Raw genomic sequence first — 57,671 nt, 5'->3', positions numbered from 1 at the left:
GCCTTCAGGTGGACCGGGTGGGAAAGGACACCGACCGCATTTTCAAAGCGGGGGCGCGGGTGATCGCCGCCGGGTCGCCCGGCGAGGGTTTTTTGCGGACGCAGGGCGGCGAGGAGTTCGTCTGCCCCCCCTCGTTCGCCGAATGCGACATCATCATCGTTGAAGGATACAAAAACGCCCCGTGGGATAAATTTTGGGTTCATCCCCGCATCGGGAGGGAGGATCCCGTAACCGCGGACAGGGTTCTCTACGACATCGGCGGGCATGGATCGCTGCGGCACGATGAAACCGGCAAGATCGCCGACCAAGTGGGTTATTGGCTGATACGGGCGTTGCTGCTGAAGCCGCTCTATGCCGGCATTTTGATAGGGGGGAAAAGCAGCCGGATGGGCCGCCCCAAGGCGTTGCTCCCCGCCGGCAACGCCACGCTGGCGGAGCATGTGTACGGCGTGGTGAAACATCACGCCAACCGCACGTACCTTCTCGGCTCCGGCCCGCTGCCCCCCGCGTTGGCCGAAGCGGAGCGGATCGCCGACCCGCCGGGGTTTGAAGGGCCACTGGCGGGCCTCGTGGCGGCGCACCGGTTCGCGCCCGGCGTCGATTGGCTCGTCTTCGCCGTGGACTTGCCGAATATCGACGACGGCTATGTGGGCCAACTTGTCCGGCGCAAACCGGCGTTCCGGTTCATGGGGCCGCGTTCGGAAAAGGGGGTGGAGCCGCTGGCCTCCTGCTACTCGTCGCAACTGCTGGCCCGCATCGCGCGCGAACATGGCGGCGAGATGTCGATAACCCGCCTCTTCGAAAAATTCGGCGTCAAAGGCGATCCCCGCCTGTTCGACGCCGCCCGCCTCAAGAACCTGAACACGCCGGAGGGAGCGGCTTAATCATTCCCTTCTTTTCCCCCGCGGCGTTTGCATGAATCCCCGCGAGGGCTTACAATCTAAAAAAGTCCAAGGGGTGCGCGGCGCGCAAAAGAAGCGGAAGGGCGGGAATAATGCATATCTCATCGGCGTGGTTTTGGGCGGCCCTCGGAATAATCCTCATTATTATCGAGGTGATGACTTTTACCTTTATCCTTGTTTTCCTGGGGATAGGCGCCATTGTTACGGCCATTACAACAGGATTGGGGCTCACCACGGATATTGGCGTTCAGTTGGCGGTGTTTTCCGCGACATCGGTTATTTCGGCGGTCTTGCTGCGAAAGACCGCCAAAGGACTTTATTTCCGCGATGAGTATAAGTCCGAACAGATTGGCGCAAAGGTAACCGTCATAAACGAAATACCGGCAAGAGGTGAAGGGAGCGTTTTATATCGCGGTTCCAGGTGGATAGCCTTCAGCGATGCGGAGGCGGCCATCCCCGCGGGCGGTACCGTGGAAATAATGGCGGTGGACGGAATACGGCTTAAGGTACGGCCCGCATCGCGGTAATTTTACAAAGGAGGGGTGTTTTATGGTACAGGTTTTCGCTCTTATTGCCATTCTGGCCGTTGTGGCCATTGCCTTTGGCGTAAGTGTGGTCCCGCAGCAAAGCGCGTATGTGGTGGAGCGTCTTGGCAAGGCGGACCGGGTTTTGCAAGCGGGGCCGAATTTCATTATCCCCTTTATAGACAGGATTGCTTATAAGCACTCCCTCAAGGAGCAGGCCATAGACATACCGGAGCAGATATGCATAACAAAGGACAACGTGCAGGTGGGCGTCGACGGCGTCATATTCATCCAGGTCATGGACGCGAAGATGGCATCGTACGGGATAGGGAATTATTATTTTGCGATAACCCAGCTTGCCCAGACCTCCATGCGCAGCGAGATGGGCAAGATAGACCTTGATAAGACCTTTGAGGAAAGGACGACCGTTAACGCGGCCGTTGTCTCGGCCATTGATGAGGCGGCCCGGCAATGGGGCGTCAAGATACTCAGATATGAGATTAAAAACATCAATCCGCCGAAGTCGGTTCTGAGCGCCATGGAAAAGCAGATGCAGGCGGAACGGGAAAAGCGCGCGACGATATTGCAGTCGGAAGGTGAAAAACAGTCCGCGATAAACGTGGCCGAAGGCCAGAAACAGAAAGTTGTCCTTGAATCGGAGGCGGTGCGCCAGAAACAGATAAACGAGGCTGTGGGGCAGGCGGAGGCCATAAAGGCCATAGCGCTGGCCACGGCGGAAGGAATAAAGGCCGTGGCGGGGGCAATACAGGCACAGGGGGGAATAGAGGCGGTTCAATTGCGTGTGGCCGAAAATCTGGTGGAACAATTCGGCAAGCTGGCCAAGGCCGGCAACACCATGATTCTTCCCGCGAACTTTGCCGATATCGGCTCGCTGGTTACGGCGGCGATGAGCGTGGTTAAGCAGCAGAAGTGATATCTTCGATTCCGTGACCGGGCGGCGAAGCGGCGAAGAATCCCTTTCCGGAAAGAGACCCTTCGGTCGCCAACGCTCCCTCAGGGTGGCTGAAGCCGTGGAAGTCCTCGAAAGGGGACACGCGGTGAAATGTAACCGGGAAAAACAGTATAATGTTTTCATGGGAACGGAGCGGCTATTCCATAGGGGAACGATGGGGCTGCCGGATGGCATCGGGGGGCGGGGCATAAAATGACGGGTATCGGAAATGGCATTGGCGGAGCCTTTTCCGCGCCGCCGATTGATTCTTCGTCACTGGAACTGGAGCGGGAGTGCATTCGCCATTTCCATCAAAACCTGATCGGCGTTTTTGCCGCGGTGCCGGTGGGATCCGCGCTCCTTCTGTATATCCTGAAAGACGAAATAGGATCCACCCACCTCCTTGCCTGGTTCGCGCTGATTCTGTTCTGGATGGGGCTCCGCTTTTGGTTTTACCTGGCGTTCCGGCGCCATGCGCGGGAAGCATTTGATACGGTTTTTTGGGGCGGAATGCAGTCTTTCCTCACCATTGTCGCGGGGCTGATATGGGGCGCGGTGCCGCTGGTGTCCTACCCGCCGAATTCGCTTTCGGCACAAATGTTTGTCGTCTTAATGGTGGGGGGGATGGCGGCTGGCGGCACCTTTGCCTATGCCGCGATGCCCCGGACGGCCCAGTTCTTTTTAGTTGTCGCGCTTTTTCCCATTATCGGCGTAAACCTTGCCATGGGAACCGTCGAGCATCTCCCCGTCGGCATCATGCTGGCGATCTATTACCTTGTGCTGGCTGTCATCACGCGGAACAACACCCGCACCATACAAAGCGCCATCGCGCTGGCATTGGAAAACAGGGCGCTGGCGGAGGAGATGAGGAAGGCGCGGGACGGGGCGGAGTCCGCCGTGCAAAAGCTGCGCGTCGAAATCGCCGAGCGGGTGAAGGCGGAAAAGGAACTGATCTCCATTATGGAAGCGCAGCCGGACATGCTCTATGTATACAACTTGAACGGCGCGCTCATCAAATGGAACTCGACCCTTCAAAAATTTTGCGGCCTTGCGCCGGAGCGGTTGATGGAACGGCCGGCGACCGAGTTTGTTTACGAAGAGGACAGGTCTTTGGTAATTGAAGGTATCAAGGAGGTGTTCGAAAAAGGATCCGCCTCCATCGAGGTGCGTATCATACGGCATGACGGCGCATTGGTTTGGCACCTGTGCAATGGCGCGGTGTGGAAAAACGAGGCCGGGGAGCCTATCGGTTTCATAGGGGTCGCCAAGGACATTTCGGAGCGCACAAAGGCGGAAGAAGCCTTGCGCGAGAGCGAACAGCGGCTCCGCCAGCTTTCCGAGGCGGCTTTTGAAGGGATCGTCATCAATATCGAAGGGAAGATTGTCGATTGCAACAGCGCCTTCGCCCGGATGTTCGGCTACGAACCGGAGGACCTCATCGGCACGGTACCGGTTGACCTCTCCCCGCCGGAATCGCGGGCCGTCATCATGGATCATATCAGGCGGGGGAGCGAGGAAGTTTACGATGTGATCGGGCGCAAAAAGGACGGCACGCTGTTTCCCATAGAGTTGCAGGGCCGCTCCATTCCGTACCGCGGCGTGAACGCGCGGGTTACCGCCGTCCGCGACATCACCGAACGCAAAGAGGCGGAGGAGAAACTGAAAGCGGCGAAAGATGCGGCGGAAGAAGCCACGCTGCTGAAAGACAAATTTGTTTCACTGGTGAGCCACGACCTGAAAAACCCGCTCACCACCATGCAGGGATACCTTAAGATACTGCACCGTGAACATGGCGATATGGGCAAAAATGAAGCCAGGTCGATGATTACCGGCGCCCTCGATGCCAGCAACGAGATGCTCAATGTTATCGATGTCCTGCTGGACATAAGCAGGATCAAAACGGGGCAACTGCGGCCCAGTGCCGGTTTGACCGATCTGCATTCCATCGCCGTCAAGGCGGGGTTGGCGTATGCGAATTATGCCGCCGGGAAGCGGGTTGAGATTAAAAATGAGGTTCCCCCTAAAGCCGCCGTTTACGCGGACGAGCATCTTTTGCTGCAAGTCTTCAAGAATCTCCTTTCAAATGCCATAAAATTCTGCCGCGAAGGGGGCAGGGTGCGGATTTACCTGCCGGAACCGGGAACGGTGGCCGTGGAGGATACCGGTACGGGCATCCCCCCATCCCTGCTGCCGAATATTTTCAAGTACGAGATAAAAACGTCAATCTGCGGCACGGCGGGGGAGAGCGGCACCGGCCTTGGCCTGCCGCTCAGCTGCGACATCATGAAAGCGCACGGGGGAGACTTGCGCGTGGAATCGGAAGTGGGGAAGGGGAGCACCTTCTATATCGTCTTGCCGCCCCCTCCCAAAGGCGCCATCCAGGCGTAATTCGCCCCCCCCCCCCACTCTTCCCATCCGTAAAAAACCGGGCGGCCATTTATGTTACTAAGCGTTACGTTTTTTGAAGGTAAACGTATCAATGTTATTGAGTTAATGCAATTGAATATCAAACGGATAACGCTGGAATACGAAGATAAAATTGGATATTATATTCGGTCAAAATAACCTAAAATGGTTATATGTGGGTAATTGCCAAAAAACGGGGATTGAGGCGGAAACATAAGGGCATGCGCAAATGAGGGTTCTGGTGTCCGCCCATTATGCCGAGGTCGCGGCGCGATTTTCGGAATGTATGGGCAATCTCCCCGCCGCAAATCCGCCGCACGAAGTGGTTGGCACCGCTCCGGCCGAGGGTCTTGTCGCCGCCGTTCTTGCCGGCCATCCCAAGGGGAAGGGCTACGATCTTGTTATCGCCGAAGACCAAATCGATGCCCTGCAAGCCGACATTTGCTGGTCGCGCGTGCTGCTGGAGCGGGAACTGGAACCGGCCATCCCATTCGTCCTGTTCGCCGACAGGTTCGACGAGAAGCTGAAAATGGAGGGCGTTCTTCCCGAAAGCGTCGTCCTGCTGGAACTCCCCTTCACGTTCGAGCACCTGACAAAATCGATGGAGCTTAAGTTTGCCGCGGCTATCGCGCGGGAAGAGGCGGGCCGCGCCGCCGCGATAGAGTGGCTTATGCGCGCCGGCGCGGCCAGCGATATTTCCACCGCGATTGACGACCTGTATATGAGTTCGGCGCGGCGGCTGGAGAAATATCTCAGGTATGCCCCGTGGTCCCCGCTGCCCCATCTTGCCCTGGGCAAGGTATATGCCGGATGCAACAGGCACGAACGCGCCATCCCGCACCTTAAGGCCGCCATTGCGCTGGATTTCAGCCGGCAGGAGGCGCACCGCCTGCTGGCGCTCTGTTACCGGCGCACCGGGCAGGCGTTCGACGAGTTGGCGGAGTTGAAGGAGATGCTGAAGGCCGACTCCGTCTCGTCCGATCTGCTGCTGCGCATAGGGGAAGCGGCGCTGCGCGAAGGGGATTATGAATCGGCCGCGGCGTATTTCAAGGAGGCCATCGAGAATTTCATTCCGCCGGGAAAGCCGCGCAGAAAAGCCAAGATGCACGTCGGCCTCGGCAAAGCGCATTATATGGAGGGGGAGGATACCGGCGTTCAGGCAAAGTTTGGAATGGCGAAGACCGAATTCCACACCGCGATGGACACCGACCCCACGCTTATAGCGGCGTACAACAATCTGGTCTTGGCGTACCGCAAGCTGGGGCTGTTCGCCGAGGCGAAGCGGACGATGGAACAGGCTTTGCACATCACGCCGACGGAGGCCGAAGACTGGGCCGGGATTTTCGAGATATACCTCGCCAACGGCGATATGGGAAAGGCGCGGTACGCCCTCCAGCGCGCGGTAAAGATCGATCCGGAAAACCAGCGCATCCTCTGCATGGCGGGCGAAGCATACATCAGGCAGGGGATGTTCCGGGAAGCGATAACCCAGTTTGAGGACGCCCTTGAGACAAACCCTTCGGATGTCCGCCTCTACAACTATCTGGGGATATGCCACCGGCGCCTTATGGAACTCGACGCGGCGGTCAATTACTATCTCACCGCCCTCAAGATAGACCCGGACGACCAGAACATCCATTTCAACCTCGGCAAGGCCCATCTCCAGAACAACCAAAGGGAAAAGGCCGCCGCCTGTTTCAAGAAGGCGCTTGCCATCGACCCCTCCTTCAAGGAGGCCAAAAAAGCCGCCGAGCAGGCCGAGCGCAAGGACGCCTTTGGCGACCAGCGGAACACGGTGAGGTAAGGGGGCATTAGTTTGGAAAAGACGATTAATACCAATCGGGCATCGAATATAGAGTCATCCCCTCCTTTGCAAGGAGGGGATACAGGGGAGGTTTTTTTTACCCCTCCCGCACCTCCCCTTGCAAAGGGGAGGAAATTTTCATCCCGAAGCCGCAAGCATGTCATTCTAAGCACGTTCGCTCCGCTCAGTGTAAACTCCGCGAAGAATCCCTTGGTTGTCATTCTGAGCGCAGCGAAGAATCCCTTTCCGGAAAGAGATCCTTCGCCTGCGGCTCAGGATGACACGCAGCCGGCGGCGCCGGCAGGCCGCACATTCTTGTGTGACGTTGGCGCGGCGGCGCCGGTAGGTACACAATTTATTGTGTACATTGGCGCGGAGCGCCAAGAGAGAGGTCGGCCCTTCGGGCCGATGTACAGACTAAAGTCCGTACCCACCAAGAAAGGGTCGGCCCTTCGGGCCGATGTACAGACTAAAGTCCGTACCCACCAGGAAATGCCGCCACTACGCTGGGGGCAGCATGGATAACGAGAGCCTGAAAAAAGAGGACGGGGCCGTAAACGCCCTTCCACGCCCGCTGATATTGGTGGCGACTGTTGTCGGCGCCCTGTACCTGACGGAAGTGATCATCATGAGTTTCTTCCACGAGTTCGCCGAAACCGCATACTACACGATGGATGCCTTGATCCTCACCACCGTTCTCCTGCCGTTGCTCTACTTTTTTATTTACCGCCCTTTTTCACGGAGCGTAACAGACCTCAAAGCGCTCTCCGGCGCCCTTGAACGGCGGGTGCGGGAAAGAACCGTCCAACTGGAATTTTCGGAAGCGTTGCACCGCGCGGTCATAGCTTCGTCGGCGGATGCCATCATCCGGATAAACAGTGACGGCGCCATCCTCTCCGCCAATCCCGCCGCGCACTATATGTTCGGCTACGGCAAAACCGAGCTTGAGAATAAACATATCTCCCTCCTGCTGCCGGACGGATATGAAAGGGTGTTGGTGGATGGCTTTGCGGCGTCGCTGGACGGGTGGGACGGCCACAGCGCCGCGCCGGTGGCCGAAGCGGTGGCGGTCACGAAATCCGGCAAAAAGCTGATGGTTGAATGCGCCTCTTCCGAGTGCTTGGTGAATTCCGAAATATCGTTCGTCATCGACATGCGCGACGTGTCGGAGCGCAGAAAGGCGGAAAAGGAGCTGATCTCCATCATGGAAGCGCAGCCGGACATACTGTATGTCATCAACACGAAAGGCGCGCTCATCAAATGGAACTCGGCCCTTCAGGAGTTATGCGGCCTCACCCGCGAACAGATGATGGAACGTCCGGCCGCCGATTTCGTTTGCGAAGAGGACAGGCAGGTGGTGTTTGACGGCATCAAAGAGGTGCTCGAAAAAGGGTTGGCCTCCATCGAGGTGCGTTTCATACGGCATGACGGCGCGCTGGTTCCGCACCTGTGCAACGGCGCGGCGTGGAAAAGTCCGGACGGCGAGTTGCTCGGCTTCATAGGGGTGGGCAAGGACATTACGGAACGTAAAAAAGCGGAAGAAACCCTGCGCGAGGGCGAAGAACGCTTCCGCCAGCTTTCTGAGGCGGGTTTTGAAGGGATCGTCATCAACGTCGAAGGGAAGGTGGTGGACTGCAACAGCGCCTTTGCCCGGATGTTCGGCTACGCGCCGGAGGAAATCATCGGCACAATTCCAGTCGATCTCTCCCCGCCGGAATCGCAAGCCGTCATCATGGATCATATCAGGCGGGGGAGCGAAGAAGTTTACGACGTGATGGGGCGCAAAAAGGACGGCACGCTGTTCCCCATAGAGATGCAGGGCCGCGTCATCCTCTACCGCGGCCAAAAAGCCCGTATTACCGCGGTGCGCGACATTAGCGAGCGGGTGAAGTCGGAACAGGCCATACGGGAATCCGAAGAACGCTTTCGCCAGCTTTCCGAGGCGAGCTTTGAAGGAGTCACGATAACGGTTGGTGGAAAGATAGTGGATTGCAACACCTCTTTCGCCCGGAAGTTCGGTTACGCGCGGGATGAGATCATCGGCAAGACTCCCCTCGATCTGGTTCCGCCGGAGTCGTACGCCATCGTGGCGGATCATATCGGGCGGGGGAGCGAAGAGTGTTACGAGGCGGTGGGACTCAAAAAGGACGGCACGCTGTTCCCCATAGAGATACAGGGGCGGGGCGCCGTTTATCACGGCCAAAAAGCGCGGGTGACCTCCATCCGCGACATCACCGAACGGATAAAGGCGGAACAGGCCATACGGGAATCCGAAGAGCGGCTGCGGGTAACGTTTGATAATGCCGCATTCGGCTTGGCGTTTCTCAACCTTGACGGCAAGTTTACGCGGGTAAATGACGCCTTATGCCTGATGTTCGGCTATGCCGAAAAGGAAGTTATCGGGAAATCGTTCCAGGACTTCACCCACACCCTTGATATGGAAATGGGGGAAAAGTTCCTGCGGAAAGTGGCGCGGGGCGAGGCGGTAAAGCGGGAAGTCGAAAAACGGTTTATGCACAGGGACGGCCATGTCATTTGGTGTTCGGTGGCGGTTGCCCTTATAAAAGACGCAAATGGCAGGCCGATGCATCTGTACGTACAGGTTATCGACATCACCGCGCGGAAAGAGGCCGAGAAAACCTACGCCGAGCTGTTTAACGTCATCAGCGACGGACTGGTGTTGCACGAGTTCGATCCCGTCACAAAAAAGATGGGAACCTTCGTCGATGTCAACGACGCGATGTGCAAAAGGCTCGGCTATTTCCGCGCGGAGATGCTGACGATTGGGCCGGATGACATCGACACCGGGGAGACCGTCACCAAGCCGGAAGAGTACGGGTGGCTGGAACGGGAAAATCTTGAGCATGGAAGCGTGCGGTTTGAGCGGGTGCATCGCGCCAAGGACGGGCGGCTGATACCCGTTGAGATCATTTCACGCCAGTTTCCGCTCGGCGAAAAGACGATGGCGCTTTCCGTCGTCCGCGACATCACCGAACGCAAACGGGCCGAAGATAACCTGCGTGCCAGCGAACGAAAGTTCCGTGCCGTGGCCCAATCGGCCGCCGATGCCATCATATCCATCAACGGCGCGGGCGAGATCATCCACTGGAACAAGGGAGCCGAAAAGATGTTCGGCCACGCCGAAAGCGAGGCGCTGGGCAAGCCGGTGGGATTGCTGATACCGAAGCGCTACGATGAGGCGCACCGGCGGGGCTTGGCGCGGGCGACGGCCGGCGGGCCCTACCGGTTAATCGGGAAAACCGCCACTTTGGAAGGGCTGCGGAAAGACGGCGCCGAATTTCCGCTGGAACTCTCACTCGCCGCTTGGGAAGAGGGAGGAAAAACATACTTTACCGGCATCATCCGCGACATCACCGAACGGAAAGCGGCGGAGGAGAAGTTGAAAGCGGCCAAAGAGGCGGCGGAAGAGGCGACCAAGCTGAAGGACAAGTTCGTGTCGCTGGTGTCCCACGACCTTAAAACGCCGCTGGCGTCGATGATCGGGTTTTTACATTTGGTGCGCGATGATTACGCCGAACCGCTGAACGAAGGCGCAAAACTGATATTGGACAGGGCGGCGGAATCCGGCGAAGCGATGGTCCGCCTCATCGACGATCTGCTGACGATAAGCAGGTTTAAAACCGGCCAACTGAAACTGAACAGGCAATTCTTCGATGCGCAATATTTGGGTGTGATAATGGCCGGCAATTATGCCCATCTTGCGCGGCAAAAGGGGATTGAAATTGAGAGCACGATACCGGCAAACAGCCGCGTTTACGGCGACAAGACCCTGCTGGCCGAGGCGGTCCAGAATCTCGTCACCAACGCCATAAAGTTCTGCAAAAACGGCGACCGCATTTCCATATCCCTCGCGGAAGAAAACGCATCAACCATTTGTGTCCGGGATACCGGGCCGGGCATCCCGCCCAATCTGCTGGCCGATCTTTTCAAGTTCGAGAAAAAGACCTCCACACCGGGAACCGCCGGTGAAACCGGCACCGGCTTTGGGCTTCCGCTTGTTAAAAACATCATGGAACTTCACGGAGGGGGGGTGGGGGTGATAAGCGAACCCGGCAAGGGGTGCCTGTTCTGCCTTACACTGCCGTACGTCCGCCCCAAGATTCTTCTGGTGGATGACGACGGGCATGCGCGTCTCCTCCAAACGCTGCAACTGCGGGAGATGAAGGCCGATATCATCGAGGCGGAAAATGGCGAGGATGCGCTGAATAAGATGGCCGGCGTCCGGCCCGATTTGGTTATCACCGATATCCAGATGCCGGTTATGGACGGCCTTGAACTGCTGAAACGGATCAAAGGCGCGCCCGAGACCAAGGATATACCGGTCATCGTGATGATCGGCGAATACGGCATGGAAATACGGGATTCCATTTTCAAATTCGGCGGCGATGATTTCGTAACCAAGAAAATCGACAAAGCCGAATTTTTGCCGCGCGTGAGAAGATTCATCGGATAAATTTATCCGAACCCTTCCTGATTTTCCCTGGCGGGTACATGCTCTCAGCATGTACGTTGGCGCGACAGCGCCAACCCTGTCGGCCCTTCGGGCCGATGTACCCAATAAATTGGGTACCCACCGGGGAGGAAGGGGGGAAGAACTTGAGATACCTTGCGCTCTCGCGTAGTATTTTCGTTATGGAACCTGATTTCTGGCATCAGCGCTGGCAAGAGAACCAGATCGGTTTTCACCAGGAGACCATCAACGCCCATCTTCAGGCGTTCTGGCCCGGACTTGGCGTGCCGCCCGGCGCGGCGGTTTTCGTCCCGCTGTGCGGCAAAAGCTTCGATATGCTTTGGCTCCGCGCGCAAGGGCATCACGTCATCGGCGTGGAGCTCAGCGGGCTGGCGGTGAACGGTTTTTTCAGCGAGAACCGGCTTCAACCAACGGTGGCGCACGAGCCGGGGTTCAAAAAATATTCGGCCGATGGCGTCACCATCTATTGCGGCGATTTCTTCGCGCTTACCGCCGCGCATTTGGCGGCGGCGGGGGCGATGTACGACCGCGCCTCGCTTATCGCGCTTCCGCCTGCCATGCGGGAGCGGTATACCGATGCCATCATGGAAAAGCTCCCCACCGCCGCGCGGGTGGCGCTGGTGACCGTGGAATACGATCAAGGCCGGATGTCCGGCCCCCCCTTCGCGGTCGCCGAGGATGAGGTGGCGCGGCTCTACTCCCCCCGTTTCAAGATCGCCAAACTCTGCGAAGTGGAAATGACGGGCGAAGAACTGGAGCCGTTCAGAAAACGCGGCCTGACCGCAATGCGCGAAAAGGTGTACTGTCTGGAAGGGAAGGGGGAGTAGGGACGCTTTACGCTCCTCTCCGCTCTTGTCATGCCGGTCTTGAACCGGCACCCAGAAATACTTTCAAAGCTCTCTTTGTCTTACGCCCCGCCAAATGCTACAAAGCAAGACCCCGATACGGCGCATTTCCCGCCGTGCGGGATTTAGGCCTGCGCGAAAAGGTGTACTGCCTCGAAGGGGAGGGCGGCTAGGCCGCTTTGCGTCCTTGGTGTATTTCCGCTTAAAGTTATAAGCTTGACATGTAATACCATTCCGCTAATCGAAATTTCCAAGATAAAGGTAGATCATGATGTCGAGCATCAGCCGTCTTTCCGGCTTGGGGTTTCGTTTTCTGCAAACTTCCCATTGAAGCCGCAGGTTTTATTGTATTTCGCCGCTCATTTCAAAAAGACGGAACAGTCCTTGCGGACTGTCCGCTTTTTTCATATAGTTTAGTCATGGATGCGCTGGTTGAAAGAGTCACGCGGAAAATCGCCGAGGCGATACATCCCGATAAAATAATCCTGTTCGGCTCCCGCGCCAGAGGCACCGCCACCGAGGAAAGCGACATCGACCTTGTGGTTATCTACTCCGGTCAGAAAACAAAACGGGAAGTGGAATTGGAAATTGAAGATTTGTTCTTTCCACGCGACTTTTCCATGGATGTTATCGTGATGACTCCCGATCACCTTGAAAGATATAAAAAGATCGCAAATACCCTTGCCCGCGAAGTTGCGGAAACGGGAGTCGTTTGCTATGGATGATGATAAGCGGATTACCATCAAACGTTGGTTTATCAAATCCGAGCACGATATTAAAATGGCGTATGCCGCATTGTTAATGGCCGACCCCCTTACAGATATGGCATGTTTTCACGCCCAGCAGTGCGCGGAAAAATCCCTCAAGGCTTTTCTGGTTTTCCACGACCGGCAAGTCGAGAAAACGCATGACTTGGGAAAGCTGGTTGACGCTTGCGGCAAATTGGATGGTTCTTTTCTTGTGATGCTGCCCGATTTAAGGGGAATGAGTGCATATGCCATTACGGAAAGATATCCGGACGATTGGCGGGAAATCCTGATCGACGAAGCGCAAGAGGCGGTGAAAAAAGCGGAAGAGTGTATGGCTTTCGTCAAAAGCAAAATACCGTTCTGAGCGTTTTCTCCAGCCCCTCTCCCCCTTTTCCCGAAGGAGGTGCGGAATGATTTTTCAATCCGCTCCGGGAATCCCCTTCAAGGGGACAATCGGCCTAACGGGCCGACCCTTCTTGGCGCTGCGGGCATTATAAGGATACAGGTTTTGAAGCTTTCGATGTGCGGGATGTGGGCCTGCGCGGAAAAAGCGACGCCGAAGTGTTCAATTACGCCCAGCGGGAAGGCGTTGAGAAGGCCCCATAAGTCCTAGGGCATTATAACTTTTCATGGATACGATGTTGCTGTCATCCCGGGCTTGACCCGGGACCCAGATATATTATCCAAGCTCTCTTGATTTTCCCGGGAAGCGCCAAGCAGAATCGGCCCTTTGGGCCGATGAGGGAAGTTTTGATAATATTTCTGGGTGCCGGATCGGTGTCCGGCATGACAAAAATGCCGTTTCCATGAAAAGTTAAAATACTCTAGCCGTTCGATTTGACGGCTAAGGGAAGCACAGCCCGTTGCACCCATCACCATTCGTTATTGACTGATTGCGTGATATAAATACGGACGTATCTTACGAATGGGAAAAACAGATGTCCCGGTACGCAACCGGGTATAACGCTGAAAGCACTGTTCAGGGGGATGAATGGCGAGGGGAAAGAAAGAGGAAGGGAAGCAAAAGCCCAAGAAGGGGGTGGAAGCTTCCGGGAAAGTGACCGGGGCGCGGCAAACGGCGCTGGGCGGGATGGAAAGCGGCGGGCGGAAACGGCCCATTGTTCAATATACCCATGATGATAAAGAGCGGCTGAACAATCCCCCGGTTGGGCTGGTGGATAGCGGCACCGATAGCGACGCAGCATCCCCAAAGAAGCAATACGCTTACGATCCGCATATAGACCCCGCCTTGCAGTGGGCCGGGAAGGCGGAGCGCACCTCCTTTGAAATCCCCACCGTTTCATTGCATGTGCATGAACGGATAGACCCGAAGAAAATTATCGAGGCGATAAAGAAAAAGAACGGCGGGCCGCAAACCTCGTTTTTTGATATGCCCGCTTTCAATCCGCCGTTGCGCGAAGCGGTGGAGTTTTACAAGCACAAGCATGGCTGGAGCAACCGCCTGATAGCGGGGGATAGCCTGCTGGTGATGAACTCCCTTTTGGAAAAGGAAGGGCTGGGTGGCCATGTGCAGATGGTCTATATAGACCCGCCCTATGGCATTAAATATGGAAGCAATTTCCAGCCCTTCGTGAACAAGCGGCAAGTGAAGGACGGAAGCGACGAAGACCTCACCGCCGAACCGGAAACCATAAAGGCTTTCCGCGATACCTGGGAGTTGGGAATCCATTCCTACCTGGCCTACCTCCGCGACCGCTTTTTACTCGCCCGCGATTTGCTCGCTGAAACGGGAAGCATTTTTGTGCAAATTTCAGATGAAAACGTCCACCTTGTACGCAATTTAATGGATGAGGTGTTTGGAGTTGAGAATTTTGTTTCACTCATTAGCGTAACCAAGACCAGCAGTGCAACAACTGAATTGCTTGCTGGTGTTGCCGATTACCTATTGTGGTACGGTAAAAACAAAGAATCGATCAAGTATCGTGATCTATTTGAAGTAAAAGAACTCTCACAAGCCACCTCTTATAGTCGCGTTGAACTTTCTGATGGAACTCGCAGACCTCTCACTCCTGAAGAGATTGAAGACATTAATAAATTGCCACAAGACGCCAAGCCTTTCACCTTAGGCGATCTCACTAGCCAACGACCGCCCGGCAGTTTTCCAGTTTTGTTTCGCGGTAAAACATATGTACCTCGAACAAATTTTTGGAAAACAGGTGAGATGGGTTTTAAAAAGTTGATCGATGCGGGGAGAATAGAACCTGTAGGGAATGTGCTTCGCTACGTCCGCTACTTTGGTGATTTTGCAGCAACGGCAAGAAACAATATGTGGACTGACTTTGGAGGAGCGACGGACAAAGTTTATGTAGTCCAAACAAATGCAAAAGTAATTCAAAGATGCCTTCTCATGACCACGGACCCCGGTGATTTGGTGCTTGATATCACCTGCGGTTCTGGTACGACAGCGACGGTCGCGGAACAATGGGGGCGGCGGTGGATAACCTGTGATACCTCCCGCGTCGCCACTGCCCTTGCCAAGCAACGGTTGATGACCGCAACCTTCGACTATTACGAATTGGCGCATCCGCACGAAGGGGTGGGGAGCGGGTTCAACTATAAAACCGTTCCGCACGTTACCCTTAAATCAATCGCCAACAATCCCGAAATAAAAGAGGGGATGGGCAAGGAGCAGATCGAGCGGGCAATCGCAAAATATGCAGAGCAGGAAACGCTCTACGACCAGCCGATAAAAGAAAGCGGCAAGGTGCGCGTTACCGGCCCGTTCACCGTGGAGGCTGTTCCCGCCCCATCGGTTAAATCGATAGACGAAATTGACGGCAAGGAACAGCCGCAAGTGGTAGATGCAACCATCGCCCGGAGCGGCGCCACCCTGCGCCAAAGTGAATGGCGTGGCGAACTGCTCCGCACCGGCATACGCGGCAAACACGGCAACAAAATAGAATTTGAGCGGGTGGAAACATTGCCCGGAACGCGCTGGCTACATGCCGATGCCACCGCTAAAGCGTTTAGGGCTGGGACTTCCCGTGCTGGCGAGCATCTGGGTATCCCGGAGCGGGTGGTCATATCCTTTGGCCCTGAACACGCGCCGCTGGAACAGCGTCAAGTGGAGCACGCCATTCAAGAAGCGCACAAGCTGGTGCCAAAACCAAAAATAATCGTATTTGCCGCTTTCCAATTCGATCCCGAAGCGGCCAAAGACATTGACGAAACCGAGTGGCCGGGTGTTACCCTGCTGAAAGCGCAGATGAACGCCGATCTTTTGACCGACGACCTGAAAAAGAAACGGAGCAGCAACGAAAGTTTCTGGCTTATCGGCCAGCCGGACATCCGGTTGGAAAAAATAAAGAGCGGAGAAGACAAAGGGAAATACCGCATTACTGTTCACGGTTTCGACTACTACAACACCAAGACAGGCAACATAGAATCGGGAGGCCACGACCGGATAGCTATGTGGATGCTCGATCCCGACTACGATGGGCGGTGCATTTTCCCGCGCCAAGTTTTCTTCCCTATGGCGGATGAAAAAGAAGGATGGAGCAAGCTGGCTAAAAACTTGAAAGCGGAGATAGACCCGGAATTGGCCGCCGCCTATACCGGAACCGTCTCCCTGCCATTCGGCGCGGGGGAACACAAAAAGGCGGCGGTGAAAATCATAGACGACCGTGGCATCGAAAGCCTTAAACTGCTCGATGTGGAGTAAATTTAGGAGGAACAATGGGAAAACCGCATATCGAATTGCCTAAAGAGACGATTTCCGCTTTTTGCAAAAAATGGCATATACGCAAGCTTTCCCTTTTCGGCTCCGTTTTGCGGGATGACTTTGGCCCCGAAAGCGACATTGACATGCTGGTGGTCTTTGAGGAAGACCATCTGCCGGATTTGATCACCCTCTCAGGGATGGAATTGGAGCTTGGCGACACGCTGGGACACAAGGTTGACCTGCGGACGCCGGAAGACCTAAGTCCCTATTTCCGCGAAGAAGTAGTGAGTGCCGCCGTGGAGCAGTATGCCGCGTAAGGAGGACTTCATCCGTATCCGCCACATGCGGGATGCGGCGAATGATGCGCTGACGATACTTAATGGGAAGACAAGGGAGGATTTTGACAAGGAGATCACGCTCCGCCTTTCGGTCTTCCATTGCATTGAAATAGTCGGGGAGGCCGCTTCGCGGGTTTCTAGGGAAACCCAGGAAAAATATCCGTCCGTTCCGTGGCGGAAGATAGTGAACATGAGGAACCGGATAATCCACGTGTATTTCGACATAAACCACGACATTGTTTGGAAAACAGCCGTCGAGGCCCTGCCGCCCCTGATGGCAACGCTGAACACAGTACTCCATGATGAGGGGGCCGGGCAGTAGCGATGCTGTATGACCAGATAGACCAGCTTATTCTTAATCCCCCTTACGTTGAGCCGAAAGAACACTGGAAGTACATTCCGGAAGAAAAGAAATTTTCGCGCGAACAGCGGCGGCGGCCCGCCGGATACATAACCGCCACGCCGGGGCGAAAATCTTTTGACGATCCCGGCATCTTCAACGAACTGCCGATGGTGAACGCCATCCGGGAGCGGGTGAACAGATGGCGTGAGGGTGGCTATCAGGGAGTAACCGGCGTTACCAAGCGGCTGTTGGAACATTGGAATGACCCGGAGCAACGCGAGGGGCGGCGTTTTTTCTTCTGCCAACTGGAAGCTATAGAGACTATCATCTGGATGGCGGAAGCCCCCGCTAACGAGCGGGTGGGGATAGAAATACCCGGCGACGGCGGCCAGTTTATGCGCCTTTGCACCAAGATGGCGACCGGCACGGGTAAAACCATCGTAATGTCCATGCTGATCGCGTGGCACATCCTGAACAAGGCGGCTTACCCGCAAGATAAGCGATACAGCAAACACATTTTTATAGTCGCGCCCGGCCTCACCGTGCGGGAGCGGCTTCGGGTATTACAACCAAGCGCGGAAAACAGCTATTACGACCAGTTCAACATCGTACCCCCCGGAATGCACGATCAATTGCGGCAAGGGAAGGTGCTGATACACAACTGGCACTGCCTTATGCCGCTTGACCCCGGCGCCGGCCCCAAAGTGGTGAAGAAAGGGGCTGAAAGCGACAAGGCATTTGCCAAGCGTGTGCTGGATGACATGGCAAAAACCGAAAACATTGTGGTTATAAATGACGAGGCGCACCACGCATGGCGGGTGCCGCCCAAAGAGCGGCTAAAAGACGTGTTGAAAGAAGATATTGAAGAAGCGGCCATGTGGGTGGGCGGCCTTGACCGCATCCACAAGACCAACAAGATACTTGCCTGTTATGACCTTTCGGCAACGCCGTTTGCCCCCACGGGCAAACGGAATGAAGAGGAAACGCTTTTCGGCTGGATCGTAAGCGACTTCGGCCTGTACGACGCAATTGAAAGCGGGCTGGTAAAAACCCCCCGCGTGGTTGTACGGGATGACGGAATGCCGGATGCGGGGAACTACAAATCCAAGCTGTACCACATCTATATGCAGGACGGCGTGAGTGACGACCTCACCCGCCGCGCGGAAGAGCATGAACGATTGCCCGACCTTGTGACCAACGCATATTACCTGCTGGGGAAGGATTGGCTTGAAACCAAGAAGAAATGGGATGAGAACCGCGCCCTTGTCCCCCCGGTAATGATAACGGTGGCCAACCGCACCGAAACGGCGGCGCGGGTTAAATACTCCTTCGACCACGGGAAAATCAAAATCGAGGAACTGTGCGCTCCGGAAAAGACGCTTCATATCGACAGCAAAGTATTAGATAAAGCGGAAGCGCGTGAAGAGGCCGTTGAAATCAAGGATGAGACCGAAGAGGACGAGGAAGATTCGCCAAAAAAGGCTTTGACCAAAGTGCAACAGGCCGAACAACTGCGCCGGATGGTGGATACGGTGGGACAAGCCGAAAAACCCGGCGAGGCAATCCAAAATGTGATCTCCGTGGGGATGCTTTCCGAGGGATGGGATGCTAAGACCGTCACCCACATCATGGGATTGCGCGCCTTCACCAGCCAATTATTGTGTGAACAGGTGGTGGGGCGCGGATTGCGGCGCACCTCTTATGAAGTAAACCCGGAAAGCGGACTGCTGCAAGCGGAGTATGTAAATATTTTTGGGATACCGTTCAGCTTTCTTCCGCATGAAGGGGGAGAGGGACAACCACCTCCGCCGCCAAACCCCAAAACGGAAATCAAGCCGATTTCCGAAAAAGCCCGGCATGAGATAAGCTGGCCGAACATCGTCCGCATAGACTATGAATATAAGCCGGTGCTTACGCTTGAAACGGAAAAACTGAAGCCGCTGGTGCTGAACGCGGCGGAAACGCGGACTATCGCGGAAATGGCCCCTATCGTCGGCGGTCAACCGGCTGTGACAAATCTTGAGCAAATTACGCTTGAAGAACTGGCGGCCCGGTTTCGTATGCAACGCATCATCTTTGAAACGGCGCGCGACGTTTATGACCAGATGCGGCCCCAGTGGAAGGGAAACCGGGAATATCTGCTGGCTCAGCTTATCAAACTGGTGGAAAAATACGCGGCAAGCGGCGCTATCCAAATTGACCCGCCGCTTTTCAATCGGGATGAACTGCGGCGGCGCATTGTTATCATGCTGAATATGGGTAAAGTGGTGCAGCATGTGTGGGAGGCCATCAAGTGCGGGAACGCTCAGACCGTTAATCTGGTTTTTGATCCGGAACGCCCCATCCGCCGGACGGGGGATATGCGCCCGTGGTACACCAGCAAGCCGAATGAGTATGCCCGCCTATCGCATGTGAATTTTTGCGTTTTCGACAGCACATGGGAAGCATCGGAAGCATACGCGCTGGACAGGAACGATAAGCTGGTTGACGCATGGGTGAAAAACGACCATTTGGGCTTTGAGATTCTGTATATCTATGAAGGGGTGGTGCGGAAGTATCGGCCCGACTTCATAATCCGCTTGAAGGATGGCGTTCACTTGGTGTTGGAAGTATCCGGCGAAGCCACAAATGAAAAACGGGCCAAACAACAGGCACTTGATGAATGGATTAACGGCGTGAATGCCCACGGCGGATTTGGGAAGTGGGCGCGGACGGAATCCCGCCATATCAGCGAGATCGAAAGTATCTTGAAGCGGCATTACAACACGCAGAACAAAGCAGATGCGTAACGCCTTATAGCTTCCCGCATATCCTTCGTGCCACGGGGGCCGCTTTGCGCTACAATAAAAAGATATGCAAAATACCCAAGAGCGCCGGAATCGGCAAAGCGGCGGCGAAGCCTGCGAAGCCGGCCGCATGCAACCCGGCGCGGAAGTCCGCTGTAGCGGAGATGTGAAACTCATCCTCGCCCCGATGGCGGGGTTCAGCGATCAGCCGTTCCGCCGCGTCGCCCGCCTCTTCGGGGCCGACGAGGTGGTGACCGAGCTTATCAGCGCCAACGCCCTCGTGCGCGAAAACAGGAAGACCCACGGCATGGCCGCCATTCACGAGGGCGAGCGGCCGGCCTCCATCCAGATTTTCGGGTCGGACCCGGCGGTGATGGCAGAGGCGGCCCGGCGGGTGGAGCACCTTCAGCCGCTGTTCATCGACATCAACATGGGTTGTCCCGCGAAAAAAGTAACCAGGAACGGCGCGGGCGCGGCGTTGCTGGAAAACCCGCAACACGCCGCCGCCATCGTGAAAGCGGTGGTGGACGCGGTAAAAACCCCCGTCAGCATCAAGATACGCACCGGCAAGCACGGCGGGAGCAAAACCGGACTCGACGTTGCCCGCCTTGCCGCCGACGCCGGCGTGAATCGGATCACCGTACACGCCCGCACCGTGGCGGACGCATTCAGCGGTCCCATCGACTACGACGCGGTGGCCCGTCTGCGCGCCGACCTGCCGCGCATCGAGCTTATCGGAAACGGCGACATCCATTCCGCCGCCGACGCGCGCCGGTGGCTGGAGCGGACCGGCGTCGACGGCCTGATGATCGGACGCGGCGCGGTGGGGCATCCCTCCGTCTTCGCCGCCATCAAGCGCGGCGAACCGGCGCCCGCCGTGGAAGATTCGGCCACCATCCTGCAACACATCGTCTGGATGGAAGAATTTTTCGGCGCGCGGCGCTGCATCGGTCCGTTGCGCGGCCACATGATGTATTACTCGAAGGGATTGACCGATGCCCGGCGCTTCCGCCAGGAAGTGACTGAATTGGAGGATTTGGCGGATTTGAAAGAATTGGCGGAAAAATATTTCAATAAAAAAGCGGAGCAATGCGCGGCTTGAAAAAAAGGGAGGACGCATGAATCTGGAAATTTTTCGTGAGTATGACATTCGCGGCGTGGTGGAGAAAGACCTCACCCCCGATGTTGTTGAAAAACTTGGCCGTGCATTCGGCTCGCGTGTGATAGGCGCGAAGGGCAAGACCGTAGCCGTAGGGCGCGATGTCCGGCTTTCGGGCGATATGCTTTTCGCGGCGCTTTCCAAAGGACTCACCGCCGCTGGCTGTGATGTCGTTGATATCGGAAGGGTTCCGACTCCGGCGCTCTACTTCGCGGAATACCACCTGAAAACCGATGGTGCGGTGATGATTACCGGCAGCCACAATCCTCCTGAATTCAACGGCTTCAAGTTGATAATCAACAAGGTGGGTTTTTGGGGCAAGCAGATACAGGAAATCGCCCGCGAGATGCAGGCGGGGAAGTTCACCACAGGCAAAGGCATTGTAAAAAAAGCGGATGTCATCAATCCGTACATCGAAATGGTGAAGGGGAAAATAAAACTCTCCCGCAAAATCAAGGTGGTGATCGACAGCGGCAACGGCTGTGGCGGATTGCTTGCCCCCCGTCTTTTCAAGGAGATGGGATGCGAAGTCGTCGAGCTTTTCAGCGAACCGGATGGCCGCTTTCCCAACCACCACCCCGACCCCACAGTGCTGAAAAACACCCTCCAACTGCGAGAAGCCGTTGTAAAACATGGCTCTGCCATCGGTATCGGTTATGACGGCGACGCCGACCGGATCGGGGTGGTGGACGAAAAGGGGAACCTGCTCTACGGCGACCAAGTGCTGATGATTTTCGCCCGCGATCTCCTTTCACGCCGCAAAGGGGCGAAGGTGATATTCGACGTGAAGTGCAGCCGAAACCTGCCACAATGGGTTGAAAAACATGGCGGTATTCCTATTATGAGCGCCACCGGACACAGCATCATCAAGCAGCGGATGCTTGACGAAGGTGCGCCATTGGCGGGCGAAATGAGCGCCCACATCTTTTTTGGCGAGGACTACTACGGTTACGACGACGCCATTTTCGCCACCGCTAGGATGCTGAAAATCATTGATAACGCTAGTGAACCGGTGAGCGCCTTCCTGAAAGACGTGCCACATATGGAGAGCACCCCCGAAATCCGCGTGGAATGCCCCGACAGCGAAAAATTCGCTATTGTGAAAGAACTGGTGGAGTATTACCGCGCTAAGTACAAAGTTATTGATATTGATGGCGTTAGAATTGATTTTGCCAGCGGGTGGGGGCTCATTCGCGCCTCCAACACCCAGCCGGTGCTGGTGATGCGTTTCGAAGCGGAAACAAAAGACGCGCTCGAACGCTACAAGCGGGAAGTGTACGAAAAACTCATCACATTCGGGCCGTTAAAAAACACCGAACCCTTTTGACAACAGCTAGATAGGGGCAACGGCACTGACATGATGGATTTCGCGTATGGCTCGGATGAAAAATATTTTCGGATGGTCCGGTCACGCCTTTTTATCTTCGCCGGTTTCATCCTTACCGTGTTCCTTGTTCTGCTGATCCGCCTATGGTATCTGCAGGTTATACAAGGGGATGACCTGAAGGAACTGGCCGAAAGCAACCGTTTGCGCCAAATACCGCTGCCGGATTACCGCGGGACAATCTATGACCGGTCCGGGGTGGAACTGGTGAGCAGCCGCGCATCGTTCAACATCGTGATCATCCGCGAAGACATGCCCGATTTCGGCGCGGTCATGGATAAGCTTGCCACGCTCATCTCCTTCAACAAGGAAGATACTATGCGTAAAATCAAAGCGTTGCAACCATTCCAAGCTTACGTTCTGGCCCATGACATCAGCCGCGACGATGCCGCCCGGCTGGAGGAACACCGTTACGAACTGCCGGGGGTCTCGCTTGATGTGAGGCCTGTCCGCAGCTACAGGTATGAACGTTTCAGCTCGCACTTGCTGGGCTATCTGGGGGAAATTTCCAAGGATCAAATCGGCCAGGGTTTTTACAAGGATTACCGCAAAGGGGATTTTATCGGCAAGTTCGGCATCGAGAGAAGTTTCGAGCCGTTGCTGCGCGGCCAAAAGGGGGTCAACATCATCGAAGTGGATGCCACGGGCCGGGAGTTGAAGATGATCAGGCGCATCCCTCCCGGCGCGGGAACCGATCTTTATCTTTCCATCGACTATAAAACGCAATTTGCCGCCGAGCAGGCGATGGAAGGGAAAAACGGCGCTGCGGTGGCTATCAATCCTAAAACCGGCGAGATACTCGCGATGGTGAGCCATCCGGATTTCAACCCCAACGAGTTCGCCAGCGGGGTGGAAACCGAGTATTGGCGCAGCCTGCTGAATGACGAGTATCATCCGCTGAACAACCGTGCCATACAGGGGGTCTATCCTCCCGGATCCACTTTCAAATTTGTGATGACCGCCGCGGGCCTGAAAGAAGGGGTGATCGATGAAAACACGGCCTTCAATTGCAATGGCTCATTCCGGCTTGGGCGGCGCGTTTACCGCTGCTGGAAAAAAGCGGGACACGGCAATATGACCCTGACGCACGCGCTGGAGCAAAGCTGTGACGTCTACTTTTACAACGTCGGGCTGCGTTTGGGGGTGGACAAGATTCACGATATGGCGGTGAAGTTTGGTTTGAGCCAACGCACAGGCCTTGGCCTCGACCATGAAAAGGGGGGGCTTATCCCGAACACCGCATGGAAGGAGAAATACCGGAAAGAGCCGTGGATCGCGGGGGAAACGCTTTCGGTGGCGATCGGACAAGGATACAATCAGGTAACACCGATACAGATGGCCCGCGCGGTTGCGGCCGTGGCGAATGGCGGCTGGATGCCGAACCTGCGGCTGACCCGCTTGGGAGAACATGAAGCGGCCACACCCGAAGCGCTTGGGGGACAGCATACGGGTCTTTCGCAGAAAAATGTCGGCCTTATCAAAGAAGGGCTCGAGATGGTGGTTAACTCCGAACGGGGAACCGCTTTTTGGAGTTGCCGCGTTCCACATATCCGCGTGGCGGGGAAAACCGGCACCGTGCAGGTGGTGAAATTGAAAGAAGGGGAACACAACCTCGATCCCGACAAGCTTCCCGAAAAGTTCCGTGACCACGCGTGGTTCGTGGCCTTCGCCCCGGTGGAGGATCCGCAAATAGCGGTGGCCGTTATCGTGGAGCACGGCGGCCACGGCGGCACGGCGGCCGCCCCGGTGGCCCGCGCCATGTTCACCGCGTACCTTGATGCGATGATAAAGGCGGCGGAGGCCCGGAAGACCGAGGCTCCGCGAAAGCCGGTTTCGTAAAGATGAACGAAAACTCCACGCTCGGCGATAAATGGTTCGGCCTGTTCGACTGGCCTCTGTTCCTGCTGGCGCTGTCGATTTCCCTGCTCGGCGTGTTCGTGATCTATAGCGCGAACTTCGCCAGCGATTCGGCGGCGTTCCGCGGCTTGTATCTCAAGCAGCTTGAGTGGAATATCTACGGCATTATTCTGATGTCCGGCGTGGCGATGATGGACTACCGTATTTGGGAGCGCCCCGCCTATCTCTTCTATATCATTTTCCTTGGCCTGTTGGTGGCCGTGTTGGCCGGAGGGCGGGTGATCGGCGGTTCGCAGCGGTGGCTCGGGTTCGGCGGCCTTAACGTGCAGCCCTCTGAAATGATGAAGGTGGTTCTCATCATGGCCCTGACCAAATATTTCAATTACGCGCGGGAGCTTGCCGAAGAGCTGGGATTCAAGCAGCTTCTTGTGCCGGCCATCCTCACGCTCATCCCGGCGCTCCTGATAGCCAAGCAGCCGGATCTTGGCACCGCAAGCGTGCTTATCGTCATTTTTTTCGCGATGGCGTTCATCAATGGCATCAGGAAAAATGCGCTCATCGCCATCATCATCGGCATGATGGTGCTTGTTCCGGTCGGCTGGTTCAACCTGAAGGATTACCAGAAGAACCGCGTATTGGCGATGATTGATCCCACCACCGATCCGCTCGGCACCGGCTATCACACCATCCAGTCCAAGATAGCCATCGGCAGCGGCGGTTTTTTGGGCAAGGGGTTTTTCGCCGGCACACAGAGCAAGCTGAACTTCCTGCCTGAAAAACACACCGATTTCATTTTCGCCGTATACGCCGAAGAGGTCGGCTTTTTAGGGGTATTCCTGCTGCTCATCCTGTTCGTATCCCTCGTGCTGCGCATGATGGACCTCATCATCAATTCGAAGGACCGCATTGGCAGCCTGCTGGCGGCCGGCATCACCGGCATGATCGGTTTTCACTTCCTGTATAATGTCAGCATGACCATCGGGATCACCCCGATTGTCGGCATCCCCCTGCCGTTATTTAGTTATGGGGGTTCGGCCCTGCTCACCAACTACGCGGCGCTCGGCATCCTGATCAGCATACGAATGAGGAGATTCCGCCATGATTAGCCACCCCTACGAACCGTTTTTGGATGAAGCGCACAACCCCTCGCAGTATGTGGGGAACGAAGTGCGCGCCGTGGTGAAGGAGAAGGGGCGCGTTCGCTGCCGCGTGGCGTTATGTTTTCCGGAACTGTACCGGATCGGCATGTCGCATCTGGGCCTCAAAATCCTTTATTCCGTCGTGAATAACGCCGAGGGGCTTTGGGCCGAGCGGTTTTTCGCGCCGGAACCGGACATGGAGGCGTTGCTCCGCCGCGAGGGACAGCCGCTCCGCTCCCTTGAATCGCACGACCCGCTTAACGCATTCGATATCGCCGGCTTCAGCATCTCCACCGAGCTTTGCTTCACCGAGATACTGGCGATGCTTGAGCTTGGCAAGGTGCCGCTGGAGGCGGCGGAGCGCTCCGAAGCCGACCCGCTGGTGATCGGCGGCGGGGCGTCGGTTTTCAATCCCGAACCGGTGGCGGCCTTCTTCGACCTTTTTGTGATGGGAGACGCCGAAGAGGTTTTGCCGCTGCTGGCCAACCGCTATGCCGAACTGAAAGCGCGAAAAACGGAGCGGAAAGAAATTCTGCGCTCGCTGGCCGATATCGAGGGGGTTTACGTCCCGTCGCTTTTTAACGTGACATACGACGGCCCCCGCGTTGCCGCCATCACGCCGGTGGCCGCGGGGTTGCCGGAGCCGCGCCGCGCGATTCTCAAGGATCTTTCGCAAAGTCCGTTTCCGATGGATATGGTGATTCCCTACGGCCAGCCGGTGTTCGACCGCCTGACGGTGGAGATCGACCGCGGCTGCACCGGCGGCTGCCGCTATTGCCAAGCGGGGATGACCTACCGCCCGGTGCGCGAACGCCGTCCGGAAGAAGTCCTGGCGATCATCGACACGGCGCTCAAGAAAACCGGCTATGACGACGTATCGCTCGCTTCGCTCTCCAGCGGCGACTACAGCAACATCGAGCCGTTGGTGACGATGCTGATGGATAGAACCGCGCGGGAGAATATCTCCGTTTCGCTGCCGTCGCTCCGCTCCGGCACGCTCACCGCGCCGCTCATCCGGCAGATCGCGCGGGTGCGCAAAACCGGTTTCACCATCACCGCCGAAGCGGGGAGCGAACGGTTGCGCCGCGTCATCAACAAAAAGATCACCAATGAAGAGATTATTGAAACCGCCCGCAAGGTGTTGGCCGGGGGGTGGCGGCAACTGAAGCTTTATTTCATGATCGGGCTTCCCACCGAGACCGATGATGATGTGGAGGGGATTGTCCGGCTGGTACAGGATATCAACCGCCTGCGCGAGGGGAACCATAAATTCCAGAACATCAATGTGGGGGTGGGCCAATTCGTTCCCAAAGCCCACACGCCGTTCCAGTGGGAACCGATGCAGGCGATGGAAGAGAACATGCGCAAGAAGATGATGCTCACCGACGCGTTCCGCAGGATGCGGGGGGTGCAGCTCAAGGGGCACGACGTGGAGATGAGCTGGATGGAAGGGGTCTTTTCCCGCGGCGACCGGCGGCTGGCGGCGGTGGTGCGGCGCGCCTATGAGAAAGGGTGCCGCCTTGACGGCTGGAGCGAATACTTCAAGCTTGACGCGTGGCGCGCGGCATTCGCCGAATGCGGGGTTGATCCGGACGAGTACGCCCTGCGGCGGCGCGGCCTTGACGAAACCTTGCCGTGGGATCACCTCGATATCGGCATTGCGAAAAAATACCTCAAACGGGAGTTGAAAGACGCTCTCGCCGAAGTTGTCACTACCGACTGCCGTTTCGACAAATGCCTGGGCTGCGGTCTGCCGGCCAACGATAACGTGATTTATCCGCCGTCCACCGTGCCGCCGGTTTCCCCCGCGCCGCACATCGAAGGGGAGACCCCGGTGTTTAAGTACCGCCTCACGTTCCGGAAAGAGGGGATGGCCCGCTACCTGGCGCATCTGGAGATGCTCAACGGCTTTTCCCGCGCGCTTCGGCGTGCCGCCCTGCCGGTCGCCCACAGCGGGGGATTTCATCCGCATATCAAGATGGCGTTTGGCACCGCATTGCCGGTCGGCACGGTTTCATTGTGCGAGATGGTCGATATCGACTTCGAGCATCCGGTGGAACCGGCCGTGATAGTCCAGCGGCTCAACGCCGAGCTTGAACGGGGGATTACCATCGAGGGGGCCGAACTGAGAACGCCGCCGTACCGCTCCATACAATCCGCCACCGAAAAAACCCTCTGGACGATGACGGATACCGGACCCGAAGAGCCCGCCATCGAGGCGGTGAAAGCGGCGTTCGACGGCATCGAGGGGCTTACCGTTATTTCCCTTGAACGGGAGGGGGAGAAGGCGGTGCTTCGCTTTGAAAGCACACTGGAAGGGTTTTGGGGAAAACTCCGCGCGGCGCTCCCCGGATTCCGGCTGACCGGGCTGCGCAAGATGGTGAAGTACGGCGCGGTTATGAAGGTTCCCGCGCAAAAAGTCTCCTCCGCCGTTTCTTGACCGGGTAGATGCCGCCGCGATTATGGTAAAATGAAAACATGAAACAACTTGTGATGCTCCTTTTGATTCTGGCCCTTTCCGCTTCCGTCCGGGCGGCGGAACAAATCCCCGTGGGCGCGGCGGACAAAGACGCGTTGTATGAGAGCCTCATTTCGGACATGGCCTGCCTGTGCGGCTGCGGCACCACGCTGAAGACCTGCCCGCATGAGAATTGCGACAAAGCCATTCCGGCGCGCAAGGAGATATGCCAGATGGTGGATAGCGGCACGCCCCGGCAGGAGATCATAAACCAAATGGTGAAAAGCCGCGGCGAAGCGATTCTCGCGGCCCCCACTTTTAAGGGATTTAATGTGATGGCGTGGGTAACGCCGTTTGTGGCGATTGTCGCCGTCGGCATGTTGGTGGCGATGATCCTCAAGCGGTGGAGCGGCAACCGCGCCGCGGTTTCCCCGGACGCCTCCCCCAAGAAAACGGCGGAGAGCGGCGAAGGCGACCCCTATTTGAAAAAAATGCGCGATGAATTGGATAAATACGAAGAATGATTACCATAGTTGAAGTGTTGTTGGCGCTGGCGGTGATGGCCGCTATCGGGTATCCGCTGTTTGTCAAACCGTCGCTTGCCGAAGGGGAAGTGGATGAAGGAGACGAGCGGCACAAGCTGCTTTCCGCCAAGGAAGCGGCGTTTGTGGCGCTGAAGGATCTTGAATTTGATTACAAGACCGGCAAGATCGACGAAGCCGATTACGCCGCCCTGAAGAGCCGCTACGAGGCGGAGGCGGTGAAGGTGATGAAGCGTCTGGATAACGCCCCCAAGGAACAGCCAGCCGCGCGTGCCGGTGAAAAGGCCCGTTTCTGCTCCGATTGCGGCGCGAAGGCCGATGCGGGCGACCGCTTCTGCGCCTCCTGCGGCCAGCCGATCAAAAAGTAACGCCGCGCCGCCCCTTTTTTTGTCATGCCGGACACCGATCCGGCACCCAGAAATAGTATCAAAGCTTTCTTGCCGCCCCGCGGCAATGTACATGCCAAGAGCATGTACCCACCTAAAGAACTTACTCCTCCGCTGGTTGGTAGCGGAGCAGTTTGTTCAGGTGGCGTTTTTCCCACGCCTTGGCCATTTCGTAAAACTTGAATCCCCGTTCCAGTTCGCGGAATCCGCGTGTATGCATCTTGCCGCGCTTGCGGCCGATCCCTTCCACCGTGTGGAGGTATTCGTGAACCATCTCGTGGTGCACCACGCTTTCCAGGTAGAAGAGAGGTGTTAGCCCGGTATCCAGCACCGGGTGGATGCGTATCAGCTTCCGCTCGAAAGTATAGGTGCCGAAGGTGATGGAGCGTTTCACGCCGAAGGCCCTGCGTCCCCAGGTGATGTGGCCGGCAAGCTTTTCGCCGAAATATTCGGCGTTGAGCTTGCGGTAGATATCGCGCAGATCATGGTGCTTGCCGCGGGTGACGATGCGGATTGCCCGCGGTTCCCGCGTGCTTTCTATTGTCCGCACAAAATCTTTGATGCTTTGCGGCGCTTTATGTCCGCGGAGGAGGAATGTCACGAGGTCGCCGAGCAGTTGCTGGCCCGCGGTGGCGAAGCTTTCGTGCACACGGAGCACCGGCAGCCCGTTCTTGCGCCGCAACGAGATCATCACCCGCCGGTTCACGGTCCAGATGAGCCGCAGGTTGCGTCCCAACGCTTCCCGCATATGCCGTTCGAATGCGTTCCGCCAGAGCAGCACGGTCAGCCCGGCTTATTCACGGCGTTGCCGTTCATAATCCGGTAACCGCCGATCTTTTGAAAATTATCGCGTTGGCTTGCATTTTTCTCAGTCAACATACTTTAGTATGTTTCTCTCGAAAAATCCATCGCCGCCGCGTCTTTTCAAAAGCTTGACGGTTTTCCCGCTTTATTCTGTGAATAAAGCGGGTCAGCCCCGGCCGCCCAATTGGTATTTCCGCACCGCTTCGTTGTGCTCTTTGAGGGTGGCGGAGAAGTGGTGTTTTTTAACCTTGCCCATCGCCACGAAGTAAAGATAATGCGCCGAAGCGGGAGCGTACGCCGCTTCCATGGCGCCCATGCCGGGGTTGGCTATCGGGCCGGGGGGGAGGCCCCGGTAGCGGTAGGTATTGTAGGGTGAATCGATGGAGAGGTCTTTCTTGCGGATGTTGCCGTCGAAATCCGGCATGGCATATATCACGGTTGGGTCGGCCTGCAACGGCATGGCGCGGCGCAGCCTATTGTAAAACACGGCGGCGATGAGCGGGTATTCATCCGGCCCGGCCGCCTCTTTCTCCACGATGGAGGCGAGGGTGACGATCTGGTGCAGCGTGGCGGTTTGGCCTTGGTATTTCCGGCGCAGGGGCGCCGTTTTTTTCGTGAAGGTGGCAAGCATCGTTCGGACGACGGCGGAACCGCCGGCTTCCTTGCGGAAGTGGTAGGTCTCCGGCATCAGGTATCCTTCGGCGCTGGCGGCATTGATGGCAAATTCGTCAAGCAACTTTTTGTCGGCGGCGGCCTTGAGGAAATCCGCGGCGGAACAAAGACCTTTGGCGGCGGCCAGTTCGGCGATCTGCCTCATGGTGAATCCTTCCGGCACGGTGAAGGGGTGCAGTTTCACGCGTCCTTCGGCAAGCTGGCGGAGCAGTTCGACCGGTTTTTGGCCCGGGTCGAGTTCATATTCTCCCGCTTTAAGATTGTTGCCCAGCCGGTGCAGTTTCGCCACGATGATGAACGCGGCGGCTGATTTCACCGCGCCGGCCGCCTCCAGCATCTTGGCCGCCTGTGAAAGGTGCATGCCGGGCGTTATCGTTGCGGTTACCGCGCCGTGCGTGGCGGCGGCGGGCGCGTTGATCTCCTTCAGGGCGGCGAACAGCAACAGGATCAGAACCAGAAATGCCGCGCCCGCCAGGGCAAGCAGTTTTTTCATGCGGGAACGGTCATTGTCATGACGGTTCCACGGCTAGTAACTGTAGGATGTGCCGAGGAATATCATCAGGCTGTTTTCGGTCATGGTGCCGCTGGCGGTGCTTGCGCTGTTGATCCAGTGCTGGCCAGTGCCAAAGCTGTCGGTAAATCCGAAGGTGAGGGAGGTACCCTTCACGAAATAGCTGCCGCTGAGGGAGAGTCCCAGCAGGTCGATATGTTCCGGGTCGGCGGCGGTGGCCGGCGCTTTGGTGTTTGCCCGGTCGGTGAAAAGACCGCAGCGGATGGCAAAGGAGGGGGAGGTGTAGTATTCCATCCCAATCGCGGCGTTGACCACCGGCTGGCGGTCGAGCCATATAGTGTCGGTGACGGGGCTGGTGTAGGAGATATCCCCGGAGATCAGCAGCGCGTTTGACGGGAAGTAGGCGGCGCCGATTTTGGCGGTGTAGGGGTAGTTTGCTTTTTCACTGATGCGCGCCACGGCGAAGGAGGGGTTGGTGGTATACGTCCCGCTGGGCGTTTTTTCCGTTTGCTGGATATAGATGCTGGAATCGAGGAGGAGCGTCTGCGTTACGGTGAAGCCAATGGAATACTTGCCATTTTCGGGGGAGTAGAGCACTCCGGCAATGGGGCGGAGTCCCTGCTCCGTCAGGTTGGCAACGCTGTTCTGCCACCGGCGGGTGCCATCGGCGTAAAACTGGAAGCTATTATTGGAAAGTTTGTATCTTTTATAGTGGAAGTACAGCGTGACGCCCACCTTGAGATCTTTGGAAGCGTCCCAGGCTATCGAGGGGCCGATGTTATAGACGTTGTATTCCTTCAGGTAGTTGATGGTCCATTCGTCAATCACCGGCGTGGGGTTGGGAAAAGTCTGGTTCTGTTCTTCCAGCAGCGAATCCTGCACGGCATAGGAGAAGCCGATGGTGCCGTAAGGGGAGTGTTGCACGACGCCGAAAAAGTTTGGCTGGAGGTTGTCCGATTTCCGTTCGTAGGCGAAATTCAACCCCGCGTTATCATATTTTTTGGTGATGCGCGTCCACGCGTTGGCGCTGACGGATAGGTTCGAGCCATAGGAGTAGACCGTTCCCGCCGGGTTGTGGAAGAGGCCGGAGGCGTCGTCCGATACGGCGGTGTAGGCTCCGGCCATGCCCGCGGGACGTTCGCCGATGATGGTGCTGTTATAGTGATACTCGTCCGCGGCCGCCGCGCCGGCGAAGGCCAGCAGCATTGCGGCGGCGCATGCCCACGTTTTAACCCTTTCGTGCCAGGATGCCATTAAACCTCTCCTTGCCTGTTTTAAAGCCGTTTCCCCCCAGACCGTCCTTTTCGATGGCCAAGTTGATCCATTGTATCCGTTCATCAAAGGACGGGTGCAGTTTTCGTATTGAGGCGGTTTCCTTTTCCAGCCCCCCTTTTATTTTCTTGAAGTAGCGGACGAGGGCGGCGGGGTCGTAGCCGGTGTTGGCCGCCAGCGTTATCCCCAAGGTGTCGGCCTCGATCTCATCCTGCTTTTTGTAGCCGCGCTCGAAGAGGATGTTTATCGCTTCGTCCAACGCGCGGACGAAGGTGAGGTTCGCCGCTTCCCCCGCGCCCCCGATGACGTGGGCAAAGCCGGAAACGGGGGAACTGTCCGAACCGTGTATGTTCAGCTCTTTTACGATGTGGCGCTGGCAGACATGTATCATCTCGTGTCCGATAACCGCGGCCAGTTCCGCCTCATCGTCCATCGCTTCGATGGCGCCGCGGGTAATGAAGATGTAGCCGCCGGGGGCGGCGAAGCCGTTGATCATGTCGGTGTCCAGCACTCCCACGGTGAAGGATATTTCAGGGCGGTTGGAATATTGGGCCAGCGATTTCGCCAGGAGGTTGGCATAGCGGGTAAGGGGCTCGTTATGCACGAGCGGGTATTTGCCCAGGATGCGGGCGCCAACCTCTTTGCCGAAGCTGATCTCGGCCTTGATGTCGTCCGCGCTGACGGTCTGCATCATATGGTGCTGCCGGAGGTGTTTGGTGTCTTCGGCGGCGGCGGGGAGGACGAACAGCGCGGCGGCTGCGGTGGCAAAAATGATTTTTTTCATCATGGCGTCAGTTCCCCGCTTCAAAGTCCAGGAGTTCCTGGTCGGTTATCGAGCCGGACACTTTTTCCAGGCGGGCCAGGGATTGGTGATCGGCCTGCCCGATGTCGCTCATCCGTTTGCGTTCGGCGTCCGAAAGGCCGCGGGCGGCCGCGGCGCTGGTAATGGCGCTGCTCCGCTTGCGCGATTTTTCCTGCAGGTCTTCCGCATCGGCGGTGATTACGGTTACTTTATCCATCGGCGGCGTATCGGCCACCGCCAGGCGGTTAATCCAGCCGGCTTTGCCGCCCGTTTTCACTTTGAACCATGCGTCTTTGGTTTCCATCCGCTCCAGCCGGTCGCCGCGGTTAACGGTACCGACCGTCTCCGCCTTGAAGTTGGGCTCGCTCATTATTTTGGCTTTGGCGCTTTGCACGAACAGGGCATCCGCGGCGGCGGCCATGCCGGGCAGCAGAGCCAGAATGGCGGTTATCAACAATGCTCGTTTCATTGGAAATCCTCCTGTAGTTCAAGTTTTTCCTTGCGCCGCGCGGTAATGAGTTCCTTAATGTCCGTGCGCCAATGCCCGGTTCCCGCGCCATAACCGGGCGCGGTTACCGTTCATTCCCTTCTCCAAGTTCTTTTTTACACCGCGACGTAAAAAGTTCCTTCAACGTGGCGTTATCGACTCTATTGTACATTTCCAGGGCCGATTTATAATCACCTTTTTCGTATGCCTCGAAAGCCCGGTTGGTGAGGGCCGCCTGTTCTTCGGCGGCGCCCTTTTCCGCATCGCCGCCATAGACCATCGCTTCGTAAATCCGGACCGGTTCGGCTTTGCCGCGCACATGCACGCGGTCCAAAGTCCTGCAAATCATTTTACTATCCAATTTGCGGTAAGTAAATTCGGAGATGATGATCGGCGCGCCGTAATTTTTGTTGAGCGACTCCAGCCGGGAGGCGAGGTTCACCGTATCGCCGATAACGGTGAAATTCAGCTTTTTTTCCGAGCCGATGTTTCCCACGATTGCTTCGCCCGAGTTGATGCCGATGCCGATGTGCAGATCCATCACGATTCCTTTCTGCGCCAGTTCCGCGTTGACCGTCGTCAGCAGTTTGGTCATGTCGATGGCGGCGGCGACCGCCCGCATGGCGTGATCCGGCAGCCTCACGGGCGCGCCCCAGTAGGCCATGATGGCGTCGCCGATGAATTTGTCGATGGTTCCCCGCGTGCGGAAGATTGCGTCCGTCATGTGGTTGAAGTGGGTGTTGAGCATGGCGACCACCTGTTCGGGGGAGGTCTTGTCCGAGAAGGTGGTGAAACCGCGGATGTCGGAAAAGAGCACCGAGATATCCTCCTTGGTGCCGGCGCCCAGGCGGGCGAGGTCGGTGGGGGATTCGGTCATCATCGTCAGCACCTCGGGGGAGACGTACTGCGAGAACATCTGGCGCACCCGCGCCTTTTCGCGCCCTTCGGTAAGCACCTGGTAGGCGAAGGAGCCGGCGCTGGAAAGGACGATGGCGGCGAAGGGGGGAATGAAATCGATCAGTTGGTTGTGCGAGAAACTGTAGTAGTAACCTCCCGCCAGCGCCGCCGCCGCGGCGGCGGGGATCGCTAATTTAAGCGCGAAAAAGCGCACGTAGAACGTTCCCGCGGAGCCGATGACCGAGAAGAGCAGCAGCAACGCCACGGTGACGCCGGGGCGCGGCGGAACGAGGAAATCGTTGAGGATGAAATTGCTGGCGAGCGATGCGTGCAGGAAGACGCCGGGAGAGAGGGGGGCCATGGCGGTCGGCTTCAAATCTTCCACCCCCACCGCGCTTGCCCCCACATAGACGATTTTGTCCTTGAATTCCGCCGGGTCGACCATGAGGTTTTCAAATTCGCCCGCGCGGATTTTTTGCAGCGAGGCGAAGATGCCGCTGATCGAGTAGGTGTTGAATTTGCCGTAAACATTGATGAGGTATTTCCCCTCGGCGTCGAGCGGAACGGTGTGGTCTTCCGTGACGAGGGACGAGCCGGTGGTGACGACCCGCTTTCCCTCAAGGAAGGGGGCGTCGCCCAGCACGGGAAAATAGTACCCCCCGTATTCGCGGAGGGGACGGGTGCGGCGGTATACTCCGTCTTCATCGGGCGCGAATTCAACCACGCCGACGTTGTGCGCCACACGGTAGAGTTCGGTGATGGGGATGTAGTAGTTGTTGTTCTCTCCGGCCCCCGGCATCGCGCCGGTGATCCCTTTCATCGCGTAGCGGTCGAGAAAGTCCCGCGGGAGGGGGCGGTTCATGAGGCCTTTATTCTTTTCGTCTTCGGTATCCTTGATAAGTTGCATCGAAAGGGTCATCCGGCCGCTTTGCGCCGTGGCGGCCACCAGCGCGTTGTCGTCGGGGTTGAGTTTTCCTTTGGCATCGCGGGGAAAATGCGTTTCAGTGAAAAGGATATCGAAGAGGACGGCCCGCGGTTCCCCCATCATGATGAATTCGAGAAAGTCGGCGAACAGGGCGCGCGGCCAAGGCCAGCGGCCGACCGTTGCGTTAAGCGCCTGGAGTGATGCTTCGTCGACCATGATGATTGCCACCTGATCTGATGCGGCTTTGGGGATACGTACCCATTTCGCCGCCTGGTCATAAACCAGGTATTCGAATTTTTTGAAGAAGCCGAACTGGAAGAGTAAAAAAGTGATGAGGAATGCCCCCCCCGCGAGGCCTAAAACGGTTGTGGCTTTCTTTTTATTCATTCCCCTGCGCTCCCGGAACGATTATATGTCGCATCGTGCGGCAATTGAAACCTCCAAGATTCGGGACGGGGGTGGGGAGGGACGATGAAAAAATGAATAGGTTAACCCTTTCATATATGCTAAGAATAACATATAAATATTTAAAAGATATTTGTTGACTTTTATTTACTGTTGATATACATTTTCCAACAAGGAGGACTGACTTGGGTTCCATTCAGTACAGCATCACCACCGCAATCAGGCATATTAATGCCAGTGTCCGCCTTCGCGGTTTCGTTTTTTTAATTCCTTTGGCGCTGGCGTTTTTCGCCGTGCCCGACCGGGCCGAGGCGATTCCCGCGTTTGCCAAAAAGCACAACGCTCCCTGCACCCTCTGCCACACGGTTTGGCCGCGGCTCAATGCGGAGGGATTCAAGTATAAGATGAATGCCTACCAGATGTCCGACTCCCGCGATGGCTCCGAGACGGGAAAAATATCCCCCGCGCTGGACCTGCATCTTGATACCGGCAAGGCAAATCCCCCGTTAAGTTTGCGGATGAGCGGAGGGCTTTCGGTGTTCGGGCCGAAGTCGGGGCCGAACGGCGATCAGGCGAACAATTTTCCCTGCTGCATGAACGGCAATACGATGGGTCTGTATGCCGCCGGCACGATTGAGCAGGACATCGGTTACTTCGCCGCGTACCAAGTGGGCAAAACCGACATCGACCAAGGGCACCTCAGTGTCGCCAATATTTTCGGTCCCGGTTATTTAGGCGTCGACCTTGGCGGTCTCCGCACCGCCGATTCGGACGCCGTTTCACCGAACCGTGAATGGTTCGGTTCGGCCAATCCGGCGTTTTTCGGAAACCTGAACGCCGGCGCGCGCGATGTGGGGCTGGGGCTCGGCTATACCGACAGCGGATTACGCTTTTTCGGCAATCCGGATTACGGCCCGTTCAGCTACGATGTGGTGGTGGTCTCCGGCAGCCGCCGCGTGGGGCAAGGGGTGAGCACCCGCGGCAGCGCATACAGCCTGATGGCCCGTGTCGATCTCGGCGGTTTTGCCGGCTCGTTCCGCTACTGGGACAACAAGAGCGGCGAGCTCCTTTTCAAGCCGGCCGCACCGGGCTATGCCTACGACTTGGGGCAGACGGCCGCGGCGGCTAACGAGTTCGCCCCGGATCGCCTGAACACCGACGAAAAAACGCAGGACTATCTTTTCGCCATGAATTACCGTGCCGACCGATGGGAATTGGAAGCGGCCTATGACATGAATAATTTCTCCGTCGGACAGAGGGTGAGCGGGGTTAATACATACACGCAGACGCAGATGAAGCGGACCGGTTTGGCGGTGGCGTGGATTTACCGCATCAGCCCCTTCATGAATTTCGGCATGCGTTACGGCACTTCCACCGTGAAGGATTACGAGCAGACCGTGAACGGCGTCACGGCCTCCATTGCCCCCGCCACAGTGTCGCAGTTCGAGCTTAAGTGGGAAGCGTTGCCCGCGCAGAACGCGCGCATCAGCTTGCAGTGGACGCTTGACACCTCGAACGAACAGGCGCGGATGATGGGCAACGGCGGGAGTTATGACCTGCAAAACAAGCTGTTCCTCCTATGGGATTGGGCGATCTAACTCCTCCTCCTCTCTAAAACGCCCAGTCTCATTCAAAAGCCCCCGGAGCCGGACACACTCCGGGGGCCCCTCCTTGCGCACGCGGCGCAATTCTTGAATGTTACGAGCAATTCTTGAATCGCGCGGCATTCTTCTTTGGGGTATACTGATTATTATGCCAAAAACGAAAGAGGCCGAAGCGAAAATGTCCGCCGACAATGCGGCCGCCCTTCTATCGGAGCCGGCCAAACCGCGCACGATATTGATTGTTGAAGACAATAAAATCGCCTGGATGGTACTGCAAAGCGAATTGGCCGAGCTTTCGCTGGAATTTTTGATCGCCGAAGACGGTGAAATGGCGCTGGCATTGGCGGAAAAGGAAAGGCCGGACGCCATCACCATGCAGGTGGATCTGCCGAAGATGGGCGGCATCGATGTCTGCCGCCGCCTGAAAAGCATCCGCGCCACCCGCGACATTCCGGTGCTTTTCGTGACGCAGCGGGGAACTCCTGAACAGCAACGCGCGGCGTTCGCCGCCGGCGCGGTGGATTACCTCGTTACCCCGTTCCCGCGCGGCAAACTGGCGTCCCGCATTCAGCGTTTGCTGGACGTAAAGCATGTGACGGTTCCCCAGACGATACTGGTGGCCGAAGACAGCGAAACCATACGCGCCATCATCGTCGGCATCCTCAAAAAGCAGGGGCACACGGTGGTGGAAGCGCGCGACGGCATGGAGGCATGGAACTGCCTGCAACAGCGCAAGGACATCGACATTCTGGTCAGCGACATCAATATGCCCAACATGGACGGGCACCAGCTTTGCCGCATGGTGCGCGGCAGCCAGGAGCACGCGTTCATGCCGATCCTCATCGTCTCCACGATGGCGGACAAGGAAGACATCGCCATGCTGCTCAACGCCGGGGCCGACGACTATGTGATAAAGCCGTTCGCCACCGAGGAGTTTTTGGCGCGGCTCAAGGCGCATATCCGCGTGCGCCATCTCTACAGCGAGCTTTCCATGGCGAACTTGCGCCTCAAGACCTTCAACGAGTCCCTGGAAAAAATGGTGGAGTTCCGCACCAGCGAACTGCACGAGGCGAATATGGAAGCGTTGATGATGCTCGCCGTCGCTTCGGAATACCGCGACACCGACACCGGCAACCACGTCCGCCGCATCGCGGGCTATACCCGCCATATCGCGCTGGCTATGAATTATTCCGAGACCAAGGCGGAAGAGATCAGCTATTCCAGCATCCTGCACGATGTGGGAAAAATCGCCATCCCCGACGCCATCCTCAAAAAGCCGGGGAGCTTGACCGATGAGGAGTTCAACCTGATGAAAGGGCACTCCGTTCACGGGGAGGCGATACTGAACAGCAAGAGCGGCTTCTTCAAAATGGGACGCGAGGTTGCCCGCTGGCACCACGAACGGTTCGATGGCAGCGGCTATCCCGATGGACTGGTGGAATACCAGATACCGCTGGCCGCCCGCATCACCGCCGTGGCCGACGTGTTCGACGCGCTGACCAACAAGCGGGTGTACAAGGAGCCGTGGCCGATGGAAAAGGCGTACCAGTACGTCATCGAGGGGGCCGGCAGGCATTTCGATCCGTTGGTGGCGGAGGCGTTCAACAAGATTTTCAAGGACGGCGCCATCCAGAAGATACACGACCAGTTCATCTGACCGCTTTCCGTGTCATGCCGGTCTTGAACCGGCGCCCAGAAATTATTATCAAAGCTTCCTCGCATCGGCCCCAAGGCCGTTTGTCCCGGATTGTTGCAGAAATATCCGCCTCGAAAACATGGTTTTTGCCCCCGCGCGGATTGGACTGCGCCCCTGGGATTGGAGCGTGTTCCGAGCTGAATTAGGGTACCTGTCCGATAATGGGGAGAACCCCCGTAAGGAGTCGGACAGATGAAGAAGTATCGGCATTTTGACGAAGAGTTTAAGCGAGACCTCGTCGCCCGGATCGACAGCGGAGAGATCACAGCGTCGCAGGCTTGCCGGGAGCATAACCTTGCCTCATCCCTTGTAGACCGCTGGAAGCGGCAAATCCACGAGGGAACCCCGCGTTCCAAGCCGTCCGCGCGGGAAAAACAGTTGGAGCGGGGGCTGGAACAGTACAATGAAGAAGGTCGGGGAACTGAGAAAGGGGATTAGTGTCAGGTCTTGCTTTATAGCATTGTTTCCGTAAAATCTATAAAGCAAGACCTGAACTGACTTCCGCTTATCTGAAAAAGAAAGACTTAAGTAATTTTCGCCGTTTGCCGAAAATATACATGTGCGCAATCCGCATGCAGCGGGTGCGAGAGGGATGATTAGGGCAGAAAATATGAAAATAGCGAATATGAAGATTGCCGCCGCTGTCATGATTGCGCTGGTATTGGGCATCGGCTGTCAGTCGGTCAAGGGGATGTTCGGCGGGGCTGATAAGCAGGAGCCGGTTCAAAAAAACGCCACAGCCGCCGCAACCGCGGCGGCCGCCGCCCAAAGTTTCAGCCCGGATAATTTCAATGCCAAAGTGGTATCGCTGGCCAGCCAGCTTTCAAGCTATCTGCAAAACTATGATGCCGGCACCCACACCGTGGTGGTCACCACGTTTGTCGATCTGGGGCATCTCAAAGGGGGAAGCCGTTTCGGCCGCCAGGTTTCCGAGCGGCTGGTCTATGCGCTTCATACCATGGGATACCGCGTTTTCGAATTGCGGATGGGGAAGGACGTGAACGTTGTGGATAACAACGGCGAATTCGCCCTTACCCGAAAACTGGAGGAGATGGCGGCCCCCTACAAGCCCGATGCGGTGCTGGTGGGGACTTACGAAACGGCGGGAAGCGTGATCACCGTTCAGGCGCGCCTGCTGGATGCCGCCACCTCGCGCATCGTGTCGGTGGCCACCTCCGATTTCCGCACCGATGACGATCCGTTTACCGCCGCGCTGATGCACGGCGAAGAGGAGGCGGGAGCGGAGGGCGGGACGCCGCAAAGCATGATGGAAATCCGCGAACTGGCGGTGGATGAAACCGATTCCACCCCCAAGATGCTCGCGCTGAAAATCGACCGGCTTACCCGTGAAATTGCCCGCAACATGACGCGCGGGAAACCGGGGCAGACCGTGGCGGTCGCCTCGTTTGTGGATGTGGACAAGCTGAACCGCACCAATACGTTCGGGCGGTTCCTCACCGAAGGGGTGATGGACCGGATGGCCCGCCGCGGCTTCAGCATTGTGGAAACGCGCACCGCGCGGGAACTGATGCCGCAGCCCAACGTGGGGGAGCATGCGCTGTCCCGCGAGCCGGATGAAGTGAAAGAGGGGGCCGCGGCCGATGCCGTGGTGTTGGGAACCTACGCCAAGGCGGGCGATACCGTCATCGTCCATGCGCGGTTGGTGCTGCCGGAATCGCGCCGGGTGGTATCGGTTGGGCTGTTCCAGATGAACCTCCGCCGCGACGATCCATTCATGAAGCGGATGTTCGAGGAGCCGTATGAACGGGTGGGCGCCAACAATTACGTTGAAGAGGTGGTGCGCAAATGAAAACCAAACTTATCGCCGTGGCGCTGCTGGCGCTGTTTGCCGCCGGGTGCAGCCTGTTGCGCATGCCGCCCCCCAAGAACATCATGACGTCGGAACGTGACGACCGTTTCGGCACGCTCTACATCGCCACCGAGCTGCACCGCAATCTCCAAAAACGCGACATCATGGCCGCGCCGGTGATTGTCACGACGTTTGTGGACCTCAACGACCTCAATAAAACATCCGTCTTCGGGCGGATGATGGCCGAACGGCTGATCGACGAATTGAGCAAAAAGGGATTCAAGGTGCTGGAAGTGCGCCGCGCACAGGACCTCTTCATGAAAAAGGACGTGGGGGAGATGATTCTCACCCGCGACGTGGCGGAGCTTGCCGGGAACGCCAGCGCGCGCACCGTGCTGGCCGGCACCTATGTGGCCACCGAGCAGTCGGTGATCATCAACGCGCGCCTCATCGATACCAAGAGTCCGGCGGTGATCTCCACCGTGAGCTTTGAAGTGGCGATGACCCAGGAAATACAGAGCCTGATCCAGGGGACTACCCCGTTTTAAGGGGATGACGTATGGTTAAAACAATCGGTGCGGTTTTGTTGGCGGCGCTGGTTTGGGGCGGTATCGCGTATGCCGACGGCCAGGTGCTGTCGGTCGTTTCGCCCCCGGCGGACGAGATGAAGGAACCGGCGAAGCCGGCCAAAAAAGTTTCCGCCAAAAAAACGCCGAAAAAGGCGGCTCCCAAGGCGGCGAAAAAAACAAAGAGGAAAGTCGCTCCGCCCGCATCCCAAAATGAGGCGCTGGTGCAGCCGGTGGGGAACGAAGCCCAGAAGCAGGCCAAGGCGGACGCGCCGCACATGGCTCCCGAGCCAGCCATGGTGCTGCTCCCCAGGCCTGCCGCGGAAAAGACGGCTTCTGAAAAGCGGACGCCCGAAAAAATTATCAAAACGGAAAAACCCAAAACCCCCGGCCAGGTCTACGTGCTGTTTCAAAGCACACCGCCCAACGCTGAAGTGGTGGTGGACGGTTATTACGCCGGCAGTACGCCGCTTGAGTTGCCGATCAGGGAGGGAAACCACACTTTGCGCCTTATCTATCCCGGCTATGAAGAGTGGGAGCACAAGTTCAACGCGTATAAGGGGATGCGCGTAAGCGCATTGATGGTGGAAAAAAAACAGGCTCAGGCAACGCCATGAGCCTTTTCAGGATGCGTTTTAAGATTATTATTTGCTGAATTTGAAAGATTTGAAAGAAATGAAATGATTTATGCAAAAACGCATAACGTTTCTCTTCTTAAAATGCTATATCTTATTGAAATATAGCGTTAAAACAGTTAGCTGGTCCATACATCCCCGTCTTTTCATCTAACACTCAAGGGGCATTTTTCCCAAAGTTCACCCAAATCGTCTTTTTTCAGTTGACGACACAACATATGGGGTTTATAAATAACTTACACACTACATATAGTTTGTTGTTTGTCAGGCAGGGGTTGAAGTTTTGATTAAATTTAAGTTTCTGGGGGTGACTTGCCATGGGGGATTCTAAGACGATCAAAGGCCGCGCAAATTCAAAAACCATCGCGAAAGACGAAAAAACCGCGTTGACGGAAAACGCGATAAAAGTCCTTGAGCGGCGCTATCTGACCAAGAACGAAGACGGGAAGGTGATTGAATCCCCTTCGCAGCTTTTCCGCCGGGTTGCCCGGAATGTTTGCCAAGCGGATGCCTTTTATCAGCCGGACATCGACATTACCGAGGTTGAGGAAAAGTTTTTCCAAATGATGGCGCAGCTGGAATTCATGCCGAACTCCCCCACGCTGATGAACGCCGGCCGCGAACTGCAGCAGCTTTCCGCCTGCTTCGTGCTCCCGATCGAAGACTCGATGGACTCCATTTTTGAAACGGTGAAAGACACCGCGATGATCCACAAGAGTGGCGGCGGCACCGGCTTCAGCTTTTCGCGCCTGCGCCCGAAGGGAAGCCGGGTAAAAAGCACCAGCGGCGTCTCGTCCGGCCCGGTCTCCTTCATGAAAGTGTTCGACGCCGCCACCGAATCGGTGAAGCAGGGGGGAACCCGCCGTGGAGCCAACATGGGGATCCTCCGCGTGGACCATCCGGATATCATGGACTTCATCGCGTGCAAGGCGGATCACGTTTCGTTTACCAACTTCAACATCTCCGTCGCCATCACCGATGAATTCATGAACGCGCTTTTGGAAGACGGCGAATACGGCTTGGTCGACCCGTACCGCAGGATGCCCGCCGGCAAACTGCGCGCCAAAGAGGTGATGGACGAGATGGTGAAGTACGCCTGGCTGAACGGCGACCCCGGCATCGTTTTCATCGATCGGATCAACAAGGACAATCCCACGCCGCACATCGGCCAGATGGAAAGCACGAACCCCTGCGGCGAGCAACCGCTGTTGCCGTACGAGTCGTGCAACCTCGGTTCCATTAACCTCACCAAGTTCGTGAAGGACGGCGATATCGACTGGCGCGGCCTGGAGCGGATCACGCACGGCGCGGTCCACTTCCTCGATAATGTCATCGACATGAACCGTTACCCGATCGTGAAAATCGAGCAGATGACCAAAGCCAACCGGAAGATCGGCCTCGGCGTCATGGGTTGGGCCGACATGCTGATCATGCTCGGTGTGCCGTACAACAGCCAAAAGGCGGTCGAACTGGGCGAAAAGGTGATGCAGTTCATCGATACCGAATCAAAAAAGGCCTCGCAAAAGCTGGCCGAGATACGCGGCGCGTTTCCCAATTTCCCCGGCAGCGCCTGGGACAAGAAAGGTTCGCCGAAGATGCGCAACGCCACCACCACGACTATTGCGCCGACCGGCACCATCTCCATCATCGCGGCGGTCAGTTCCGGCATCGAGCCGCTCTTCGCCGTGTCGTACATCCGCACCGTGATGGATAACGACAAGCTGGTGGAAGTCCACCCGCTGTTTGAAGAGGTGGCGAAGGAGCGGGGTTTCTACTCGAAGGATCTGATGCAGACCATCGCCCTCAAGGGGTCGCTCCACGGCCTCTCCGAAGTGCCGCAGGATGTGCGGGATGCGTTCGTCACCTCGCACGAGATCACGCCGGAGTGGCATATCCGGATGCAGGCCGCATTCCAGAAGCACACCGATAACGCGGTCTCCAAGACCGTGAACTTCAATGATGGCGCGACGGAGGCCGACGTGCGCGAGGCGTATATGCTCTCCTACAGTCTCGGCTGCAAAGGGGTGACCATTTACCGCGACGGCTCGCGCGAGGGGCAGGTGCTTTCCACCGGCAAGACCGGCACGAAGAAGGAAGACGCGAAATCCGCCGATCCGGAAATGCAGACCATCCATGTAAAACTCCAGCCGAAACCGCGTCCGGCGGTGGTTTCCGGCAGCACGCAGCGGCTTACCACCGGCTGCGGCAAGATATACGTCACCATCAACGCGGACGAAGAAGGGAATCCCTTCGAGATGTTCGTGCAGATCGGCAAGGCCGGCGGCTGCGCCGCGTCGCAAACGGAATCCATCGGCCGCCTCGTGTCGCTCGCCATGCGCTCCGGCATAGACGCGAACGAGCTGCACAAGCAGCTCATCGGCGTTTCCTGCCACCAGCCGGCATGGGAAAGCGGCGGCGGCAAGATACTTTCCTGCGCCGATGCCATCGGCAAGGCCTTGGGCCGCTTCGTCCGCAAGGATTTTTCCGGCACCAACCCGAAGAAAGGGTACGACGGCGGCCACGGCAACGGCAACAGCGCGGGCGGCGCCGATGCCACCATCAGCATCGGGGCCTGTCCCGACTGCGGCGGCTCGCTGGAATACGCCGAAGGGTGCATGACCTGCCGCGGCTGCGGCTACAGCAAGTGCAGCTGATTTTTTAGCGGTACGCCACACGGCGCGGCGGGCACCGCCATGTGCGTTGAGTTGCCGCTCAGCAGGGGCTGATGGCGGCAAGTGACTGTGTGGCGGTGGCCGGGCCGGGGGCAACGGTGGCATTTGCGCCAACGGTGATGGCGCCGCCGGCGGCAATCGCTCCGGTGATTATATTGTTTTGCCCAACCGCGACGTTTCCCATCGCATAAATTCCGCCCTGGAACAAAACCCCCGATCCCATCTGGACGTTTCCCACACTCATGATGAGGGCGTTGGCGGCGCCGCCGCCATTACCAGGCCCGCTATTGAGCGCGGCATTGTTGCCGAGCGTTACGCCGCCGCCGGTTTGCACCAGCAGTTCAGCGTTTGGATTGAGCAACAGTCCGCTATTCGGGAGCATCGTGAGCGAGCCGGTTATCACGAACTGGACATTGCCGTTGACGGTGATTGCGGCGGCATCGCCGAGCGTCATGTTGCCGCCGACATAGACGGTGAGCGTGCTTCCCCCGGCGGGGCCGTTGATCGTCATTTGCGCGTTGGCTCCCAGCGTGAGATCGCCGGTGATGTTGATGTATGCCGGGGCTGTTCCAACGGGGGGGAGGGTGTTGCCGACTCCGCTGTATGTTTGGCCGCCGGCGAGAACAAGCCCGGCTCCCGCCGCATTCGCCACTTGCGGCGGCGCGAAAGTGATCGGCTGATTGGCCAATATGCCGTTGCCGCCTCCGGCCAACGCAAAGAGGTTTTGGGGACTGCTGGTGCCGCAGGTTACGGGGCAACACCATCCATATCCGTAGAGGTTTGTCACGGAGCAGCAGAAGCCGGTTACCTGCAGGGAGCGGGTGCAGCCCCTCACCGTCGATGCCGCGGTGAGCGTATCGTTCGCGCGCGTGTAAGCCGTCGTGAAAGAGACACCCCCCGGCATCGCGGCTCCCGCGGTGAAATCGGCGGCGAGCGTGGCGAATGGGGTGTTGAGGGGAGCCTCTATCCGCTGGCGCAGCCCCCATTCGGCACCGGCGTATGCGCCGTAGAAAGCTTCCTGCGCCGCCAATGCGCTGTCGGCGGTGAGCGCCTGATTTTGGGCCAGCCGCGAGACGGCTATGCCGAGTCCACCCAGAAAAACCAGCAGAAAGATGACGGCTATCAGCGTGATCCCCCGCGCATTATTGAGTGCGGCGTTCATTGCACGGCTCCGCGCGGGGTGTAGTTTGGATTTATCTTCATGAAAGGGATGGCCGTGCCTGAAAGGGTGAATGCGCCGGAGCCGTCCGCCAAGGTAAGCTGAACCGATATCACGCCGTCAATATCGTGGCGCGCCGTGAACGCAGTGACGCCGGAGGCTATGGGGTGGGCGCCCGAAATATCACCGGTGCGCATCAACTGGTTCCCCGCGAGGCTGTAGGTGATGGTTGTCGATTTGTCCACGCACTTCGCGCATTTTACGGGGTCGCTTTTTTGTATGTCGTCAAAGGCTAGCGTGCCGCCGGAGCCGCCGGGGATCGGGAGCGTTACGGGGGTGAGGCGGGGCGGGGCGGGGGGGATAGCCGGTGGAGGTACCGCCGATCGCATTTCGCGTACCATCCGTTCCACCGCCACCCACGCTTCGCCATGCAGCGCCTGTTGGCTGGCGGCAAGGCGGCAGGTATTCGCGGCGCTGGATAGAAATGCGAAGGTCAAGCCCCCCATGATGCCAACGATGACGATCACCGTTACCAGTTCGATCAGCGTAAAGCCGTGTTGTTCCATCCGCATGGCGTTAGAGCGCCCTTGCTTTAAGGGTTTGCAGGGTAACGCTTTGGCCGGTCGCCGGGTTGGTTGCGGTTACGGTGAGCACGAGGTAAGAGTCCTTCCCGCCGGGGGGCGGGAGATTGTCCAATGTGCCATCGGTGCGCGCCGTCAGCGCCGCGTCATGGAAAAAGCCGGTGATCGTGGCGGTAAACGACGGGTTGTTGGGATCGGTGCAGGCGGTCTGGTAATCGCCGGTAAGCGCTTTCGGCCAGGCGGCGGGGCTTGGCAGGACGGTAACGATCTCCTTTTCCATGCAGTAGCGGGCGGCGGCGCTGAGCGCGGGGAGTTCCGCCGATTGACCGATCCCTTTCGATGCCTGCATGAACGGCATCAGCAGCAGGGGAAGCGTTATTCCCAGCACCACGATTGCCATGATGATCTCGAGAAGCGTGATTCCCCTTTGGTTCATTGCGTGGTAACCGCGCCGGTGTACGGTTCCACTGAAATGGTTTTTACCGCTTCGCCGTCCGTGACCGTGATGGCGAGAGGGGCCGTCAGTCCCGCCGGTTCACCCAAACTGTTGAAGGTTATCGTCTGTCCCTGCGCGATGGCGGCGTTTGGGCCGAACTCCGCCAGATTGCGCGCCTCGCCGTTGCCGGCCGCGTCGGCGGCGTATTGGTAGGTTGCGTTTCCCGCCGCGAAAGTAACCGACAGCGGAATTTCACGGCTCATCGCCTCCCGTTGCGTCACGCGAATGTCGCTGGCGATCACATCGGCCGCCATCGGGGCAGGCCCGCCGATGAGGCTGGCGCGGGGAATAAGCGCGATGGCGAGGATGCCGATAATGACGATGACCATGATTATTTCGATCATGGTAAATCCGCCGCTCTCCCCGGTTCGCCGCTTCATGTGTGCAAATGATACCAAGCGGCATGAAGCCGTGGCAAGGTACGTTCTACCGTTGCGGAAAGGGTGGATGCGCCGTCAGAACGGGGAGTGGTTGTGGGAGATGCCGGCGAGGTAGGCGAGGACGCCGGTGACTAAAGCCGTTTTCTCCATATAGCCGGTGAGTCTGTTGATCTTTTTCAGCCGCTCGGTTTGCCCTTCAGCTTTGAGCCGCGCTTTGTAGCCGCGGAAGTAAAAGTGCAGCAGGCCCGCGCAGAGAAGGGCGACGAAGCCGAACGAGGTCTTCCAGTGGAGCGTGAACACGGCGCCGATCGTCCGCCACCGCAAAAGCAGTATGAGAAACCCGGTGAGGCTCAAAACGATGATCGCCGCATCCACCACCGGATGCCAGCGGGAGTGCAGGAATTTGACCGCTGCGTCCTTTTCCGGCCCCGCCGGCATTTTTGCCATCGCGGGAGATACCGCGTACTGCATCACCACCAGCGTGAAAGCGAAAATATCGGCCGAGATGATGTGGAAGAAAACAATCAGCCCGTAGTGCTGTTCCAAAAATGCCATATTGGCGTAATGATACCAAAGCCTTCACGGCGCGCTATGACTTTAATCACGGCCGCGCTTCAAACGGGGCCTTCCATCCGTTCGATGATGGGGCAGTGATCGGTCACCCGGCGGTCTCGGCAGTCGTCGGCCAGCCGCGTAAGCGTTCTTTCAAGCTGCCGGAGGCGCACGATCTTCTGCCGGACCTCTTCGAGCTTTTTCTCCACTTTCTCCCGGACAATGTCTGGATTGCCGGCCGAACGGACCCGGAGGCCGAGCAGCCCCTTGGCTTCCGCAAGGCTGAAGCCGAGCCCTTTGGCCTGGATGATGAAGTTCAGCCGTTTCAGGCACTCGGCGTCGTAGAGGCGGTAGCCGGAGGAGAGCCGGGCGGACGGTTTAAGGAGTCCCTTCCGCTCGTAAAAGCGGATGGTTTGCACGTTGACCCCCGCCGCCTTCGCCAGCGCGCCGATGGTGAGGCGCCGTCCGCCATTTTCCTTCATGCTTTTATGATAATCCGCGCCGCGCCCGCGGGGTGCAATTATTTTGCAGCGCACACTTGACCCTATACATAGGTATAGGGTGTATCCTGTAATCAGGAATGGCGGGGGGAGCCGGACGCATTGCAGACGGTTTCATTTGAAGGGAGTATAGTAAAACCATGGATACGAAAACGAAAGAATACCGTATTACCGGCATGACCTGTGCCGCCTGCGCCCGTGCCATCGAACGCGCGGTAAAAAAGGTGGATGGCGTGGAAGACGCCGCCGTTAACCTCATAACCGAAAAACTGCGCGTTGCCGGGTCCGCCGATGCGGCAAAGGTGGAAGTGGCGGTGCAGAAGGCGGGATACGGCGTTGCCCCCCGGGAAAAAAGCGTTGTGACCATCCCGATAAAGGGGATGACATGCGCCGCCTGTACCGCACGGATTGAAAAGGAACTGAGGAAAACTCCCGGCGTGCTGGAGGCCACCGTGAATCTTGCCACCGAAAAAGCGACGGTGACATACGATGCGGGGACGGCCCGCCTTTCAGACTTCAAAAACGCGATAACACGGGCGGGATACGAGCCGCTCTCCGTATCGCACGATCAGCCGGAAAAAAAGACGCCGTTTATCGAATTGCCGGGCTTCAATCTCGCGCTGGCGATGTTTTTTATGATTCCCTTGGCCTATCTGACGATGGGGGTGATGGCGGGCCTGCCCGCGCTTTCCTTTGCCGACCCCGATGCCGCGCCGCTCGGTTACGCCGCGGCGCAGCTTCTTCTCACGCTGCCGGTTCTTTTTGCCGGACGGCGTTTCTATACATCCGGCGGATCGGCGCTGATGCATGGCGGGGCGAACATGGATACGCTGGTGGCGATGGGGGCCACGGCGGCGGTGCTCTATTCGTTCTTTGGCACCGTGAAAATAATGGGCGGTGATGTCCATTTCGCCCACAACCTCTACTATGAATCGGCGGGATTCATCATCGCCCTGGTGTTGGTGGGGAAATATCTCGAAGCCCGCGCCAAGGGACGCACCAGCCAAGCCCTGAAAAAATTGCTGAAGCTCGCCCCCGAACAGGCGACGCTTATCGAAAACGGCGCATATCGCCAGATTCCGACCGAAGAGGTGCATCCCGGCGATCTGCTGCTGGTGAAGCCGGGTGAAAAAATACCGGTGGACGGCCTAGTGGTGAAAGGGGGTACCAGCGTGAACGAAAGCATGATCACCGGCGAACCGATGCCGGTGCCGAAAAAGCCGGGGGCCGCGCTCATCGGCGGCGCGGTGAACGGCGAGGGGGTGGTCGAGATGCGCGCCGAGCGGGTGGGGTCGGAAACAACGCTGGCCCGCATCGTGAAACTGGTGGAGGACGCGCAGGGAACCAAAGCTCCCATCGCCGCGCTGGCCGACCGGGTATCGGGGATTTTTGTCCCGTCGGTTGTGGCCATCGCGATGGGAGCGGCCGCCGCGTGGTTCGCCGGCGGCGCATCGTTCGAGTTCGCGCTTACCATCTTCATAGCGGTACTTATCATTGCTTGCCCCTGCGCGCTTGGCCTTGCCACTCCCACCGCGATCATGGTCGGCACCGGCCGGGGGGCCGACATGGGCATTCTTATTAAGAAGGCGGCTGCGCTGGAAATGGCGGGGAAGGTGGACGTGGTGCTGTTTGACAAGACCGGCACCATCACCGAGGGAAAGCCGCGCGTGATGGAGAGCGCGTTCTACAGCGGGTTTTCCGAAGAGCGTGCGTTGGCGCTGGCGGCGGCGGTGGAATCCGGCTCGGAGCATCCGATAGCGGCGGCGGTGTTGGAGCACGCCAAAGGGCGCGGTGCGGCTTGGACGATGGCGGAGGGAATTGCGGCGGATCCCGGCTTCGGGGTGAGCGGCCGCGCCGAAGGAAAAGTTGTGGCGCTGGGCAACGCGGCATATATGGAAAAACGGAAGGTGCCCGTGGCTGAGGCCGCGTTGTTCGAGCAGGCATTCACCGCAACCGGCGGCACGGTGCTCTATCTGGCGGTGGATGGGAAGCTGGCGGCGGCGCTCGGCATCACGGACAAAATAAAGGCCACGAGCCGCATGGCGATTGAAAAATTGAAAAAACTCGGCCTGAAAACGGTGATGATCACCGGCGACGGCGAGGCGGCGGCGAAGGCCATCGCATCGCAAGCGGGGGTGGACCGCGCCGTGTGGCGCGTGTTGCCGCACGAGAAAGACGCCGAAGTGCGTAAGCTGCAAAGCGCGGGAAAGAAGGTGGCAATGGTCGGAGACGGCATCAACGATGCCCCGGCGCTGGCGCGCGCCGACCTCGGCATAGCCATCGGCACCGGCACCGACATTGCCATCGAGTCCGCCGATATCGTGTTGATGTCGGGCGATCTCGGCGGCGTCGAGAAGGCGCTGGCGTTGAGCCGGGCAACCGTGCGGAACATCAAGCAGAATCTGTTCTGGGCCTTTTTTTATAATACGGTGAGCATACCGGTGGCGGCGGGGGCGCTGGCGCTGTTCGGCGGCCCGCTGCTGCAACCGATGTACGCGGCGGCGGCAATGAGCTTGAGCTCGGTGACGGTGGTGTTTAACGCCTTGCGGCTGAGGAATTTTAAATAAGGAGCGATGCCATGAAGAAAGTGCTTTCCATCGAGGGAATGACCTGCAACAACTGCAAAAAGCATGTGACGGAGGCGTTGCGGGAAGTGGCGGGGGTGAAATCGGCAACCGTTGACTTGGCGAAGAAAAACGCGGTGGTCGAGGGCGATACTCCCGTTTCAGATGATGCGCTGAAGAGCGCCGTCAGCGAAGCGGGGTATACCGTAACCGGCATCAGCGGGAACTGATTACGCGGGTTGCTGTTGGGTGAGGCAGTGCAGCGTGCCGAGTCCCCACACCAAGTCAACGGCATGAATGCCGATGACGGAGCGGCCGGGGAAAAATTCTGAAAGAATGCCGAGCGCAATGCGGTCGTTCGGGTCGTTGAAGGTGGGAACGATCACCGCCGCGTTGCCGATGTAGAAATTGGCGTACGAAGCGGGGAGGCGCTGGCCGTCAAAAATAACCGGCGCGGGCATCGGCAGCGCGGCCACCTGCACTTTACTTCCGTCTTCAAGGCGCATCCCCTGCAACCGTTCGCGGTTTTCCTCCAATAACGCATAGTTGGCGTCGTTTCTGTTATTTTCCCGGCAGAGCACGGCGGTTGTGGGGTTCACGAAGCGGCAGAGGTCGTCCACATGACCGTGCGTGTCGTCTCCGGCGATCCCTTTTCCCAGCCAGAGGATATTTTTCACGCCGAGCAGGGCGCGCAGTTGCGCCTCCGTTTCGGCGCGTCCCATGCCGGGGTTGCGCACCTGCGTTTCGGTGTCCAGCAAACACTCTTCGGTTGTCAGCAGGGTGCCGCGCCCGTTCACGTCGATGGCCCCTCCCTCCAACACGAAGTGTTGTGCGTCAAATATCCTTTTGTCCAGCTTCTTCGCCGTTTTTCCGGCGATGCCGTTATCTTTCTGCCAGTCGGGATATTTCGCCCACGCATTGAATTTGAAATTAACGATGGCGCTTTCTTTTCCATCTTTCACAAAGACCGGTCCGAGGTCGCGCGTCCACCCCCGGTTTGTGGGAAAACGGAAAAACTCGATATTTTCCATAACCGCGCCGCATTTTTCCAGTACGCGGCGTGCCGCCTTTTCGCGCGGAGCATCGTTCACAAGGATGCGCACCTTTTCACCGGGCGAAAGCGCCTTCGCCATTTCTCCAAACACCCACGGGATGAGCGCAAACTTTCCGGGCCAATCATGCTTGTTGTGGGGCCAGCCGAGCCATGTCGCTTCATGCCGTTCCCATTCGGCCGGCATGGCGAAGCCAAGCGCGGCGGGCGTTTTGCGCAGGCTCATTTTCTGCCGGGAGCGGGGTCGAGGAAGCGGCGGGTTATGTCGCCATAGCTGTCTATCCGGCGGTCGCGCAGGAAGGGCCAGTTGCGGCGGGTTTCCTCGCAACGGGCCGGGTCTATCTCCTGAATGATAATTTCTTCCTTGTCCGTGGAAGCCTCGGCGATCACTTCCCCAAACGGGTTGGCGATGAACGAACCGCCGAAAAATTCGATACCGGGGGCGGCGGGATCCAGCCGTTCGTGACCGATCCGGTTAACGGCGGCCACATAGACGCCGTTGGCGATGGCATGTGAGCGTTGGATGGTGCGCCACGCATCGTGTTGGGCCGCGCCGTATTGCGCCTTCTCATGCGGGTGCCATCCGATGGCGGTGGGGTAGAAAAGTATCTGCGCTCCTTGCAGCGCGGTGAGGCGTGCCGCTTCGGGATACCACTGATCCCAGCAGATGAGAATGCCGATTTTTCCCGCCGATGTCTCGACCGCTTTGTAGCCAAGATCGCCGGGAGCGAAGTAGTATTTTTCATAGTATGCCGGGTCGTCCGGGATGTGCATTTTGCGGTAAACGCCGGCGAGCGAGCCGTCGCGGTCGATGACGGCGGCGGTGTTGTGGTAGAGGCCGGGGGCGCGCCGCTCGAAGAGCGAGGCGATAATGACGATGCCATGTTTTTTAGCCAGTGCGCCGAGCGCTTCGGTGGACGGTCCGGGTATTGGCTCGGCCAGATCAAAGATCGAGGCGTCTTCTTTCTGGCAGAAGTAGAGCGATTTGAAAAGTTCCGGCAGGCAGACCACCTCCGCGCCGCGCCCGGCGGCCTCGGCGGTTTTATCAACGGCTTTTTTGAGGTTGGCTTCCGGGTTGGGGCCCATCGCCATCTGCACGAGGGCGATTTTTGTTTTCCGCTTCACGATGCGTAGGTATCCCTGCTGGGCGTGATGGCCCGTGTCGCTTGTTCATCGATGCGGAACTTGGCTATCAGTTCCGCCATGTCCCGCGCTTGCGCGGCCATCGCGGCGATTTCCGCCGCGCCGGTCTCGATCTGTTTCCTGTTTTCATTTGAAAGGGCGGAGACCTTCCGCATCGCATCGCCCACCTGCTTGGCGATGACGGCTTGCGCGTCGGTTTCCCCCTTTATCTCGAAGAGCTGTTCGGAAGTGTTGTTCACCGCTTTTATGATCTGATCGGCGGCCACGGTTTGCTCTTTGGTGCCGGCAAGCACCTGCTGGGCCACGTCGTTCAATTCCGAAATGGCGCGGGCGATCAGTTCGATGCTGGAGGACTGCTCTTTGGTGGAGCGGGCTATCTGCCCGGAAGCGAGTTTTACCTGTTTCACATGCTCCATCACCTCGGCGGCGTCCTTCTCCAGTTTGGCGGAGTTTTCCTTGATTTCCTCCGATTGCTCCAACACGTCGCCCATCGCTTTGGATACCTGCTGCGACGCGGACTGCTGCTCGCGCGTGGCGGTGACGATGGCATTTACCAATTGCACGGTTTTTTCCACGCCCAGCACGATGGTTTTGAGCGCTTCGCCGGAGTTCTGGGCCAGCAATGCCCCCTGTTCCACCTCCGCGGTGCCGCGGTTCATGGTATTCACCGCCAAGGCGCTCTCTTTTTGCACACCTTTGATAAGGCCCGCGATTTCCTTGGTGGCCATGCTGCTCCGTTCGGCCAATTTGCGGATTTCCTCGGCCACCACGGCGAAGCCCTTGCCGTGTTCCCCGGCGCGGGCCGCCTCAATGGCCGCGTTGAGCGCCAACAGGTTGGTCTGTTCGGCGATTCCGTCGATGACGGTGATGATGTTGCCGATGGAATCGGCGTGGCCGCTGAGTCCTTTTATCACGCGGGCGGCGTCTTCCACCAAGCGGCGTATCCGTTCCATCGCGGCGATGGCCTCGTTCAGCGCTTTGGTGCCATTGACCGCGTCTTCGGCGGTGCGCCGGGAGAAGTTTCCCGCCTCGCCCGAATTGGCGGCCACTTCACGGATGTTGGCGGCCAGCTCTTCCACCGAGGCGAATACCTGATCCGAGGCGGAGGCGATGGAATCGGCCCGCTTGGAGAAGTCCCGAACCGCCCCATAGAGTCCGGTGACGCGTTCAGCGTCGGCATCGGCCAGTTTGGCTATTTGATCGGCGCTCCCGGTCACTTCCAGGATGGAAACGGCGGTTTGCTCGATGCTGGCCGACGCATCGTCGACCGACTTCGCCATTTTATTTGCCACCGCCTCGGCCTGCCGTATCGAAACCCCCATCTCTTCGATTGAGGATGAGACCGCTTCAGACGATTCGGCCAGCTTGTTCGCCCGCGTTTGTATGCGGATGGTTGTTTTGCCCATGCTTTCCACGGCCGCCGCGGTTTCGGTGATCGAGACGTTTACCGTGTCGGTGTTCGATTTCATCGCGTTGGCCTGGGCGGTAAGGTTCATGGTGCTGCCGGCCACCTGCCCGGCCCCTTCCTTCGCCTGCCCGATCAGTTCGCGCAGGTTGTTGCTCATGGCGTTGAGCGCGTGGCCCAGATTGCCCACCTCGTCATCCGTGACGACGGTGACGCCGCCGGTGATATTGCCGCTCGATATCCGCTTCGCCAATTCCACCGATTCCAGCAGCGGCGCCACGATGTTTTTACGCACCATCAACGCCAGCGCCACGCAGAGCACGATTGAGGCAAGGAGGAAAATTACCGGCTTCACCTCCATGATGAAAGTTTTTTGCTCGATGAGCTTGTCCATCCGGCCGCTCAGATTTTCCAGTTCCCGCAACATCAGCGGGTTTATCTTATGAATTTCCTGGAGGCTTGCGTTCATAACGCCGCCGCGGCCCACGGCGTTATCCACATGCCCGCGCAGTTCGCTCCATACCCGTTCCACATCGGCAAGGCGCGCGGCGCTGGCGGGATCGTGCGCGGTGGCCTTGAGTGCGCGGAGGCTCCGCTCGAAGCGTTCGGCGTCGCTGTGAAGGGCGGCGGTGGGGCTTTCGCCCGCGATCACCATCATGATCTCTTTGGGTATCTTGTCGCCCAGCCCATGAATTTCCTGGAAGTTTTCCGGCCTTTGCGTGCGGATTGGGGTCTGGTTCAACCGGTCGACCTCGTTTTGCAGCCGCTCGCCATTCTGTTTCACAAACGTTATCGTGGGCGCGATGGATGGGGCGGCCGCCAAGATGCTATGGATTTCCGCCTGGTACTTGCGCCAGAGGGCGTCGATGGTTTCAAGGGTTTCGCGCGCCTCGGCATCGGTCACTTTCGGGATGTTGTGACCGCTGTTCCCCTCCATGAGGCCGGCCTGGTAACGGCTGAAGCGGTCCAGAGCATCCTCAAGCGTTTTTCGCGAGGTGTCGTGTCCGGCTTCCAGCGCCTCTTTGGCGATCTCCTGGGTGAGGGTGATCTGTTTGCCGACGATGTTGCGAACGTCGTAGTTGCCTTTTTGCATGCTTATAATAATGAAGGTGGACAGAGCCTGGAAGATGATGAACAGCATAAAACTGGCGAACGCGGCGACCAGTTTCGACTGCACGCTTTTCAGTTTAAGCACGTTGATCTCCTCAATTGCGCCGGCAAAATGCCAATGCGGCGGCGGCTGGGCCATCCCCGCGCAACCCCGCATTTCCCCATGAGGTTACAACGATTGCGCGGGGGTGTAAAGCCGTGAAAAAGTGGAGGTATAGCCGGCCTCGAAAGCTTTGGATTCAGCCGCTTTTCCCTTCGAGTTCCGCTTTTTGAAAGGCCGGCTAATCTCCAAAGACCGCATATCCATGCCCGTTCACGCCAAATAATCGGCCTGGTTATTCGAAGCGGTAGCCGCATTCTTCGATATCGTCTTTAAACCAGGGATATTTGTGGCAGATGAGCGGTTTTTGTTCCGGCGTTTCATGCAGGCGGCATTTGTTATCGGCGGTGAGTTGGCTGCACGGGATGTCGATCTCCAGCATCACCCGGTCGATGGCGGGCAGCGCCTCGGCCAACCGGATGCCGCGGTACGAGTAGTAGATGCGCGCTTCATCGATGGATCCGTGATTGGCGACGAGGTGGCTATAGACCGAGGTTATCCGGACACGCTGGCAGCATTCACCGCAGGAGACGCATTCCCCTTTGCGTTCGGGCTTATTCTTTTTCATGACCGCTTACCGTATCACCCGTTTCAGGTCTTCAGGGGTTGGCACCAGCAGGTTGGGACCGCTGGCAATCAGCTCGGCCATGGGGCGGAAGCCGTAGGATACGCCGATGGTGCGGACGCCGGCGTTTTTACCGGTTTGGATGTCCACCGCGCTGTCGCCGACAAAGACGGCATTATTAGCGCCGATTCCCGCCTCGCGCAAAATCACGTTCAGCATTTCCGGATCAGGCTTGCGTGTCGGGAGCGAATCGCCCCCCTTTACCGACATGAAGAGGTCGGCCACATGCAGCCCCTCCAGTATTTTCACCACATACTTGTACGGCTTGTTGCTGGCCACCGCCATTTTTTTGTTTTCAAAGTGGCGCAGCACGTCAAGGATGCCGTCAAAAAGGATGGTGGTATCCAGCAGGTGCGCGAGGTAGATTTCCTGAAAGTGCCTGATGGCGGTATCGAGCGAGTTGCCGCCGCCGGTGGCCGCAACCGCGCGCTCAATGAGCGGGCGGACGCCGTTGCCGACGTAGCTGTAGATTTCCTCGTCGGAAATAGGGGGGTGGTCGATGCGTTCCAGCGTTTCGTTGACGGCGTAAGCGATGTCTTTTTTGGAGTCGATCAGCGTGCCGTCGAGATCCCATATTATGAGTTCAGCGTTAATAACGTTCATTTTTCCATTTTAGCCTAATTTGTATTTTTAACCCGGCACATATAATGCCGCGCACCCTTATTCATTTATCCCGGGCTATGGGTTATAGATCGATGCGGTAGCTGGCCAACTGGCCGGCGGTCTCTTCCACGCCGACCTCGATGGAGCGGATTTTGCCCAGATACCCCTTATGCGCCAAAACATCTTTCAATTTCACGCAGAGGTATTGCGAAAGCATTTCCACCGTGGTGTTCGGTATTGGCAACGCGGCCACGTCTTCGGCGGGGAACGAGTATTTTTTTTCGCGGTAGGTCACGTCGAATTGTTTGCCGTTGGGGCCCATTATGAGGTGCGGGTTTTCGACCGCCATCAGGACTTTGTGGTCCAGCGAATCGCAGAGCGCCTGCATTTCTTTTTTCAGCACGCCGAAGTCGATGAGATAAAAGTTCTCGTCCGGCGTGCCGGTGATTTCCACCAGCGTATAATAGTTGTGGCCGTGCAGCGCCTCGCACTCGTTTTCAAGGGTTATGAAGTGCGCCGCGCTGAAGTTCAGTTTTTGTTTTACCAGCCGTATTTTGTGCATCGGGTTAATTTCCGTATTCAAAGGTCAGTTGTTGTTCCGCCGCCATTGCCCGCTGGTACGCTTCGCCCGCCGTTTCGCCGGCGGCGACGAAGTACCCCAGCCGGTCGGAGGAGGTTCGTATTTCGTTTACCGTGTCCCCCGGCTTGGCTGTCAGCCCCGCTTCAATTATACCCGGCATTGTGCGCGCCGCTTCAAATCCGGCCACGTTTGCCAGCTTGCCCGGTTTCGCGGTGATAAAGTGGAACACGGCCCCCTTGGCGAATTTTGGCGAGAAATCGCGCACGCCGCCGGTGAGGATGTGGGCGTATTCCACGATCTCGTTCACGCCGCTGGC

The 57,671-nt window shown here is 57.7% G+C and carries 49 protein-coding genes (1 of these 49 running past the window's edge); 30 read left to right on the top strand and 19 right to left on the bottom strand.

The genetic code is table 11. The annotated features are described in order from the left end of the window. From mobB to HZA03_04545, 21 genes are all read left to right on the top strand, one after another. Positions 1 to 884: the 3' portion of a molybdopterin-guanine dinucleotide biosynthesis protein B gene (gene mobB, locus HZA03_04645; GenBank protein ID MBI5637243.1), read on the top strand. The gene continues 139 nt to the left of window position 1, outside the view; the window shows 884 of its 1,023 coding nt (coding positions 140-1,023); its start codon lies off the left edge, out of view; it ends in the stop codon at positions 882 to 884. A 110-nt stretch (positions 885 to 994) separates the two neighbouring features. Then, a complete protein-coding gene (locus tag HZA03_04640) occupies positions 995 to 1,429 on the top strand; it encodes an NfeD family protein (GenBank protein MBI5637242.1) in 435 nt (144 codons plus the stop codon). 22 nt (positions 1,430 to 1,451) lie between these two features. Then, positions 1,452 to 2,360, top strand: coding sequence for a paraslipin (locus HZA03_04635; protein MBI5637241.1), 909 nt, complete (start codon positions 1,452 to 1,454; stop codon positions 2,358 to 2,360). A 231-nt stretch (positions 2,361 to 2,591) separates the two neighbouring features. Then, positions 2,592 to 4,766, top strand: coding sequence for a PAS domain S-box protein (locus HZA03_04630; protein MBI5637240.1), 2,175 nt, complete (start codon positions 2,592 to 2,594; stop codon positions 4,764 to 4,766). A 304-nt stretch (positions 4,767 to 5,070) separates the two neighbouring features. Continuing rightward, positions 5,071 to 6,588, top strand: coding sequence for a tetratricopeptide repeat protein (locus HZA03_04625; GenBank protein MBI5637239.1), 1,518 nt, complete (start codon positions 5,071 to 5,073; stop codon positions 6,586 to 6,588). Between the two features lie 517 nt (positions 6,589 to 7,105). After that, entirely contained in the window at positions 7,106 to 11,062 is a 3,957-nt protein-coding gene (locus HZA03_04620) for a PAS domain S-box protein (GenBank protein MBI5637238.1), read from the top strand. A gap of 179 nt (positions 11,063 to 11,241) precedes the next feature. Then, on the top strand, positions 11,242 to 11,907 hold the full coding sequence (locus HZA03_04615) for a thiopurine S-methyltransferase (protein MBI5637237.1): 666 nt from the start codon (positions 11,242 to 11,244) through the stop codon (positions 11,905 to 11,907). A 437-nt stretch (positions 11,908 to 12,344) separates the two neighbouring features. Then, positions 12,345 to 12,650, top strand: a complete 306-nt coding sequence (locus HZA03_04610; protein ID MBI5637236.1) for a nucleotidyltransferase domain-containing protein — start codon at positions 12,345 to 12,347, stop codon at positions 12,648 to 12,650. After that, positions 12,643 to 13,038, top strand: coding sequence for a HEPN domain-containing protein (locus tag HZA03_04605; GenBank protein MBI5637235.1), 396 nt, complete (start codon positions 12,643 to 12,645; stop codon positions 13,036 to 13,038). Before HZA03_04610 ends, HZA03_04605 begins: the two co-directional genes overlap by 8 nt. A gap of 158 nt (positions 13,039 to 13,196) precedes the next feature. After that, complete coding sequence (locus HZA03_04600) at positions 13,197 to 13,280, top strand: hypothetical protein (GenBank protein ID MBI5637234.1); 84 nt, start codon at positions 13,197 to 13,199, stop codon at positions 13,278 to 13,280. Positions 13,281 to 13,764: 484 nt separating this feature from the next. Next, positions 13,765 to 16,356 carry a site-specific DNA-methyltransferase gene (locus HZA03_04595; protein ID MBI5637233.1) on the top strand — a complete coding sequence of 864 codons (2,592 nt, stop codon included), beginning with the start codon at positions 13,765 to 13,767 and terminating at the stop codon, positions 16,354 to 16,356. A 14-nt stretch (positions 16,357 to 16,370) separates the two neighbouring features. Further along, the gene (locus HZA03_04590; protein MBI5637232.1) at positions 16,371 to 16,673 is read left to right on the top strand and encodes a nucleotidyltransferase family protein; all 303 of its coding nucleotides are present in this window, start codon (positions 16,371 to 16,373) and stop codon (positions 16,671 to 16,673) included. After that, a complete protein-coding gene (locus HZA03_04585) occupies positions 16,663 to 17,016 on the top strand; it encodes a DUF86 domain-containing protein (protein ID MBI5637231.1) in 354 nt (117 codons plus the stop codon). The genes HZA03_04590 and HZA03_04585 overlap by 11 nt, the downstream gene beginning before the upstream one ends. A 2-nt stretch (positions 17,017 to 17,018) precedes the next feature. Further along, a complete protein-coding gene (locus HZA03_04580) occupies positions 17,019 to 19,826 on the top strand; it encodes a DEAD/DEAH box helicase family protein (protein ID MBI5637230.1) in 2,808 nt (935 codons plus the stop codon). 64 nt (positions 19,827 to 19,890) lie between these two features. Then, positions 19,891 to 20,925 carry a tRNA dihydrouridine synthase DusB gene (gene dusB / locus HZA03_04575; protein MBI5637229.1) on the top strand — a complete coding sequence of 345 codons (1,035 nt, stop codon included), beginning with the start codon at positions 19,891 to 19,893 and terminating at the stop codon, positions 20,923 to 20,925. A 16-nt stretch (positions 20,926 to 20,941) separates the two neighbouring features. Continuing rightward, positions 20,942 to 22,309 (top strand): phosphomannomutase/phosphoglucomutase, encoded by a 1,368-nt coding sequence (locus tag HZA03_04570; protein MBI5637228.1) that lies wholly within the window; start codon positions 20,942 to 20,944, stop codon positions 22,307 to 22,309. A 30-nt stretch (positions 22,310 to 22,339) separates the two neighbouring features. Continuing rightward, positions 22,340 to 24,205, top strand: a complete 1,866-nt coding sequence (gene mrdA / locus HZA03_04565) for a penicillin-binding protein 2 (protein MBI5637227.1) — start codon at positions 22,340 to 22,342, stop codon at positions 24,203 to 24,205. 2 nt (positions 24,206 to 24,207) lie between these two features. Then, entirely contained in the window at positions 24,208 to 25,329 is a 1,122-nt protein-coding gene (gene rodA / locus HZA03_04560) for a rod shape-determining protein RodA (GenBank protein ID MBI5637226.1), read from the top strand. Further along, positions 25,322 to 27,802 (top strand): TIGR03960 family B12-binding radical SAM protein, encoded by a 2,481-nt coding sequence (locus HZA03_04555; GenBank protein MBI5637225.1) that lies wholly within the window; start codon positions 25,322 to 25,324, stop codon positions 27,800 to 27,802. The genes rodA and HZA03_04555 overlap by 8 nt, the downstream gene beginning before the upstream one ends. 38 nt (positions 27,803 to 27,840) lie before the next feature. After that, positions 27,841 to 28,344: a cytochrome c-type biogenesis protein CcmH gene (locus HZA03_04550; protein ID MBI5637224.1), complete on the top strand. Its 504-nt coding sequence runs from the start codon at positions 27,841 to 27,843 to the stop codon at positions 28,342 to 28,344. Beyond that, positions 28,341 to 28,730 carry a zinc ribbon domain-containing protein gene (locus HZA03_04545; GenBank protein MBI5637223.1) on the top strand — a complete coding sequence of 130 codons (390 nt, stop codon included), beginning with the start codon at positions 28,341 to 28,343 and terminating at the stop codon, positions 28,728 to 28,730. The genes HZA03_04550 and HZA03_04545 overlap by 4 nt, the downstream gene beginning before the upstream one ends. A gap of 121 nt (positions 28,731 to 28,851) precedes the next feature. On the opposite strand, the gene HZA03_04540 is transcribed toward HZA03_04545, so the two are convergent. The 6 genes from HZA03_04540 to HZA03_04515 form a co-directional block, all read right to left on the bottom strand. Then, positions 28,852 to 29,529: a hypothetical protein gene (locus HZA03_04540; GenBank protein ID MBI5637222.1), complete on the bottom strand. Its 678-nt coding sequence runs from the start codon at positions 29,527 to 29,529 to the stop codon at positions 28,852 to 28,854. A 189-nt stretch (positions 29,530 to 29,718) separates the two neighbouring features. Next, positions 29,719 to 30,717 (bottom strand): endolytic transglycosylase MltG, encoded by a 999-nt coding sequence (mltG, locus tag HZA03_04535; GenBank protein ID MBI5637221.1) that lies wholly within the window; start codon positions 30,715 to 30,717, stop codon positions 29,719 to 29,721. Between the two features lie 33 nt (positions 30,718 to 30,750). Further along, positions 30,751 to 31,989, bottom strand: coding sequence for a hypothetical protein (locus HZA03_04530; protein MBI5637220.1), 1,239 nt, complete (start codon positions 31,987 to 31,989; stop codon positions 30,751 to 30,753). After that, positions 31,964 to 32,794: a M48 family metalloprotease gene (locus HZA03_04525; GenBank protein ID MBI5637219.1), complete on the bottom strand. Its 831-nt coding sequence runs from the start codon at positions 32,792 to 32,794 to the stop codon at positions 31,964 to 31,966. Before HZA03_04525 ends, HZA03_04530 begins: the two co-directional genes overlap by 26 nt. A 4-nt stretch (positions 32,795 to 32,798) precedes the next feature. After that, complete coding sequence (locus HZA03_04520; protein ID MBI5637218.1) at positions 32,799 to 33,278, bottom strand: SH3 domain-containing protein; 480 nt, start codon at positions 33,276 to 33,278, stop codon at positions 32,799 to 32,801. Positions 33,279 to 33,381: 103 nt separating this feature from the next. Next, positions 33,382 to 35,505, bottom strand: a complete 2,124-nt coding sequence (locus HZA03_04515; protein MBI5637217.1) for an adenylate/guanylate cyclase domain-containing protein — start codon at positions 35,503 to 35,505, stop codon at positions 33,382 to 33,384. 203 nt (positions 35,506 to 35,708) lie between these two features. Between HZA03_04515 and HZA03_04510 the strand changes: the two genes are divergently transcribed. The 7 genes from HZA03_04510 (at position 35,709) to HZA03_04480 (ending at position 44,488) form a co-directional block, all read left to right on the top strand. Beyond that, positions 35,709 to 37,121 carry a hypothetical protein gene (locus HZA03_04510; GenBank protein MBI5637216.1) on the top strand — a complete coding sequence of 471 codons (1,413 nt, stop codon included), beginning with the start codon at positions 35,709 to 35,711 and terminating at the stop codon, positions 37,119 to 37,121. 154 nt (positions 37,122 to 37,275) lie between these two features. Next, positions 37,276 to 38,784 (top strand): response regulator, encoded by a 1,509-nt coding sequence (locus tag HZA03_04505; protein ID MBI5637215.1) that lies wholly within the window; start codon positions 37,276 to 37,278, stop codon positions 38,782 to 38,784. 231 nt (positions 38,785 to 39,015) lie between these two features. Continuing rightward, complete coding sequence (locus tag HZA03_04500; GenBank protein MBI5637214.1) at positions 39,016 to 39,261, top strand: transposase; 246 nt, start codon at positions 39,016 to 39,018, stop codon at positions 39,259 to 39,261. 172 nt (positions 39,262 to 39,433) lie between these two features. Then, entirely contained in the window at positions 39,434 to 40,633 is a 1,200-nt protein-coding gene (locus HZA03_04495; protein MBI5637213.1) for a hypothetical protein, read from the top strand. After that, a complete protein-coding gene (locus HZA03_04490; GenBank protein ID MBI5637212.1) occupies positions 40,630 to 41,181 on the top strand; it encodes a hypothetical protein in 552 nt (183 codons plus the stop codon). The genes HZA03_04495 and HZA03_04490 overlap by 4 nt, the downstream gene beginning before the upstream one ends. 11 nt (positions 41,182 to 41,192) lie before the next feature. Beyond that, complete coding sequence (locus HZA03_04485) at positions 41,193 to 41,816, top strand: PEGA domain-containing protein (protein MBI5637211.1); 624 nt, start codon at positions 41,193 to 41,195, stop codon at positions 41,814 to 41,816. A 335-nt stretch (positions 41,817 to 42,151) separates the two neighbouring features. Continuing rightward, positions 42,152 to 44,488, top strand: a complete 2,337-nt coding sequence (locus HZA03_04480; protein MBI5637210.1) for a vitamin B12-dependent ribonucleotide reductase — start codon at positions 42,152 to 42,154, stop codon at positions 44,486 to 44,488. A gap of 58 nt (positions 44,489 to 44,546) precedes the next feature. Here HZA03_04480 and HZA03_04475 read toward each other — a convergent pair whose 3' ends face one another. The 6 genes from HZA03_04475 to HZA03_04450 form a co-directional block, all read right to left on the bottom strand. Continuing rightward, positions 44,547 to 45,668, bottom strand: a complete 1,122-nt coding sequence (locus HZA03_04475) for a hypothetical protein (GenBank protein ID MBI5637209.1) — start codon at positions 45,666 to 45,668, stop codon at positions 44,547 to 44,549. Beyond that, positions 45,665 to 46,237 carry a prepilin-type N-terminal cleavage/methylation domain-containing protein gene (locus tag HZA03_04470; GenBank protein MBI5637208.1) on the bottom strand — a complete coding sequence of 191 codons (573 nt, stop codon included), beginning with the start codon at positions 46,235 to 46,237 and terminating at the stop codon, positions 45,665 to 45,667. The genes HZA03_04475 and HZA03_04470 overlap by 4 nt, the downstream gene beginning before the upstream one ends. Before the next feature lie 4 nt (positions 46,238 to 46,241). Continuing rightward, complete coding sequence (locus tag HZA03_04465; GenBank protein MBI5637207.1) at positions 46,242 to 46,682, bottom strand: type II secretion system protein; 441 nt, start codon at positions 46,680 to 46,682, stop codon at positions 46,242 to 46,244. Next, the gene (locus HZA03_04460; GenBank protein MBI5637206.1) at positions 46,679 to 47,122 is read right to left on the bottom strand and encodes a prepilin-type N-terminal cleavage/methylation domain-containing protein; all 444 of its coding nucleotides are present in this window, start codon (positions 47,120 to 47,122) and stop codon (positions 46,679 to 46,681) included. The genes HZA03_04465 and HZA03_04460 overlap by 4 nt, the downstream gene beginning before the upstream one ends. 75 nt (positions 47,123 to 47,197) lie before the next feature. Further along, on the bottom strand, positions 47,198 to 47,677 hold the full coding sequence (locus HZA03_04455; GenBank protein MBI5637205.1) for a hypothetical protein: 480 nt from the start codon (positions 47,675 to 47,677) through the stop codon (positions 47,198 to 47,200). Positions 47,678 to 47,736: 59 nt separating this feature from the next. After that, a complete protein-coding gene (locus tag HZA03_04450; protein ID MBI5637204.1) occupies positions 47,737 to 48,156 on the bottom strand; it encodes a heavy metal-responsive transcriptional regulator in 420 nt (139 codons plus the stop codon). A 158-nt stretch (positions 48,157 to 48,314) separates the two neighbouring features. On the opposite strand from HZA03_04450, the gene HZA03_04445 reads away from it, so the two are divergent. Next, entirely contained in the window at positions 48,315 to 50,741 is a 2,427-nt protein-coding gene (locus tag HZA03_04445) for a copper-translocating P-type ATPase (protein ID MBI5637203.1), read from the top strand. A gap of 11 nt (positions 50,742 to 50,752) precedes the next feature. Continuing rightward, positions 50,753 to 50,968 carry a cation transporter gene (locus tag HZA03_04440; GenBank protein MBI5637202.1) on the top strand — a complete coding sequence of 72 codons (216 nt, stop codon included), beginning with the start codon at positions 50,753 to 50,755 and terminating at the stop codon, positions 50,966 to 50,968. Here HZA03_04440 and HZA03_04435 read toward each other — a convergent pair whose 3' ends face one another. The 7 genes from HZA03_04435 to HZA03_04405 form a co-directional block, all read right to left on the bottom strand. Beyond that, positions 50,969 to 52,015: an agmatine deiminase family protein gene (locus HZA03_04435; protein MBI5637201.1), complete on the bottom strand. Its 1,047-nt coding sequence runs from the start codon at positions 52,013 to 52,015 to the stop codon at positions 50,969 to 50,971. After that, a complete protein-coding gene (locus tag HZA03_04430) occupies positions 52,012 to 52,914 on the bottom strand; it encodes a carbon-nitrogen hydrolase (GenBank protein ID MBI5637200.1) in 903 nt (300 codons plus the stop codon). The genes HZA03_04435 and HZA03_04430 overlap by 4 nt, the downstream gene beginning before the upstream one ends. Then, entirely contained in the window at positions 52,911 to 55,532 is a 2,622-nt protein-coding gene (locus HZA03_04425; GenBank protein ID MBI5637199.1) for a type IV pili methyl-accepting chemotaxis transducer N-terminal domain-containing protein, read from the bottom strand. The genes HZA03_04430 and HZA03_04425 overlap by 4 nt, the downstream gene beginning before the upstream one ends. A gap of 250 nt (positions 55,533 to 55,782) precedes the next feature. Then, a complete protein-coding gene (locus tag HZA03_04420) occupies positions 55,783 to 56,115 on the bottom strand; it encodes a YkgJ family cysteine cluster protein (GenBank protein ID MBI5637198.1) in 333 nt (110 codons plus the stop codon). Positions 56,116 to 56,121: 6 nt separating this feature from the next. Next, positions 56,122 to 56,775, bottom strand: coding sequence for an HAD-IA family hydrolase (locus HZA03_04415; protein ID MBI5637197.1), 654 nt, complete (start codon positions 56,773 to 56,775; stop codon positions 56,122 to 56,124). An 82-nt stretch (positions 56,776 to 56,857) separates the two neighbouring features. Next, complete coding sequence (locus tag HZA03_04410; protein ID MBI5637196.1) at positions 56,858 to 57,337, bottom strand: 6-carboxytetrahydropterin synthase; 480 nt, start codon at positions 57,335 to 57,337, stop codon at positions 56,858 to 56,860. Positions 57,338 to 57,341: 4 nt separating this feature from the next. Then, positions 57,342 to 57,671: hypothetical protein (locus HZA03_04405; GenBank protein MBI5637195.1), on the bottom strand; the 330-nt coding region annotated here is incomplete at its 5' end.

It is taken from the genome of Nitrospinota bacterium, assembly GCA_016217735.1.
Lineage (GTDB): Bacteria > Nitrospinota_A > UBA7883 > JACRGQ01 > JACRGQ01 > JACRGQ01.
Note: the sequence above shows the minus strand (reverse complement) of the source record. Positions and strands in the feature narration are given on the sequence as shown.

Bases quoted from the DNA above. Each gene is read 5' to 3' on its own strand.
- HZA03_04595 (MBI5637233.1), top strand. From the start codon at position 13,765: ATGGAAAGCGGCGGGCGGAAACGGCCCATTGTTCAATATACCCATGAT.
- HZA03_04550 (MBI5637224.1), top strand. From the start codon at position 27,841: ATGAAACAACTTGTGATGCTCCTTTTGATTCTGGCCCTTTCCGCTTCC.
- HZA03_04570 (MBI5637228.1), top strand. From the start codon at position 20,942: ATGAATCTGGAAATTTTTCGTGAGTATGACATTCGCGGCGTGGTGGAG.
- HZA03_04480 (MBI5637210.1), top strand. From the start codon at position 42,152: ATGGGGGATTCTAAGACGATCAAAGGCCGCGCAAATTCAAAAACCATC.
- HZA03_04615 (MBI5637237.1), top strand. From the start codon at position 11,242: ATGGAACCTGATTTCTGGCATCAGCGCTGGCAAGAGAACCAGATCGGT.
- HZA03_04520 (MBI5637218.1), bottom strand. From the start codon at position 33,278: ATGAAACGAGCATTGTTGATAACCGCCATTCTGGCTCTGCTGCCCGGC.
- HZA03_04440 (MBI5637202.1), top strand. From the start codon at position 50,753: ATGAAGAAAGTGCTTTCCATCGAGGGAATGACCTGCAACAACTGCAAA.
- HZA03_04530 (MBI5637220.1), bottom strand. From the start codon at position 31,989: ATGGCATCCTGGCACGAAAGGGTTAAAACGTGGGCATGCGCCGCCGCA.
- HZA03_04625 (MBI5637239.1), top strand. From the start codon at position 5,071: ATGGGCAATCTCCCCGCCGCAAATCCGCCGCACGAAGTGGTTGGCACC.
- HZA03_04420 (MBI5637198.1), bottom strand. From the start codon at position 56,115: ATGAAAAAGAATAAGCCCGAACGCAAAGGGGAATGCGTCTCCTGCGGT.
- HZA03_04605 (MBI5637235.1), top strand. From the start codon at position 12,643: ATGGATGATGATAAGCGGATTACCATCAAACGTTGGTTTATCAAATCC.
- mltG (MBI5637221.1), bottom strand. From the start codon at position 30,717: ATGAAAAAACTGCTTGCCCTGGCGGGCGCGGCATTTCTGGTTCTGATC.
- HZA03_04450 (MBI5637204.1), bottom strand. From the start codon at position 48,156: ATGAAGGAAAATGGCGGACGGCGCCTCACCATCGGCGCGCTGGCGAAG.
- HZA03_04460 (MBI5637206.1), bottom strand. From the start codon at position 47,122: ATGAAGCGGCGAACCGGGGAGAGCGGCGGATTTACCATGATCGAAATA.
- HZA03_04525 (MBI5637219.1), bottom strand. From the start codon at position 32,794: ATGATGAAAAAAATCATTTTTGCCACCGCAGCCGCCGCGCTGTTCGTC.
- HZA03_04620 (MBI5637238.1), top strand. From the start codon at position 7,106: ATGGATAACGAGAGCCTGAAAAAAGAGGACGGGGCCGTAAACGCCCTT.
- HZA03_04435 (MBI5637201.1), bottom strand. From the start codon at position 52,015: ATGAGCCTGCGCAAAACGCCCGCCGCGCTTGGCTTCGCCATGCCGGCC.
- HZA03_04545 (MBI5637223.1), top strand. From the start codon at position 28,341: ATGATTACCATAGTTGAAGTGTTGTTGGCGCTGGCGGTGATGGCCGCT.
- mrdA (MBI5637227.1), top strand. From the start codon at position 22,340: ATGATGGATTTCGCGTATGGCTCGGATGAAAAATATTTTCGGATGGTC.
- HZA03_04410 (MBI5637196.1), bottom strand. From the start codon at position 57,337: ATGCACAAAATACGGCTGGTAAAACAAAAACTGAACTTCAGCGCGGCG.
- HZA03_04470 (MBI5637208.1), bottom strand. From the start codon at position 46,237: ATGCGGATGGAACAACACGGCTTTACGCTGATCGAACTGGTAACGGTG.
- HZA03_04485 (MBI5637211.1), top strand. From the start codon at position 41,193: ATGGTTAAAACAATCGGTGCGGTTTTGTTGGCGGCGCTGGTTTGGGGC.
- dusB (MBI5637229.1), top strand. From the start codon at position 19,891: ATGCAAAATACCCAAGAGCGCCGGAATCGGCAAAGCGGCGGCGAAGCC.
- HZA03_04445 (MBI5637203.1), top strand. From the start codon at position 48,315: ATGGATACGAAAACGAAAGAATACCGTATTACCGGCATGACCTGTGCC.
- HZA03_04580 (MBI5637230.1), top strand. From the start codon at position 17,019: ATGCTGTATGACCAGATAGACCAGCTTATTCTTAATCCCCCTTACGTT.
- HZA03_04505 (MBI5637215.1), top strand. From the start codon at position 37,276: ATGCCAAAAACGAAAGAGGCCGAAGCGAAAATGTCCGCCGACAATGCG.
- HZA03_04590 (MBI5637232.1), top strand. From the start codon at position 16,371: ATGGGAAAACCGCATATCGAATTGCCTAAAGAGACGATTTCCGCTTTT.
- HZA03_04500 (MBI5637214.1), top strand. From the start codon at position 39,016: ATGAAGAAGTATCGGCATTTTGACGAAGAGTTTAAGCGAGACCTCGTC.
- HZA03_04515 (MBI5637217.1), bottom strand. From the start codon at position 35,505: ATGAATAAAAAGAAAGCCACAACCGTTTTAGGCCTCGCGGGGGGGGCA.
- HZA03_04465 (MBI5637207.1), bottom strand. From the start codon at position 46,682: ATGAACCAAAGGGGAATCACGCTTCTCGAGATCATCATGGCAATCGTG.
- HZA03_04635 (MBI5637241.1), top strand. From the start codon at position 1,452: ATGGTACAGGTTTTCGCTCTTATTGCCATTCTGGCCGTTGTGGCCATT.
- HZA03_04495 (MBI5637213.1), top strand. From the start codon at position 39,434: ATGAAAATAGCGAATATGAAGATTGCCGCCGCTGTCATGATTGCGCTG.
- HZA03_04455 (MBI5637205.1), bottom strand. From the start codon at position 47,677: ATGGCATTTTTGGAACAGCACTACGGGCTGATTGTTTTCTTCCACATC.
- rodA (MBI5637226.1), top strand. From the start codon at position 24,208: ATGAACGAAAACTCCACGCTCGGCGATAAATGGTTCGGCCTGTTCGAC.
- HZA03_04475 (MBI5637209.1), bottom strand. From the start codon at position 45,668: ATGAACGCCGCACTCAATAATGCGCGGGGGATCACGCTGATAGCCGTC.
- HZA03_04585 (MBI5637231.1), top strand. From the start codon at position 16,663: ATGCCGCGTAAGGAGGACTTCATCCGTATCCGCCACATGCGGGATGCG.
- HZA03_04415 (MBI5637197.1), bottom strand. From the start codon at position 56,775: ATGAACGTTATTAACGCTGAACTCATAATATGGGATCTCGACGGCACG.
- HZA03_04490 (MBI5637212.1), top strand. From the start codon at position 40,630: ATGAAAACCAAACTTATCGCCGTGGCGCTGCTGGCGCTGTTTGCCGCC.
- HZA03_04610 (MBI5637236.1), top strand. From the start codon at position 12,345: ATGGATGCGCTGGTTGAAAGAGTCACGCGGAAAATCGCCGAGGCGATA.
- HZA03_04640 (MBI5637242.1), top strand. From the start codon at position 995: ATGCATATCTCATCGGCGTGGTTTTGGGCGGCCCTCGGAATAATCCTC.
- HZA03_04555 (MBI5637225.1), top strand. From the start codon at position 25,322: ATGATTAGCCACCCCTACGAACCGTTTTTGGATGAAGCGCACAACCCC.
- HZA03_04630 (MBI5637240.1), top strand. From the start codon at position 2,592: ATGACGGGTATCGGAAATGGCATTGGCGGAGCCTTTTCCGCGCCGCCG.